Origin of the sequence: Acinetobacter sp. YH12105 (assembly GCF_013419095.1) — a bacterium.
GTDB lineage: Bacteria > Pseudomonadota > Gammaproteobacteria > Pseudomonadales > Moraxellaceae > Acinetobacter > Acinetobacter pseudolwoffii.
Map to the genome: position 1 here is coordinate 1 of NZ_VPAU01000004.1, position 57,671 is coordinate 57,671.

Genomic DNA, 57,671 nt, shown 5'->3' on the forward strand with positions numbered 1-57,671 from the left:
ACCTGTTTTAGCCCAACGACTAAAACGAGTATGCACGACTCTAAAATCACCAAAGCGTTGGGGTAAGTCTCGCCACGGGATACCTGAACGATACCGATACAATACCGCTTCAACAAATAGTCGGTTATCTTTGGCCGTTACTCCAACAGTACCCATTCGTCCAGGTAACAGATCTTTAATCTGTTCCCACTGCTCATCTTTTAATGCATAGCGTTTAGTCATAAAAGTATAATGGGGACAAGGCGGTTTTCCTCAAGCTAATTGATGACACGCCCTAATGAAAAAGACTTTACTTTGTATTGCTTTAGCGGGGTTACTTAGTGCCTGCGGCGGTTCGGATGATAATGCCAGTACACCTCCAGCAAACAATGTTGGCACCCAAACCGGCGTACTGACGGACGGAATCATTTCAGGGGTGACCTATATCACCAGTAGTGGTGCAACAGGAGTTACCAACGAAAAAGGAGAATTTAAATTTAATGATGATGAAAAAGTAAAATTCTTTATTGGGGGTGTACAACTCGGTGATGAAATTGAAGCAAAGGAGCGTATCACACCATTAGATTTAGTCGAAAGTGAAAATGCGCGTATCAACCTTATGGTTTTTTTACAATCCTTAGATGGAAAAGGTGATCATAGCGATGGCATTCAGATTAGTGATGACACTAAAACAGCCTTCACTGCTGTAAAGCTTAATTTTAACCAAAGTACCACCGACTTCGTAAATGAAGTTGTCACCAAAACAGCCATCACACCAGATCAGTTGATAACACCAGAAAAAGCTTCAGAAAACTTCCAAGCGACCTTCTACAAAGATATTGCCGGTACGTGGGAGATTAACCGTACCGATAACACTGCTGTGTTGATTCACATTCTGGAAGATGGACGCTATGCACTAGGTGAAGCAGAAGCAAAAGATGAGAGTGGTCAAGCAGGCATTGAAATGGGCCGCTTAAAATGGAATGCAACAACAACCGTGATTGAACCGGAAATCCTACATGACACCAATGGTGAATGGGGACTTTCACATCCTGCCGAGAATAAACCTTATTCTTTAAACTTTAATGGAACTCAATTAATTCTTACTGAACCCGGCGTTAGTACTGAATACCGTTTAAATCGAGTTAAGCAGTCTAATAGTCTCGTCGGCACGTGGCGACTCAATGAAACGCACCTATTTGCTTTCTTTGATAACAACTATTATTTCTTCCTAGACACTGAAGGTGGAGATGACTGTGGTTGGCCAGGAATTGAATATGGCAAATATACATTGTCAGCAAATACTCTCACCACAACCGAGGTATTATTCGATACCAACGAGTGTGGTGGATTACAAGATAGTTCAAATGGCAGCAAGACAATTGCAAGCATCAATATATCTAACAACAATCTTATCTTACATCCGCAAGGTGAAGATCCTGTAACTTTACAACGTGTTAAATAACCCATATAAACCGGCTTGAATATGAAATTCAGGCCGGTTTAATCAATATGTTCAAACTGAATCGTACATCCCATTAATAAGTGCATCAGCTCAATTTGTGAGGTGCAGTTGGTCTTTTCATAAATATTTTTAAAATAGGTTCGAACTGAGCTTAGGGTAATGCCACATTGCTCTGCAATATCTTCCAGCTTATAGCCATTAATTAACAATTCACATAAATCAAACTCTCGCTTTGACAGATGGTAGCACTGCTGTAGATAAGCTCTGGACAGTGAGTAATGCTGGTTCTTGTCGGTCATAAATAATGCAATCTGGTGCTGATCCGCTTGTAAAAGCTGCATATTTCTTAATTTTTTAAACGGCACGATTGTGAGCATTAATTGAGACCCTGTACTATCACTCAGTGCCAAGACTCCACCGACCTCAGCCTGAACCGTTGTAGCATCCAGTAAAGCACTTTCTAACAACTGATCAAGACGTGCCTGCTGAGAAGGATGGGTTTTTAGATGATTATGTCTATCCAGATCCAGACATGAACTTTGCTGAATCATCTGCTGTGCAACAGGATTGGAATAGCTTAAACACAAGTTTTGATCAAGCAGCACAATCCCTGTTTTTAAACCCTCCAATAGCGTATACAAGTTTAAATTATCTTGTTGAATCAAGCTGATTTGTCGGTGAATTTGTAAAGCCCGGCGTAAATGAATACTGATTCGTCGGAGAAAATCCAGCTCTGCCTGTTCAAAAGGCTGCACCTCAGGCGCACGATGGATACCGAGTACGGCCCAGCGATAATGACCTTGATCGAGCAACACGCCTGCCAGATAGCAGACACCTGTTGGCTTTAAACATTTTTCATAAAATACATAATGATCCGTACCGGGCCGCTCTGCATAATGCTGACAATTCTGATTTAGCGCATCCCCCATCTCAATATCATTCCATAAGGGCATATGGAGCTTCATATCAATCACTCTGATACGCTCATCCTGATAGGCAGCCAAACTTTCATTCGGGATATTATACGTGTGAACAAAATCATAGCCTGGATTAAGCTGATCCAGACCGGTAAAGATTGCACTCTTACTTTTAGTGTAGCTCACGATATCTTCGATCACCTCCAGCCACAAAGCTGGCAATAATGCAGCATCATAAATTTTTGCAATCAGATTATTTTCTTGTTCTAATTTCATTGCTGCCTCATTTTTTATAGTTCTTTCTTAATCATAGCGCCAAGCAGCCCTTGGTGAAACGACATAAAATACCTTTAATATTTTATGAAAATCCCTGAAGTCTATTGATTGATGAATAACTTTGATCTGATTCACCTAATGAATCAAACTTTAACAAGATTGCTCTATTTATCTATATAGACTGCTTTTAATGTAATTAGCTAACAAATAAATCCATAGGATCAAAACAATGAAGAAATTTATATTCACTGCTGCGATGGTAGTCGCTATTTCATCAACGTTGACAGCATGTTCAAAACAGAATGACAATGAGCCAATGAATCATAATGCACCATCCAGCCCAGCGATGACGGAGCAAAATAACTCCGGTACCAATCTGACTCGGGCTGATAGCGCAGAGACCTCATTAGATTGGGCAGGTGAATATGAAGGTGTATTTCCTTGTGCCGACTGTGAAGGCATTAAAGTCGAGTTACAGCTTAATTCAGATAAGACTTATGAACTGAGTGAAGAATATTTAGGGAAAGCTAATAATAATGAATTTGAGCTCAAAGGCAGTTTTAGTTTTGATCCTCAGGATCCGTCACTCATCACATTAGATAACAAAGCTGAAAACCGTAAATTCTTTGTTGGCGAAAATTTCATTGAAGCACGTGATGTGGAGTCAGGTAAGAAAATTGAGAGTAATTTAAATTACAAATTAGTTAAAAAGTCTTCATCATAATTTTGTAAAGACATAAAAAACCCCCGCATATTGCGGGGATTTTTTTATAGCTCAGTATAAGGAGTAATTACTTACCGCCAAATACGTATGATACACCTACACGGCCACCAACTTCGTTACCGCCAGCGAAACCAAGAGCAGCACTTACAGAAGTACGGCCATCAGCAAACACGCTTGCAACACCTAGAGCACCAGCAGACTCACCTTCATAGTGACCTACACCGCCAAATACAGCGAATTGACCAGCACCGATGTTAGGAATTTGTTGTTGAGCAGCTAATGCAATTGCCACACCACGGTAAGCAGTTTTTTCTACGTCATCAACACGTGAGTTTAATTGGTTCACACGTGAATTTACATTAACCACTTGTGTATCTGTATAAGCATTTGCAGAAGCTAAAGTTGCGGTGTCAGCTGCTGCAAATTCTGAACGAATCACTTGACGATCGGTTGCTGCTGCCGTCAAACCAGTTTCAACTTCACTACGAATCGCTTGGCGATCAGTTGCCGCTGCAGTCAAGCCAGTTTCAACGGTTGTTGCAACAGCTGCAACTTTTTCGTCAACATTAGCTTCAATTGCAGCTTTAGCTGTTTCAATAAATGAACCAACTGTAGTTTGCTTGTCTGAACCAGCAAAGATAGTGACGTCACCAGTAGTTTCAATACCATTAGCTGTAACAGTTGTATAAGCATCTGCTTTACCAGTTTCTGTTTGAGAAACAACTAAACCATAAGTATTTTTACCATCTTCAGAAGCGATAATACCGGTAGTTACTGACTGAGCAGTTTCAATGCGATTTGCATCAGTACCAGTAACTGCATACTGTTTACCAGCTTCTAAAACACTATTTACGTCAGCATTACCAACTGTAATACTATTAGCATTATCAAAAGATACAGTAGACTCGCCATAGGTTGTTTGTTGTGCACCAACGAATGCCTCAGTAGTTTTGATCTCAGTTTTTGAATCATTGAAACCATTCGCTGCACCAGCACCAATTAATTTTGAAGCTAACCCAGTTGTATCCCCAGTAAATTCTGTAAGATCAGTACCATTTTTACCTACTGAATAGAATTTACCACCAACTTCGATTACTTCAATTGTCGTACCAGTACCATAAGCTTTTACTTCTTGGTTTGAAGTTACAGTACCACCACTAATTGTAGTTTCTGTTACAAGACCTTTCTCAAAATCAATGACTACATTCGGATTCAAGTTATCAGCTTCATGAACCAAACCTAAGCCTTTTGAAGTTAATGCTGAACCTGATTCTACAGAAGAAAGTAGATTATTATTTTTATCGAATGTTGCAACACCATCAATGATACCAACACCTAGATTTTCACCAATATTTCCAGCCACAAAGTCCTGATACTCAGTTTTTTTAAGGTATGCATAAGCAGGAATAACAATATCAGCATCAATATTTTGACCTGTACCTGCTTCAGGAGCAGTAATTGTACCATCAAGTGATGTTACAGCACCAGGATTTGAAACAACTGTGTCTTTCCAGTTTGAAGCAAAAACTACGTCACCTACAGAACCATCAAAAGTATCTTCTTCGTCTTTACCAATAGCTGCAGTTGAATCAACCAGACCACCACGTAAAAGGTTAGTATACTGTGAAACATCTCCCTCAAACTTAACGAAACCCTCGGTAGCTGATAACGTATAAGCAACATCATTAATTTTATAAATTACATCAGTTGCACCTAAATCTGCTGTTTTACCATATTGGTAAACAGGAGTTTTACTAGTAACAGGATCTGCTGCATTTACTGCTACAGCCGAAATTGCAAGTGCTACTGCCAATAAAGTCTTTTGAAATTTCATATAAATTTCCTTCAATTTTTATAAAAAGACTGGTCTACCCTAGGATTGATGTAAACCAGCAAAACTGAGTTGAATGTCTGGTTGTTCTGGAGACTGCCATCCACTACCTGCCGCTGCTAGAGCGGACCTGAGGCAATAATATACAAAACGAAACAAAGATATCAATCAATATTTGATTTATTTTTAAATTTAAAATTGATTTTAAGGGTGAAAATAATATGAAATTAACTTAAGATTTTGTTTTAAATAGCAATTTAAGAAATAAAAAATGATAAAGTAACCTTGATTAATTAACAGATTGATTACCTGATATTTGTATTAAGCTAAACTAAACATAAAATATAGAAACAAATAATAATTACAAATAATTACAACAAGATAGGATAAACAACCTTGTTACAATTGAAATATGAGTCGAGTTTTCTTAAAATGATGCTCTTAAAATCATTGTAGTATTTTAAATACATTTTTAAGATAAAACTTATAAAGTGTATGATGAGATAGAAAGAGAGAACTTAATTTATGAGCAATCAGCAAGAAAAAAAATTATTTGCTGAACGATTGAAACAAGCTTTACTGGATGCTGCACACCCTATTAGCCCTACTTTTTTATCTAGGGAGTTCAATCACCGTTATGACGGCAGCCCAATTTCAGTACAATCTGCGAATAACTGGTTATTAGGTAAGGCCATCCCTAGCCAAGATAAACTCTCTATTTTAGCGATTTGGTTAAATGTATCTAATCAATGGCTAAGATTTGGAGACCAGGATATTAGTCCGAGTGCCCAGATTTCAGAACACGATGCTGGAGATCTAGACTATTATCTAAAGTTTCGCGCTTTAAAAAAGAATCATAAAGATATCATTAAAAGGTTGATTGATGAACTGAATCAATTGTAATTTTTATTCGTAAAATAAGCTAAAATTCTTTTATGTTCATGCTCGTATCCCCTTAAGCGATCTTCATACTCTTTTAATTTCCGGTATAAAGCTTTTAATTCGCTTTTACTAATTAATATCAGTTCAGAATGATCATCTGAACTTTTTCCCTCATTATTTATAACTGTACTGTTCATATAGCCGCATATCAATTATATTTTGATTAAATGATAAATCAAAAATTTATATATTCCAAGATCAAATGTTACAAAAATAAACATTAATCAATTTTTCAATAGAAAGTGATGCCCTGTTGGCATTTTCTAATCTAGATTAAACTTATGTCTCAAATTTTACTCTATTTTTTATTGAAATCATAATTTTTTATCAAGAAATAAAAAAAATCCCTACCTGAGGTAGGGATTTTTTAAGATCAAATGATCAACATGAATTACATCATGCCGCCCATACCACCCATGCCGCCCATATCAGGCATTGCAGGCTTGTCTTCTGGAATATCCGTGATCATACATTCAGTTGTCAACATTAATGCAGCAACAGAAGCAGCATGCTCAAGTGCAGAACGCGTTACTTTTGCTGGGTCAAGAATACCCATTTCGAGCATATCGCCATAAACACCCGTTGCCGCATTATAGCCGAAGTTGCCTTCGCCATTTTTCACAGCATTGATCACCACTGAAGGCTCATCACCCGCATTCGATACGATTTGACGAAGCGGCGCTTCAATCGCACGACGTAGAATGTTGATACCTACGTTTTGGTCATCATTCGCGCCAGTTACGTTATCCAATACTTTCGCTGCACGTACCAGTGCAACACCACCACCTGCAACCACACCTTCTTCAACCGCAGCACGCGTTGCATGAAGGGCATCGTCTACACGGTCTTTCTTCTCTTTCATTTCAACTTCAGTCGCAGCACCGATTTTGATCACTGCAACACCGCCTGCCAATTTAGCAACACGTTCTTGAAGTTTTTCTTTGTCATATTCAGACGTCGATTCTTCAATTTGCGCACGGATTTGCTGAACACGTTCAGAGATTTGACCTGCATTACCCGCACCATCCACAATCACTGTGTTTTCTTTAGATACAGTCACTTTATGTGCAGTACCTAAATGTTCAAGTGCAGTTTGATCTAGCTGCATGCCAATTTCTTCAGAAATCACCGTACCGCCAGTCAAGATCGCAATGTCTTGCAGCATCGCTTTACGACGATCACCAAAACCAGGTGCTTTAACTGCACATACTTTGATAATGCCGCGCATGTTGTTGACAACCAAAGTTGCCAACGCTTCGCCTTCAACATCTTCAGCAATGATCAGAAGCGGTTTACCAGTTTTCGCGACAGCTTCAAGTACAGTGATCAATTCACGAATGTTGCTGATTTTTTTGTCAACCAGAAGAATGAACGGATTTTCAAGCTCCGCAGTTAACGTGTCTTGCTTGTTTGCGAAGTATGGCGAGATGTAACCGCGGTCAAACTGCATACCCTCTACCACATCTAGAGAATCTTCAAAGCCTGAACCTTCTTCTACAGTGATGACGCCTTCTTTGCCCACTTTTTCCATTGCTTGCGCAATCAGTTTACCTACAGTGGTGTCAGAGTTTGCAGAGATCGAACCGACTTGTTCAATCGCTTTAGAATCAGACGCAGGTTGAGCAGTTGCTTTAATTTCAGCAACCAAAGATTTAACAGCGATATCGATACCGCGTTTCAAGTCCATTGGGTTCATACCCGCTGTAACTGACTTGATGCCTTCGTTCAAAATTGCTTGAGCCAATACAGTTGCAGTGGTTGTACCGTCACCTGCGATGTCATTAGTTTTAGAAGACACTTCACGAACCAGCTGAGCACCCATATTTTCGAATTTATCTTTTAGGGTGATTTCTTTGGCAACCGTTACACCATCTTTGGTGATGTGTGGCGCACCGAAAGAACGGTCGATCACAACGTTACGGCCTTTAGGACCTAGTGTTACTTTCACTGCATCTGCAAGGATATTCACACCAGCAATCATTTTGCTGCGCGCTGAATCACCAAATTTTACGTCTTTAGCTGACATTTTTGACTCCAAATACTTTTAATATCTTTTAAATTCTGATGAACATAAGACGACTTTAAACGGAAATTAAGCAAATACCGCTAAAATGTCAGATTCTTTCATAATAAGAAGTTCTTCGCCGTCAACTTTCACAGTTGTACCCGCATACGTACCGAACAATACTTTATCGCCAACTTTTACATCTAGTGCACGTACACCATTGTCAGTGATTTGACCATTACCTACAGCAATGATTTCACCTTGAGCTGGTTTTTCTGCAGCAGAACCAGGAAGTAAAATACCGCCAGCTGTTTTAGTTTCTTCTTCAACACGACGAATAACAACGCGGTCATGTAATGGACGAATGTTGCTCATATTTAACTCCATCAGACTAAGTCTTTTTAGGTCACTGATGACGACTTAATTATTCCATGGGTCATCATCAAAAATTTTTGATGTCACTTTTATGGAGATGGAATAAAACGCTTCAAGGGCAAAAATGAAAAAAAATTGCTTTTTTTTAACGAATACTGATTTTTCGTCTATTTATTCAACATATCAGGCTTTAACAGAAAGGACTGGGTCACGTCATCGAATAAATACTGGGAAATTTTTCCTGATGCATCAATCAGATTAAAACTATTTGGCTCTTTTTTATGTAGCCGATGCGAGGCTGAAGTACCTGCATGTACATCATAAACAGGATGATCTGCCCCCAAATCAAAGATCAGGTTCAAATCATAAACCGCAGGTTGATGCAGATGTCCATGCAAGACTGCAAACAGGCCATGTGCTGCCCAAGCTTCTAAAGCAATTTTGGCCATCAATGGACTATCCTTAAAACCGCGCTTATTTTGAAAAGGCACATAGAACGGTTGATGGCTGACAATAATTTTTAATTTGGAAGAAGGCGCTTGGCCTAATTTCCGATCAATACGCTGAATCTGCTCAAGCGATAAATGCCCTTTGGTGTGATAGCGGCGCCGGATTGAGTTCACCCCCACCAGATAAAAGTTGTCTGTTTCAAGTGTCGGTTCAAGTTCACCAAAAAAAAGCTGATAACGGGTAAATGGATTGAACAGCCGATTCCATAAATGATAGAGCGGAATATCATGATTACCCGGAATTACCAGATAAGGTGTCTCAAGCTGATCTAAAAACCGTTTACAGGCCAAAAACTGACTTAAACGTGCGCGTTGGGTCAGATCACCACTGACGACGACCGCTTCCAGAGGATGAGTCTGACAGAACTGTCGAATTGCCTCTAAACACTCGGGTTTTTCTGTCCCAAAATGCAGATCAGACAGATGCAGGATCATGCGACACCCTTACACTCAGGCTGTTTTTTAAAACAGAAATATTGAGGGGCGGTGCCATTTCTACGATTTCGCCATCAATCGCCACCATCAATTTCTTGGATCTAGATTCGATACGGACTTGATCGGCAGCAAAACTGTAAACATCCGAAGCCTGATCAATCTTGCCACGAACCAACTGATACACAAGCTTAAATAAAGTTAGCTTATCACTTTTAGAAACCACCACTCCTGCGACTTTACCCTGCTCTGCTGCTTTGGCAATCTGCATTTTCATATCTGCCAGTTGCAAGGGATTGTTGCCAAAAAAGATCAGCGGTGTTTTTACCGGATATTTCTTGTGATCTACCCAGATTTCCAGTTTCAGTTCCTTACGGTCGCGAATCAGCACATCCAGTGCGGAAGTATAGGCATGTAACGGCAATCGACCAAACCGCCGGTTATAATCTTCACGTTTTTTGATAAATAAGGGATACAGGCCCAAACTGGCATTATTCAGATAAATATCCTGATTAATTTGGGCTACATTGATACGTTTAGATTGTCCCGTGGCAATCACTTTAGCGGCTTCAATTAAATCCAAGGGAATATCTAATAATCTGGCTACATAATTAAAAGTACCCAAGGGTAAAATTCCAACAGAAATTTGCGTATTCAATAAATGTTTGGCGACTGTATTTAAAGTACCATCCCCACCTGCTGCCACCACGATACCTGCTTCATCCGACGCTAAATGTCGTGTCAACACCTCCGCCATAACGTGATCAAATTGCTGTGAATCATTGATTTCATAAGCTTTAGTCTGATAACCTTGCGCTGAAAATATTTCAGTCAGTTGTTCATAGATCCCTTCTGGCCCTTGTATGCGAAAACCAGCATTATGATTATAAATAAGCGATAAGGGTTTAGATTGATTAGACATTTTTCGCACAACTTTATGAAGCCTATTGGCATTTTGTCCAATTCATAGACAATTAACAGTAGCTTTATGTAAAATTCAAATGGCAACCATTTATTTAATCAATAACGAATATGAGACGTGCTATAAAATTAATAAATTGATTTTATTAATAATTTTTAAAATAAATACTATTCATAATTAAAATAAATAACCAAGACAATTCAAATATTTAGTTTTATCTTATTGTTTTCATTATATTTACAAATAAAATAGCATTATATGCCAAAAGAAATCTAGTGCTTCTTTGGTCTTATTTTTTTTATCATTTTATGCTTTAATACAGCCACTTTTTTTCATATATCATCCGGGCAACATTTTTATTGCTCGGATTGTACTTTGTACATCCTTTTTGTACACATTTGAGATAGGCCTCACCATGACCCAAGTGAACGCACCAGAATTCGTTCGTCACCCTAAGCTTATTGCTTGGGTGGAAGAGATTGCTAAATTAACAAAACCAGCAAAAATTGAATGGTGTGACGGTAGCGCAGAAGAATATCAACGTTATATCGACTTGATGATCGCTAACGGCACAATGCAAGCACTGAATCAAGAAACTCATCCTGGTTCTTATCTTGCGAATTCTGATCCTTCTGACGTTGCTCGTGTTGAAGGTCGTACTTACATTTGCTCTGAAAACAAAGAAGACGCTGGCGCAACCAACAACTGGGAAGCACCTGCTGAAATGCGTGCTCGCCTCAACGGTTTGTTTGATGGTTCTATGAAAGGTCGTACTTTGTACGTTGTGCCTTTCTCTATGGGTCCTTTAGGTTCTCATATTGCACACATCGGTATCGAATTAACAGATTCTCCTTACGTTGCTGTAAGCATGTCTAAAATGGCTCGCATGGGTAAAGCTGTTTATGACGTTCTAGGTACTGATGGTGAATACGTTCCATGCGTACATACTGTGGGCGCTCCGCTAGAACAAGGCGAAAAAGACGTTGCATGGCCTTGCAACCCTGAAAAATACATCGTGCATTATCCAGAAACTCGTGAGATCTGGTCTTACGGTTCTGGTTACGGCGGTAACGCATTGCTTGGTAAAAAATGCCTGGCTTTACGTATTGCATCATTTATGGGTCGTCAACAAGGCTGGTTAGCTGAACACATGCTGATCCTTGGCGTGACCAATCCACAAGGCGAAAAACACTATATCGCAGCGGCATTCCCATCTGCATGTGGTAAAACCAACTTCGCGATGTTGATTCCACCAGCGGGCTACGAAGGCTGGAAAATTGAAACTGTAGGTGACGATATTGCTTGGATCAAACCAGGTGAAGATGGTCGCTTATATGCCATCAACCCTGAAGCTGGTTTCTTCGGTGTAGCGCCGGGTACAAATACCAAGACCAACCCGAACTGTATGGCAACATTAACTAAAGATGTGATCTATACCAACGTTGCTGTAACTGACAACGGCGAAGTATGGTGGGAAGGTCTTTCTAAAGAAGTACCTGCTAACCTGACCAACTGGAAAGGTCAACCTCACACTGGCGAAGAAAAAGCTGCGCATCCAAATGCTCGCTTCACTGTTGCTGCTGGTCAATGCCCTTCGATTGACGCTGACTGGGAAAATCCAGCAGGTGTTCCAATTTCTGCGTTCATCTTCGGTGGTCGCCGCGCGGACACAGTGCCTCTAATTTCAGAAGCATTTGACTGGGTTGATGGTGTTTACAAAGCTGCAACCATGGGCTCTGAAACCACTGCTGCTGCTGTTGGTCAACAAGGTATTGTTCGTCGTGACCCGTTCGCGATGCTTCCTTTCGCTGGCTACAACATGGCGGATTACTTCACGCACTGGTTAGAAATGGGCGAGCAAGTTGCTGAGAAAGCTGAAGCTGCTGGCAACAAACTTCCTGGGATCTATAACGTGAACTGGTTCCGTCGTGACGCTGAAGGCAACTTCGTATGGCCTGGTTTCGGTCAAAACATGCGCGTTCTTGAGTGGATCATTGACCGCTGTGAAGGTCGTGCAACTGCTGTTGACACACCAATTGGCCGCGTTCCAACTTATGAACAGTTGAACTGGACTGGTTCTGACTTTACTAAAGAACAATTTGACCTTGTGACTGCTCAAGATAAAGATCAATGGATCAAAGAACTTGAAAGCCACACTGAATTGTTCGACAAACTTGGTGGTCGTTTGCCAGAGGCGTTAAAACAACGTCAAGCAGAATTAATTGCTGCGGTTAAATCTGCTTAATTGCTGATTGATCTAAAAGTTTGATTAAAAAAGGTCGCGTAAGCGGCCTTTTTTATTAAATGGATAAACAATTGATCACAATTGACCAGAGCAGCAGTTGAAGCAAACTATGGCATAATTAGCGCAAGACTTTAGGAAATATAAATATGAAAAGAACAACAGTCATTTTAGCTCTGGCTGCAAGCAGCTTCATGTTGAGTGCGTGTCAGACGGCACCACATCAGTTCAACGGAAAAAGTGGCTATGAAATTCTGGAACGTTCAGGCAATACAGCAACCTTGAGCTATACGCTTTCAGGACGGCCTAATCAGGATGAAAGAAGATTGCAGGCAGCCTGTCAACAGACTTTGGGCAGCTCAAAAACCTATAATATCCAGATTTTAAGCACCAATGAAATTTCTAATCCACTTGCGGAGCAGGAACAATATGGCCGCCAATTAGGTAATAGCCGCACGCAAATCAGCTTAAGCAATACCCCAGATCTATATAATAGCGAGAATCTCGGTGCACGCGAAGCCTTAGACGCCCGCCCAACCACGATGCGTGTCATTCGTTATACTTGTTCTTAATATCCGATATATTCAAAGCAATACAATAAAAAAGGGCTTATTGCCCTTTTTATTTTTCAAATTCAACGTGTTTTATAAAAACTGACATTACGAAATTCCGGTGATTCATCCAGGTCTGGCCAGGTCGTTGCACTACGTTCATCCAGCTTTATATACTTTGGATGACTAAAATTTTTGACTCGACTGTCTGCCACCCATACTTCAGGTGCGAATTTTAAAAATTCATCCAGGAAAAAACGGTTGCATTGATCATAGAGCACATCTGCGGCTAACAGAATATCTAGCTGCTCTGCCTTATACAGATCATCCAGATATTCCAGTTCAACATTATTCAGCTCTGCATTGGCACGACATGCATCCAGACTGATCTGGTCGATATCACAGCAAATCACCCGTTTTGCGCCTGCCATTTTCGCTGCGATCGCCACTACACCCGAACCCGCACCAAAATCCAGTACCACCTTGTCTTTGACATGCTGTGGTTCAGCCAATAGCCATTGAGCCATAGACAAGCCAGACGCCCAACAAAAGATCCAATACGGCGTATCATTCCAGATACGACGAATCACTTCATCATCGAGTTTATCTGTTGGAAATACCGGTGGAATGAGCCATAAAGAAATAGGCGTATCGGGAAGCTGCTGCGCCTGTAATTCACAATGTGGAATCACATCATGTAAGGCTTTTAGCAGATGCTGAGGGGCTTTAGGCAATTGAAAGGTACAGCTCATTGGGTTTTCTTTTAATTTATATCTATATATTCAAAAAATCTCCCCTAACCCCTCTTTAGGAAAGAGGGGAACTTCCATCTAAAAATTGATGATTAGCTTCCCTTCTTTGAAAAAGGAGGGTCAGGGAGGATTTAATTAACCAAGCGCTTTTTCAGCAGCTTCTACCGTTTGACGAATCAAAGTGGTGATGGTCATCGGGCCCACACCACCCGGAACCGGGGTATAAGCAGACGCAATGTCTTCAATGCCTTGCAACTGGATATCACCTACCCCACCGCCATCCCGTGGATGGAAACCTGCATCAACCACCACTGCACCTGGTTTGATCCAGTCTTTTTGAATCAATTCCGCTTTACCGACCGCACCAACAATAATATCGGCTTGTTTTACAAATTCAGGTAAGTTTTGAGTGCGTGAATGGCAAATGGTCACAGTTGCGTTGGCTTCAAGCAGCATTGCCGCCATTGGTTTGCCCAAAATTGCAGAACGACCGACAACCACCGCATGTTTACCCGCGATTTCAATGTTGTTTTCTTTCAGAATCGTCATGATCCCGGCAGGCGTCGCTGAACCATAGGCAGCTTCGCCCATCGCCATACGCCCGTAACCCAGGCAAGTGACGCCATCGACGTCTTTTTCAAGTGAGATTGCGTCGAAGCAAGCACGCTCATCGATTTGTGCAGGAACCGGATGCTGAAGCAGAATACCGTGTACATCTGGATTGGCATTTAACTTTTCAATTTCTGCAAGAAGTTGTTCAGTTGTGGTTTCGGTTGGAAGCTCAACTTTTAATGAATCCATACCAACACGGCGACAAGCATTGCCTTTCATACGCACATAAGTTGCAGATGCACCATCGTCACCTACCAAAATCGTCGCAAGAATTGGAGTACGACCTGATTTTGCTTTCAGCGCTTCTACGCGAGTAAACAAGTCAGCTTCAATTTGCTTCGCCAATGCACGACCGTCTAGAACTAATGCCACGGCATTTCTCCCAAGTGTTGATATGAATCAATTTTGCACATTCTACATGAATAATTTAAATATTTTCCGCCAGATGCTGTTTTTATGCGCATACAAATGAATATGCTATTGTTTTTTTTTCAGGGCTTGATAATATACGCATCAACAAGACGTGGCGGGGTGGCAGAGTGGTCATGCAGCGGACTGCAACTCCGTGGACGCCGGTTCGATTCCGACCTCCGCCTCCATCTTGTTAAAGCCCGAGTGGTGAAATCGGTAGACACAGGGGATTTAAAATCCCCCGCCCACAAAGCGTGCCAGTTCGAGTCTGGCCTCGGGCACCATTTTAATCCTTGTTAAAATGGTGCAATAAAATCTCCAGCATTAAGCTGGTTTTTTTATGTCTGAAATTTAGAAAATAAGTCAAACTATCAATCAAGCCATCTTATACAGACGTGCGATTTTATCCCGCAGAACGTAAATAACGTTCTAAATCTTGCTCCAGTTTCTGCTGAAAATGTACAGGCTCAGTAATCTTGATGTGGGGCATCCAGTAACGCACCAAAGGTAAAAGCTGCATTTCATGGCGAATCTGACAACTGATTAACAACTCTCCCGATGCTGACTCTTGCTCAATCTGTTGTTCCGGAAATAAACGACGCTCTTTAAAAAACATGGCGACTTCTGGCTGAATTTTTACCCAGACTTGTTGTTTCTGCTGCCCAAACCAGATCCCTTCTTCATCCTCCAGAATTTTTAATATTTCAGCCTCATGTTCAAAGGGCTTCAGATCAAGCAACAATTCAACTTGCTGAATCTGACTGAGACGGTAGGTGCCTAGTTTTCCCTGATCTATACCCGCCAGATACCAAATGCCATGATGATGGATTAAACGATAAGGCTGGATATTTCTGGATTCTTCACGATAACGTAAATGAATATAATAACGCTTATGAATAGCAGCGGCTAAAGTTTTAAAATGCTCAGCAAACTGTTTGGTGTCTTCAAAATGATAGCCTTTTGCAGAAAACACCAGATTGGCACGATCATCTAACAATTCACGTAAAAACGACATATCCAACGCCGGATAAAGCTCACTGATCCCGGAAAGTTGAGCAAAGTTTTGAATATCTTGTAGCTTAAACCGTCCCAAATAAGAGGTATCCAGATAATATCTTTTTTGTTCATCCTGAAGTAAAGGCAAGTAAGAGCTTAGCCGATCGAAATCACGCTCTATGGTGCGGGTGCTGACCTGGAATTCTGCAGCCAATTCGGTAGCCCGAAGTTGATATCCGACATTTAATTTGGTCAAAATTCTGGCTAAACGCTCTGCAAGACGTTCATGTGTTGAAGCTTGACGCTTCATAAATCCCCACTTAATACACTGTTATGTACTTACTTATAGCTAAATATTTGATTAATTATACTCAATCTCAATAAGTGAGTAATATTAGGACAAAGTCTAAGGCATTTATCTATATAAAGTCCTCGTTATCTATTGACTATAAAAATATCACTGCTTATTTAGATTTTCTGGATCGTTTTTGACCTGAATGACTATTCTGGGTGGTTAATCTTTCCACATAGCGCTCCAGATGCAACATCGCACCATATAATTCATGTAGTTTTGCCCAAGTGATTGTCCCGCGTATAATCATTTTATGAATACGCCCTAACGCTTTTGAACCATGTTTAGGACTATAAGGTGCTGAAATAATTTTCATATATTTTTCCATCTCATATTCATGTGAATGTTGAATCTTTTAGTCGGAATTATCTATGAGTGCAATTTACCTATCATTCTTGACAGGTTGTGTCGCATAGTTGTTGTTTTTTAACTTTTATTCAAAATTCTATACATTTTTTTGTTGTTAAATTTTTATTTAAAACCAAAAAAATACCAGTGAAATCACTGGTATTTTTTGACTCGATCACATTCGATCAAATTACTTCAACCACCACTTTACCGACATGTTCCCCAGTATCCATGGCTGCATGTGCATCTTGGATTTGATCAAACTTGAAAGTTTTATAAATCATAGGCAGACATTCACCTTTCGCCCATAACGGTGCCACTTGTTCTTTGAGACCTTGTGCAATTTCAGCTTTTTCAGCCCTAGTACGTGCACGCATGGTCGAACCCGTAATGGTCAGACGTTTCATCATGATAGGACCTAAATTAACCTCTTTGGCTTTACGACCGCCCAAAAAGGCGATATACACCAGACGTCCATCACGACGCAGCAAATTCAGGTTCCGCTCTAAATATGGCCCACCCACCATATCCAGAATGACATCGACTCCGCCATTGTCAGTTGCTTCATTAATCACTTGCTCAAAGTCTTGCGTTTTATAGTTAATCGCATAAGTTAACTCTGAAATAGCTGCAACCTTGTCATCCGTACCGACAGTCGCAAAGCTTTTGATTCCGAGTGCTTTACATAACATTAAAGCAGTAGTGCCAATGCCGCTGCTCCCGCCATGAATCAGCACGGTTTCCCCTGCTTTGGCCTGCCCCATCTGGAACACATTGGCCCACACGGTAAAAAAGGTTTCAGGAATGGCTGCCGCCTGTGTAAAGCTTACACCTTCCGGAATATTCAAGGTCTGGCTTTCTGGTACGACACAATATTCTGCATAACCACCACCATTGGTCAAGCCACAGACTTTATCACCAACTTTAAACTGGCTTACCTCAGCACCAACTGCAATCACTTCACCCGCGACTTCAAGGCCCGGGACTGGTGTTACGCCTTTTGGCATTGGATACAAACCTTGACGTTGCAAAATATCTGGACGGTTAATTCCGAAAGCATGGACTTTCACCAGAACTTCATCTGCTTTGGCTTCGGGGATTGCAACCGTTTCATAAGCCAATTTATCGATATCGCCCGGTTCTGTAATAATGATCTGTTGCATGCTTGCTTGTGACATATATTTCCCTGCTTATTGAATATTCAAGATACTTGGCTTTATTTGAACATAGTTAAGCTGAGGAATGAAGCCAAGTCGGACTTATGTATAATCAAGTCACTATTCAAAAAATTGATAGGAGATGGATATGAGCGAGATCATTGAGTATAACGAAAATAATTATAGTAATTTTGAATGGTTCGAAGGTTTTGCAGTCATTCGCTTTTATGCCGAATGGTGTAAGCCTTGTATTCAGAATTTTCCGGTCTTTAATGAACTGGCAGCGCAATATGCTGAAAGCAAGCCCGAAATCAAATTTGGCAAAGTAAATATCGACCAATCTCCAGTATTAACCTTGCGCTATCATGTTTATGGTCTACCTTCTACGCTGATTTTTAAAAATGGCACAATCATTAAAAGGATTGCTGGCGCAAAAAGTCTAACGGAGATAAAGACGATTCTATCTCAATCCCTAACTGATTTTTCTGAATAATTGAAGCATACATATCTGAAGATAAACTGTAGAGAAAATTTCGTTTTTACCCCTCGGTAAATCCGGACTTGGTAATTAACCACGGCTTTTATACTCTTTGACCATCCGATCACTGACATCTTCCGGATAACACAAAGGTGCATGCCCACCCGCCCGATTATATGCACTACGTTTACCACAGCGACTGCCATTACTGGCCGTATTGTAAGGACATGGACAATTCCCCGGATAACGATCAATCGACTGCTGGATAATTTTTTGCTTAATTGCATCTGTACTGGTCGCCTGTTTAGCGTCCACCCCAAAAGCCAAACACAACCCGATTAAAATAAATATTTTTTTCATAAACACCCCTCAATATTTGTATTATATCGAGAAGAAATTTAAGTGAAAGTTCAACATTCACACGGCTGCACATTATTTACATACTTAAAAGCATCCAAATAAAAAACCCGCTTTACAGCGGGTTTTTTAAATCGACTCAGTCTTATAATCGAACCAATTCTACAATTTTATCAGCAAGCTCTTCGACTGCTTCCATAATTAAAGTGGTGTCCGTACCTTCAGCAGTATCGGTAATCACCACCACACCTGTTTCACGAAGCAATGCAACTTGTGTAACATCAAGACCCGCTCTGGCAATTGCCACGATGCCTTGCTGAATCAATAAACTTTCAAGTGCCTGAGCATTTTCCAAAGCTTTTGCCGAGACAGTCAGCGCAGCAGGTTTTTGCCCCAAACGCGCAGCACGCACTTCAGCAGTCACGGGCTCATCATGTGCAGACCATTCAACTGATTCTTCCACCATACCTGCACCAATCGTCACGTTATTTAAACGATCAATAAAGATAAATGAACCGGTATAACGGCTGTCTTGATAACGGTCAAAGACCACGGGCGCATCAAATTCAACAGTCACATTGGCAATCGCATTCAGCTCAAGATTTTCGACCTGAACTTTCTCCAGTGTGTTGACGTTGGTACGGTAATGAATCGCTGTCACTTTTGCAGGAACAGTCTGTGTACCAATCTTAATGTTGTACAGCTTGCCAATCACCAGCGCTTGATCTGCCATCCACACCACAGTCGCTTGAACTGAACGAGAAATATTTGGAACCGCTTGATCGGCACGAATTAATACGTTACCACGTGAAATATCAATTTCATCGTTGAGCGTTAAAGTCACCGCTTGACCTGCAACAGCATGCTCAAGATTGCCATCAAAAGTAACGATTTCTTTTACTGTTGATGATTTACCTGATGGTAAAGCCGTTACGGTATCGCCAACGTTGATATCACCAAGTGCAATCGTGCCGCAGAAACCACGGAAATCGAGGTTTGGACGGTTGACATATTGCACAGGAAAACGAAAATCTGCTTTTGCCGAAGTACGGTTAATTTCTACCGACTCAAGCGTACCCATCAATGTTTCACCGGTGTACCACGGTGTATTGGCGGACTTGTTCACCACGTTATCGCCATTCAATGCAGAAATTGGCGTAAAGATGATGTTCGATGGTTTGCGATCACCCAACTGCGCAACGAATGCTGCATATTCTGCCTGAATTTCATTGAAGCGGGCTTCAGAGAAGTCCACCAGGTCCATCTTGTTGATCGCAACAACAATATTTTTAATACCAAGTAAGCTTGCAATAAAGGTATGACGACGGGTTTGAGTTTGCACACCATAACGCGCATCAATCAAGATAATCGCAAGGTCGCAGGTCGATGCACCTGTTGCCATGTTACGGGTGTACTGCTCATGTCCCGGAGTATCGGCAATGATGAACTTACGCTTTTCAGTCGAGAAATAACGATAGGCGACATCAATGGTAATGCCCTGCTCACGTTCTGCCTGCAGACCATCTACCAGAAGTGCCAAGTCAGGTGCATCGCCTGTGGTACCGACTTTTTTCGAGTCACGGGTGACGGCTTGCAATTGATCTTCATAAATCAATTTTGAATCGTAAAGCAGTCGACCAATTAGAGTCGATTTACCATCATCTACGTTACCGCAAGTCAGGAAACGCAACAGGTCTTTATTTTCATGTTGTTTCAAATAGCCCAAAATATCTTGGCTAATCAGTTCTGATTGATGAGACATTGCCCAAAGCTCCACATATTCTTTAGAAATCGGTTTTTAATCCCTCTAAATCTCCCTGTATAAAAGGGAGACTTCCTCCACTTTTAAGCCCCTCTTTCTCAAAGAGGGGTTTGGGGAGATTTTTAGGGGGAGATTAAATTAGAAGTAGCCTTCCTGCTTCTTCTTCTCCATCGAGCCTGCTTCATCATGGTCAATCATACGACCCTGACGCTCAGAGCTGGTTGCCAAGAGCATTTCTTGGATAATTTCCGGCAAGGTATCTGCAGTTGATTCAACTGCACCTGTTAATGGATAACAACCTAAAGTACGGAAACGTACCGATTTCATTTGTGGAACTTCACCTTCTTTTAAAGGCATACGTTCGTCATCAACCATAATAAGTGTACCGCTACGCTCAACCACAGGACGTTCTGCAGCCAGGTAAAGTGGCACAAGTGGAATACTTTCCAAATAGATGTATTGCCAGATATCCAACTCGGTCCAGTTTGATAACGGGAATACACGAATACTTTCACCTTGATTTACTTTACCGTTGTAAAGGTTCCAAAGTTCAGGGCGTTGGTTTTTGGGATCCCAACGATGTTTATCATCACGGAATGAATAGACACGCTCTTTGGCACGAGATTTTTCTTCATCACGGCGCGCACCACCAAAAGCAGCATCAAACTTGTATTTATTTAAGGCTTGTTTTAAACCTTGGGTCTTCATGATGTCAGTATATTTTGAACTACCATGATCGAAAGGATTGATGCCTGCCTCGACTCCTTCTTTGTTTTGATGCACGATCAAATCAAAACCATGTTTTTTTGCCATGTTGTCACGGAAAGCAATCATGTCTTTAAATTTCCAACCCGTGTCTACATGCAGTAGCGGGAATGGAAGTTTGGCTGGATAAAACGCTTTCAGTGCAAGATGCAGCATGACTGCTGAATCTTTACCAATGGAATAAAGCATGACTGGATTTTCAAATTCAGCTGCTACTTCACGGATAATATGAATACTCTCAGCTTCAAGCTGTTTGAGATGAGTAAGTCTTTCCTCATTTAACGACATGGACAACACCAGCTTAGAAAAACGTGTACTTATGACACTTTTGAAAATTTATATTCATTATAGTGATTTACTTATCTTAGCCATTGCTTGTTTTATGATATTGATATATCAAAAGCTCATATAAAAATTCACTAATAACAAATATCAGTTTTTATGAATCAATAATGAACGTCACCACATCTGACTATTTTTGCTGTATTAATTTTTAAAATCACCCATAAAAGTATAGATAAATAATCTAAAGTAGTGGTTTCCAAGATGCTGAAAAATTAATAGAGTAGGCTAAATTCTCCCTTTGATATATTTTGCTTATGGCTTATAGCGCTTTTGATCTCTCCACTCTAAAAACTCGCCTGGAACAAGCAGAGCTTGCAGGTTACATTTATCAGCATCAGCAACACATTTTAGTCTTACAAGAACCTTTCAGTGAAGACGGCAAGCCTTTAAATATCTATTTGCAACATGAATTGACTGCCGACCAGATCGGATTACAGTTTGGTCTGCGTTTGCAAGAAGGTCATTGGGAATTCTTATTGGGTGTGACGTATAGCAACCAGAATGCAGCTTATGAAATCGGTGCGGGTAATCTTAAAGGTGATCAAAAAGCCTTTAACTTACTCTATGCATTTTACAATTACCCTAAAGCATTCTATCTGGTGGCATTGCCTTTAACCAGCAATAGCCAGATGCTGGAGCAGACTTTGGAACAGCAACTTTTCAGTCAGCCGGATCTGCATTTTCTGGATACTGCGATCAAGGTGAACCCGATGGGTGAACAGATCACATGGATAAAAAACTATATTCTGCAACAGACTCTGGATATGAAAGTCCGGATTCAGACTGCCTTACTCTAAGTCTTTAAGAAAGAAATATAGAGATACTAAGGCACAGTATTTCTATATTTCTCAGAAAAACCAATCCACACAACCTTAAAATTCACACAACATATTGAAAATAATTAATTTTTTAGCAGATCCTAAATAAACTTATAGTTTACTATTAACTTTAATAGTTCAATAATTATTAAATACATAATATATTCAATCCTTGTTTATAAGGTTTTTTGTTATTTTTTTGCATACAAAATTAACAATTACTGCTATCGTTATAGCATCAGAGGCTTCCTTACACTTTTCCTAAAACATAATTATAGAGATAAAAAATGTGGGAACTGTTTACTCATCCGTCAAATATCGTATTTAGTATCAGCCTGAGTCTGATGCTGATGTTTGCTGCACTGGAATGCATATTACTGCTGCTCGGTGGCGGCTCGCAGAATATGTTAGAACAGTTTTTGCCTGAAGACCCCCTGCAACCAGAAATTAATCCAGATCAACATCCCGGCTTTTTCACCAAAGTATTTGACTGGTTATATCTGGGACGTCTGCCTTTATTTATCTGGCTCATCATTTTTCTGACCAGTTATGGCCTGAGTGGCTTATTGATTCAGGGAATATTTGAACGCCTGACCAGCCAGCTCTTCAATGTATGGCTAATTTCCCCAGCCTGTCTGTTTCTGTGTATGCCGATAGTGCGCTGGCTTGCCATGGCTGCCAGCAAGCTTATGCCTCAAGATGAAACTTCTGCCATTTATAGTGACGAGCTTATTGGGCGTACCGCAATCATTATTCTGGGTGATGCCAAAGTCAACTCTCCTGCACAAGCCAAAGTCCGGGATCAGCATGGCCAGACCCATTATGTTTTAGTCGAACCAGAAACCAATCAAATTTTAAATCAAGGTCAGAATGTCGTACTGACCCATAAAACCAAAAATGGCTTTCAAGCCACTGCACTCTAATTTTATTCAGCCAGAACCAAACTGAGACTTTATAACAATGTTAACTTTTGATTTATATAATATTTTAATTATTTCTGGAATTATTTTTGCAGCACTGGTGACCTTCGGTCTCATCATTGCGCGCCTATACCGCCGGTCCAGTAAAGAAATCTCCTTTGTGCGTACCGGTTGGGGTGGTGAAAAAGTGATTTTGGGCGGAGGCGCAATCGTGCTCCCAGTCTTGCATGAAATTATTCAAGTCAATATGAACACCCTGCGTCTTGAAGTGCGCCGTGCAGATGATCAGGCACTGATTACCCGTGACCGTATGCGCGTGGATGTCATGGCCGAATTCTATGTGCGGGTCAAACCTACTGCTGATTCAATTGCAACAGCTGCACAAACGCTCGGGCAAAAGACCATGTCACCGAATGAATTAAAAAATCTGGTCGAAGGAAAATTTGTCGATTCACTGCGTGCAGTAGCAGCAGAAATGGCCATGGAAGAACTGCATGAAAAACGGGTCGACTTTGTACAAAAAGTACAGCAAGTGGTTTCAGAAGATTTGCATAAAAATGGTCTGGAACTGGAAACCGTTTCCCTGACTGGCCTGGATCAAACTGGATTTAAATATTTCAATCCACAAAATGCCTTTGATGCTGAAGGCCTGACCAAGCTCACTGAAACCATTGAAGATCGTCGTCGCAAGCGAAATCATATCGAGCAGGATACCGACCTGGCGATCAAAACTAAAAATCTGGAAGCAGAACAGGCGCGCCTGCAAATCATTCGTGAAGAAGAATATGCCAAGCTGCAACAGGAACGCGAAATTGCCATTCGCCGTGCCGAGCAACTGGCTGAAATTTCTGCTCAGGAAGCCGGTAAAAAACGTGAAGCAGAAGAAGCACAAATTGCTGCTGAACGAGAAGTCGACCTCAAGCGTATTTTAGCGGCCCGTGATGTAGAAAATGAGAATATCCAAAAAGCGCAGCTGATTCAAAAAGCCCAAGTCGAACAAAAGAAAACTATTGAGCTGGCCGAACAGGATCGTGCCATTGCCATTGCAGAAAAATCTCGCGCCGAATCTGAAGCCAAAGCGCAAGCCGATCAGGCACGTGCTCAAGCGGTAAAAGCGGAAGAAGAAGTCATTACCGTACGCCAAATCCAGCAGGCAGAGCGTCAAAAAGCGGTTGAGCTGGTCGCAGCCAAAGAACACGCGGAAAAAGATGCAATTGCGATTACGGTTGCCGCTGAAGCCGGAAAACAAGCCGCAGCAGATGATGCCGAAGCAGTACGTATTGCTGCTGAAGCTGAAGCCGAAAAGGTTCGTCTTAAGGCCAAAGGTGAAGCGGACGCAAAAATTCTACTGGCTCAGGCGATGGAAAAACAGTATCAGGTCGATGCAGAAGGTACCCGTGCAGTCAACGAAGCCAATAATGTGCTGTCACCTGAACAGGTCGAAATGCAGATTCGCCTAGCCATGTTGAAATACTTGCCTGAAATTATCCGGGAAAGTGTTAAACCGATGGAAAATATTGATGACATCAAGATTCTTCAGGTCAATGGCCTGCATGGCAGTCATGCCGGTTCCTGTCAGACAGATGCACATCATGAAAATGGCAATGTTGCCCTGTCAGATCAGGTGGTAAATAGCGCCCTGCGTTATCGCAGCCAAGCACCCTTAATTGACAGCCTAATGAATGAACTTGGTATTCAGGGTGGTGATATTAATGGCATGACCCAGAGTCTGAAGGCTAAAACTTAAAAATAGAATGAGATATAAAAAAGCTCCCAACTGGGAGCTTTTTAGTGCATGTTTAATCTATAAATCAAACCAAACCTTTATCTTTCAATACTTGCAACATGGTTGAACCAAGTTCCGCAGGACTGCGGGTATATGCCATACCCGCACGCTCAAAGGCAGCAAATTTTTCTTCAGCAGTTCCTTTACCACCTGAAATAATTGCACCCGCATGCCCCATACGCTTGCCTTTAGGTGCGGTAACACCTGCAATATAACCGACCACAGGCTTGGTGACATGAGCCTGAATATATTCCGCTGCCTCTTCTTCTGCGGTACCACCAATTTCACCAATCATAATAATGGCTTCAGTCTGAGGATCGTCCTGGAACAGTTTCAAGCAGTCAATCTGGTTCATGCCCGGAATCGGATCTCCCCCGATCCCGATACAAGTCGACTGACCCAGTCCAAGCTTGGTGGTCTGCGCTACGGCTTCATAGGTCAAAGTCCCTGAGCGCGAGATAATTCCAATTTTACCCGGCTGATGAATATGACCCGGCATGATCCCGATCTTACATTCACCCGGCGTAATAATGCCCGGACAGTTTGGCCCGATTAAACGCGTGCCATTACCATTGGTTTCCAGATAACGCTTGGCTTTAAGCATGTCGATGGTCGGTACACCTTCAGTGATCACCACAATTAACTCAATGCCCGAATCAACCGCTTCAACAATAGAATCCAGCACAAATGGTGCAGGAACATAAATCACCGAAGCATCTGCGCCAGTTTCTTTCACCGCTTCGCGCATGGTATTGAATACTGGTAATTCCAGATGGGTTTGACCACCCTTACCCGGTGTTACACCACCGACAACTTTGGTGCCGTAAGCCAAAGCCTGCTCAGAATGAAATGTACCGTTTTTTCCTGTAAAGCCCTGTACCAATACTTTGGTGTCTTTATTCACTAATACGCTCATGATTGATACTCCTTAAGCTTTTACAGCAGCAACGATTTTTTCTGCAGCGTCAGCAAGACCATTTGCAGAAATCAATTTCAAACCTGATTCATCCAGTAATTTTGCACCCAGTTCCGCATTGTTGCCTTCGAGGCGAACAACCACAGGAACGGTCACATTTACTTCCTGAACCGCCGCAATAATTGCTTCTGCAATCATGTCACAACGTACAATTCCACCAAAAATATTAATCAACACACCCTGCACAGAGTGATCTGCCAGAATAATTTTAAAAGCTTCAATCACGCGCTCTTTGGTCGCACCACCACCGACATCGAGGAAGTTGGCAGGTTGACCACCATAAAGCTTGATAATATCCATGGTTGCCATCGCAAGACCGGCACCATTCACCATACAGCCAATGTTCCCTTCCAATGCCACATAGTTCAGATCGAATTCAGATGCTTTGAGTTCACGTTCATTTTCCTGAGACTTATCACGTAGCGCAGCCACTTCAGGCAAACGGTACAGTGCATTCGAATCAATCCCGATTTTGGCATCCACACACAGAATATCGCCATTTTCACGTACCGACAGCGGATTGATTTCAAAAAGTGCAAAATCATTGTCTACAAATGCCTGATAAGCAGCAGTCATGACTTTAACAAATTGATTAATTTGGCCATCTTTGAGTTTTAGGGCAAAAGCCACTTCGCGAGCCTGAAATGGCATGAGCCCCACTAAAGGATCAACTTCAACTTTAATAATTTTTTCAGGGGTTTCTTCGGCCACTTTCTCAATTTCAACACCGCCTTCAGTCGATGCCATAAAAGTAATGCGGCGGGTTGAACGATCGACCACCGCACCCAAATAAAGTTCGCGCTCAACAGGATAAACATCCTCAGAGACTAAAATGCTATTTACCGGCTGACCATTGGCATCGGTCTGATAAGTTACCAGGTTTGAACCGATGATCTGGTTGGCATATTCAGCAGCCTCGGTAGCCGATTTAACGACTTTTACACCACCGGCCTTCCCACGACCACCCGCATGCACCTGAGCTTTCAGTACTGCGAACTTTCCACCTAACTGCTCGAAAGCATGTACCGTTTCATCGGCATTGGTGGCAAGTATCCCTTCCTGTACCGGCATACCATATTTTTTTAATAGCGCTTTTGCTTGATACTCATGTAAATTCATTCAATAACCTTTTATTACTTCTTTGCCTTGTTATAAACCCACCAGTACCCAGACGTCCGTCAAAGCAGTACCAGCATTTCTTAAAATCGTTATCTTTATTTTTAGATGATTGTTCCCATAAAAACAACCATGAAATGTAAAAAGAGCGACCTAAGCCGCTCTTTTTTTAATTTTATTTACGTTTGCGTTGAATCGCATGAATCGCACGACCATCGACCGCAAGTGCAGCTTCGTGTACCACTTCAGAGAAAGTTGGATGACCAAAAGTCATCAACTGTAGATCTTCAACTGAAGATACAAACTCAAGTGCAATCATACCTTGGTGTACGATGTCAGACGCAGCAGGTCCAATCACGTGCATACCCAATAGACGATCTGTTTTCGCATCAGCAACAAACTTCACAAAACCAGCATTTTCGCCGGCAGCCATTGCACGGCCGTTTGCAGCAAAACCGAATTGACCGGTTTTCACTTCGTGACCTTTGTCTTTGGCTTGCTGTTCTGTTAAACCAACCCACGCCGCTTCCGGATGGGTATAGATGACAGAAATAATCGTGTCGTAGTTGACTTGAGCGGCATGACCGTGAATACGTTCAACGGCCATTACGCCTTCTTCCATGGCTTTATGCGCAAGCATAGGACCACGAACCAAGTCACCAATTGCGTATACGCCGTCCACAGACGTTGCACACCAATCGTTCACTTCAACCAGACCACGCTCAGTCAGTTTAATGCCGCAATCATCCGCCAATAAACCTTCAGCATAAGCACGACGGCCTACACATACGATTAACTTGTCGAAAGTTTGAGTCTTGTCTTCACCGCCCTGAGTGTACTTCACAGTCACTTCAGAACCGTTCACTTCAGTACCAGAAACTTTCGCACCAACGCGAATATCAAGACCTTGCTTAGTCAACAGTTTTTGGTAGTCTTTTGCCAAGGCTTTATCAGCCATTGGTAAGAATGCATCCATTGCTTCAAATACAACAACTTCAGCACCCAGACGACGCCAAACTGAACCTAATTCAAGACCGATAACGCCCGCACCAATTACGCCTAATCGTTTAGGTACTTCTTGGAATTCAAGTGCGCCAGTTGAGTCAACAATAATGTTTTGATCAACAGGTGCAGATGGGATATTGATTGGCACAGAACCAGTCGCAAGAATCACGTATTTTGGTTCTAAAATTTGAGTTTCGCCTTCATGAGAAACGAACTCAACTTTTTTACCGGCAAGTAATTTACCTGTACCTTTTAACCATTCGATGCCGTTGCCTTTCAGCAAGCCATCAATACCCATGGTCAATTGGTCAACGATTTTGTCTTTACGCGCTAAAAGTTTAGCAAGATCAAATTTCACTTCACCCGTGGTAATACCGTGATCATCTAGATGCTGCACTGTATCTTCGTAACGGTGAGAAGAATCAAGCAAAGCTTTAGACGGGATACAACCCACGTTTAAGCAGGTGCCACCTAAAGATGGCTTGCCTTTATGAATACGTTTTTCGATACACGCAACTTTGAAACCAAGTTGAGCTGCACGAATTGCTGCTTCGTAGCCGCCCGGGCCACCACCAATTACGACTAAATCGAATTGAGACATGTTTATCTCCAAATAATCCCCTTTAATCTCCCTTCAAAAGGGAGACCTAAGCCCTCTTTTTAAAAAGGGATTAGGGAAGATTCTTAATAAATAAATTACAGATCAAGGATAAGACGCGCTGGCTCTTCTAACAATTCTTTGATTGTTACAAGGAAACCGACTGCTTCTTTACCATCGATTAGACGGTGGTCATAAGACAATGCAAGGTACATCATAGGCAAGATTTCTACTTGACCATTCACTGCCATCGGACGTTCCTGGATTTTATGCATACCCAGAATCGCAGTTTGTGGCGTGTTCAAGATCGGAGTAGATAACAATGAACCGAAAGTACCACCATTGGTAATCGTGAATGTACCGCCAGTCATGTCTTCGATGCCTAATTTGCCATCACGCGCTTTCGCAGCGTATGCACGAATACCGTTTTCAACTTCGGCATAGTTCATGCGGTCTGTATCACGAAGTACAGGAACCACCAGACCACGCTCAGATGAAACTGCAACACCAATGTCATAGTAACCGTGATAAACAATGTCATCGCCATCGATTGATGCGTTCACTGCCGGATAGCGTTTTAGCGCTTCAGTTGCTGCTTTAACAAAGAATGACATGAAGCCAAGACGTGCACCATGACGTTTTTCAAACGCATCTTTGTATTGAGCACGCATTTCCATGATTGGTTTCATGTTCACTTCGTTGAACGTGGTCAACATTGCAGTTTCTTGAGTCGCTGCAAGTAAACGTTCAGCAACACGCTTACGAAGACGTGTCATTGGAACACGTTTTTCGATACGTTCGCCCACAGCAACGCTTAATGGCGCAGCAGCAGGAGCAGCTGGTTTCGCTTGGTGGTTTGCCACATCTTCTTTGGTGATGCGACCGCCACGACCTGTACCCGCAACATCAGCTGCTGCAACACCAGATTCAGTCAATGCTTTACGCACTGCTGGCGCTTGGTCTTGTACTTGCTGACGTTCAACGATTGGTGAATTACCTGCTTCAGTATTCGCCGCAGCTTGTTCAACTTTCTCTTCAGACTGAACTGCTTGAGTTTGAGCAGCGCCAGAAACAGCACCTTCTTCAAACTGTGCAATGACTTCAGCTGAAAGTACAGTGTCGCCTTCATTTTTAATGATAGAGGCAATTGTACCGTCTGCAGGAGCAACAACTTCTAAAACAACTTTATCAGTCTCAATATCACAGATCACTTCATCACGTGATACTGCTTCACCTGGTTGTTTGTGCCAAGTTGCGATCGTACCGTCCGCAACTGACTCTGGGAATACCGGTGCTTTAATTTCGGTTGCCATTACTTAGAATCTCCTGGATTATTCAGCGTCGATCGCAAGCGCGTCGTTGATGAGCTGAGCTTGTTGTTTTGCATGCAAATATGGTGAACCACAAGCCGGTGCAGCAGATGCTTCACGGCCAGCGTAGCTAATACGGACTTGTTTACCCGCTTTCATCACATCGTCATATAGACGCGGAGCGATGAACAACCAAGCACCTTGGTTTTTAGGCTCTTCTTGTGCCCAAACCAGTTCTTTCACATTTGGATATTGTGCAAGGACTTCTGTCAGGCGTTTTTCTGGGTATGGATATAATTGTTCAATACGCACAATCGCAGTATTGTTCAATTCTTTTTCACGACGTTTTTCAATCAGGTCGTAATACACCTTACCACCACACAGAACCAGACGGGTTACATCTGACTTGTTGATGTTGTCCACTTCATCAATCACGGTCTGGAAGCTACCGTTTGCAAGTTCTTCTAGCGTAGACGTTGCAAGTTTGTGACGAAGAAGAGACTTCGGTGAAGTCACGATCAATGGCTTACGGATTGGACGAATCGCTTGACGACGTAAAGCATGATAAATCTGTGCAGGTGTGGTCGGTGTGATCACTTGCATGTTGTCTTCAGCACATAGCTGTAAGAAACGCTCTAAACGTGCAGATGAATGTTCCGGACCCTGACCTTCAAAACCGTGTGGAAGAAGCATGGTCAAACCACAGACACGTTCCCATTTGGTTTCACCAGACGAGATGAACTGGTCAATCACAACCTGTGCACAGTTCGCGAAGTCACCGAATTGCGCTTCCCAAATGATCAAGCTCTTAGGAAGAGTCGTCGCATAACCATATTCAAATGCCAATACCGCCATTTCTGACAACAATGAGTCATAGATTGCAGTACGCGGCTGGTTTTCTTTCAGGTTACACAGCGGAAGATAAGTTGAACCATCGACCTGGTTATGCAGTTTTGCATGACGGTGCGAGAAGGTACCACGACCTACGTCTTCACCGGTTAAACGAAGCAAGTAACCATCATCTAGTACAGTTGCATACGCCAGAGTTTCAGCAGCACCCCAGTTCAGTGGCATTTCACCCGTTTGCATTTTCAGACGGTCATCGATCACTTTCGCAACCTGACGCTGCATCACGAAGCCTTCAGGAAGTTCGCGCATTTTCGCGCCAAGTTCTTTTAGACGCTCGATCGGGAAAGTCGTATCCCATTCGTCTGTGTAGTCATGACCCAAGTAAGGCGTCCAGTCCACAAACATTTTCTTGTTCGGTTCAAGTACCAGCGCATTGGCAACGTGATTACCCGCTTCCAGATCTGCACGGTAATTTTCAACCATTTGATCTGCATTTGCACGATCAAGAACACCCTGTTGTACCAGTTGATCCGCATAAAGCGTACGCGTGGTCGCTTTCTTGCTAATCACTTGATACATCATTGGTTGAGTTGCAGCCGGCTCATCCGCTTCGTTATGACCACGACGACGGTAGCAGAACATGTCAATCACAACGTCTTTACGGAAAGTATGACGGAAGTCATGAGCCAATTGTGAAATGAATACCACAGCCTCAGGATCATCACCATTGACATGGAAGATCGGTGCCTGGATCATTTTCGCGATATCAGTACAGTATTCTGTAGAACGCGCATCACGTGGATCAGAAGTGGTGAAACCCACCTGGTTATTAATCACAATGTGCACTGTACCACCCACGGTATAACCGCGAGTTTGTGACATCTGGAAAGTTTCCTGGTTGACGCCCTGACCTGCAAATGCAGCATCACCATGTACGATTAATGGCAATACGTCATCGCCGCCAATGTCTTTACGACGTACTTGACGTGCACGTACCGAACCCTCAACCACAGGGCCAACGATTTCCAAATGTGACGGGTTAAACGCCAATGCCAAGTGAACTTCGCCACCTTGGGTCATCACGTTTGAAGAGAAGCCTTGATGGTACTTAACGTCACCAGAACCTTTCTTGTGAATCGATTTACCTTCAAATTCACCAAACAGGTCAGCCGGGTTTTTACCCATGATGTTAACCAAAAGGTTCAAACGGCCACGGTGAGGCATACCGATTACAACTTCTTTACAGCCAACAGAACCTGCACGCTGAATAATTTCGTTAACCATCGGGATGAATGATTCACCCCCTTCAACGCCAAAACGTTTTGCACCAACAAACTTATTACCTAGATATTTTTCCAGGCCTTCAGCTGCGGTTAAACGTTCAAGGACATGTTTCTTTTGTTCAGCATTAAAACCATATTGACCACGTGCACTTTCCAGACGTTGTTGAATCCAACGTTTCTCTTTGGTGTCCACAATGTGCATGTATTCAGCACCGATTGAACCACAGTAAGTGGCTTCCATTGCCTGAACCATCTCAGCCAAAGTCGCTTCTTCTTTACCGATCGCCAGGTTGCCAGTATTGAATACCGTATCTAGGTCCGACTGAGTTAAACCATGCGCAGCAAGATCTAGATCAGGCACAACTTCACGTTTCGCCAAACCCAATGGATCCAGTTTTGCTTTCTGGTGACCACGATTACGGTATGCAGCAATCAGCTGCAACACGCCAATTTGGCGACGTTCATGCTCTGAGCTGACAGTTGATTGAACAACAGGCTGAATACGGCTTGAATTACGACCTAAAAGTAGGAATTGCTCACGTACATTACTGTGTGGTTGATCACCTTTTGGGAATTTACCGAAGTATTCTTGCCAGTCAGCACCTACTGAATCCGGAGCCGTCAAATACTGCTCATAAAGTTCTTCAATATACGCTGCACTATCAGCGCTAAGTTCAGTGTCAAGACGCAGAGCGTCAGCAACTTCTTGCATTTGTGGACCCATTTCCTATTGCAAAAACATTTTCAGGATGCTTTTTAAGCAAAACCCAGGATTATTAGTGTCAGATTGGTAATATGACACTAGTCCCCCATAAGGCATAAGCCATGAGGCGTTATCACCACACCAAGAAAATCTTGATATGTTTAATGAACAATAACACCCCTCAGCGGTATCATTACTCATTGAATACCCGATCGAAACCGGGCAATTTTTTGCAAATCGACTTAGAAAAAACAAGTAGGAACAAAGATTTTTTCTAAAGCGACTCAAGCCTACCTTTATATACCAGTCCCTGGTTATGCAATGTTTAAAAAATGTACCTAAAATGGCATTTTCTAAAGATAGTCATAGGCTAAATGCTAACATGTTCTCAAGTTTTCAATTGATTTTTTTGACACATACCTTTCATAAATTGGCTAAATACAGTTCAGATATTTTACTCTAACCTATGGTGCTTTATCTCAAAAATAGATTCAATGTAGACTTAAGTCCTAAGCATTTCCGATAAATAAAAAGAGAGCAAACCTTTCAATCCACTCCCTCCTTAAATTTCCGTTATATAATAACATCGTTCTTGTTATTTTTCAGGTCAGTTTTACAGCTAAAAATCATAAATACCCCAAATAATTACATGTTCTTGTTCTATGGCACTTAACATCACCCGTCATTTCCTGACTACCTGACTCAACTTTATACATTTTAAGTATAGTATCTTTATTTTTATCTGATGATTTTTTATTTTGCTTCAATGGTTTGCACAAAAAAAGCACACCTTGTGGTGTGCTTTTTTCCAAACTGCTATCAGCAGCCTATTAACCTGCCATATCTAAAAGCATATTACGGATATGACCGATTGCTTTAGTTGGGTTCAAGCCTTTAGGACACACAGATACACAGTTCATGATGCCTTTACAACGGAACAATGAGAATGGATCGTCAAGACGAGCCAAACGCTCTTGTGTTCCAGTATCACGCGAGTCAATGATGAAGCGGTAAGCGTTCAACAATGCTGAAGGACCCAGGAACTTGTCCGGGTTCCACCAGAATGACGGGCATGAGGTTGAACAACATGCACATAGAATACATTCATACAGACCATCAAGATGCTCACGCTCTTCAGGAGACTGTAAACGTTCCTTTGGAGGCGCAGGCTGGTTGTTGATCAAGAATGGATGGATCTTGTTGTACTGATCGTAGAACTGGTTCATGTCAACCACCAGATCTTTCACTACAGGAAGACCAGGCAATGGACGAACAGTAATTTCATTGGGTAAATCGTTCAGGTTCCAAAGACACGCCAAACCATTTTTACCATTGATGTTTACACCATCAGAACCACAAATACCTTCACGACATGAACGACGGAACGTTAAAGATTCGTCTTGTACTTTTAATGCTAGAAGTGCATCAAGCAACATACGGTGCTTGTCAGTCAATTCCAGTTTAAAAGTCTGCATGTACGGTGCTTTATCCTTGTCAGGATCATAGCGGTAGATATGAAATGTACGAGTACCTCTACTCATCTGAATTCTCCTGATTAGAATGTACGTGGTTTAGGTGGAATCGCGTCAACCGACAATGGACGGTAACGAACTGGCTTGTACTCAAGACGGTTGTCCACAGAGAACCATAATGTGTGCTTCATCCACTCATCATCACGACGACCATATGGATAATCCGCATGATCCGGTGACAATTCGAAATCTACCACAGTATGCGCACCACGACATTCTTTACGCGCAGCAGCTGAAATTAAGGTCGCTTTTGCAACTTCATACAAGTTTTCAACTTCTAATGCTTCAACACGTGCAGTGTTAAATACTTTAGATTTGTCTTTCAAATGAATATTACGAACACGTGGCTCAATTGCAAGAATCTGCTTTACACCTTCCTCAAGTAGTGCCGATGTACGGAATACACCCGCATGATCTTGAACGATGTCACGAATCGCATCTGCAACTTCCTGAGCATTCTCACCTGTTGTGGATTCGTCAAGTTTACGAATACGCGCAACCGTTTGCTCAAGTACAGTTGTTGGTAGTGGCTCGTACTCATCACCGTGATGCTTAGTCACATAATCGATGATGTGTTTACCCGCAGCCTTACCAAATACCACCAAGTCAAGCAGTGAGTTGGTACCTAAACGGTTTGCACCATGTACAGATACACATGAACATTCACCAATTGCATAGAAACCTTTCACTGGCTTAGTGAAATCACGTTCGGCTGCATTGGTCGAATAAACATCGGTATCCTTGTTGTAATGTGCCGCCAGCGCTTCAGTTTCGCGTGACTCAGGCACAACAACCTGACCATGAATATTGGTTGGAATACCACCCATTTGGTAATGGATTGTTGGTACTACTGGAATTGGTTCTTTGGTGATATCCACGTTCGCGAATTTCTTGCCAATCTCGAATACCGATGGCAGACGCTTCATGATCGTATCCGCACCTAAATGCGTCATATCAAGCAGGATATAGTCACCTTTAGGACCACAACCACGACCTTCTTTGATTTCTTGGTCCATAGAACGTGATACGAAGTCACGTGGCGCCAAGTCTTTCAAAGTTGGAGCATAACGCTCCATGAACGGTTCGCCATCTTTGTTACGAAGGATTGCACCTTCACCACGACAGCCTTCAGTCAACAATACACCTGCACCCGCAACACCCGTAGGGTGGAACTGCCAGAATTCCATATCTTGCAATGGAATACCTGCACGCGCCGCCATGCCAAGACCGTCACCAGTATTGATATAGGCATTGGTAGATGCACGGTAAACACGACCCGCACCACCGGTAGCAAACAATGTGGCCTTACCTTGGAATACGGCAATTTTACCAGTTTCCTGGTCAATTGCAGTGACACCAAGTACGTCGCCTGCTTCGTTACGGATCAAATCAAGTGCGATCCATTCTACGAAGAATTGCGTACCCATTTTCACGTTGCTTTGATAAAGCGTGTGAAGAAGTGCGTGACCTGTACGGTCGGCAGCAGCACATGCACGTGGCACCGCTTTTTCACCGTAGTTCGCAGAGTGGCCACCGAATGGACGCTGGTAAATTGTACCATCAGCGTTACGGTCAAATGGCATACCCAAGTGTTCTAATTCGTATACCACTTGAGGTGCTTCACGCGTCATAAATTCGATTGCGTCTTGGTCACCTAACCAGTCCGAACCTTTTACTGTGTCGTAGAAATGGTAGTGCCAGTTATCTTCTTGCATATTACCAAGAGATGCACCAATACCACCCTGCGCTGCCACAGTGTGAGAACGGGTTGGGAAAACTTTGGTCAGTACCGCAACTTTCAAACCAGCTTGAGCAAGTTGGTAAGACGCACGCATACCTGAACCACCACCACCCACGATGACTGCATCGAAGGTTTCGTGTGGAATATTTGTGTAATCTTCTTTAGGGTTTATAGCGCCCATGATTGTTTCCTATCAATTCGCCCAAAAAATCTGGATCGCCCAGATTGCATATGCCAACACAGCAATAATCACTGCTGAAGTCAGTACAATACGCAAACCATTCGCCGAAGGACCCATTTGACGAGTCGTCACATAGTCTGTGAAAACTTGCCACATACCAATCCAAGCGTGTGCAACAAGAGATAAGACTGACAATAAAGATAGAATCTTCATTGGAGTTGTCATCATGAAGCCATACCATTGTTCATAGCTGAATCCACTGTTACACAGGATCCAGCCCAAAATAACAACGGTATAAACAGCCAAAATAACAGCACTAACACGTTGGAGAAACCAATCGCGAGAACCTGAACCTGTTAAACCAGTAGCGCTTTTCATTAGAGTACGATCCATACAAATGCTGCAACAATACCGATTGCAGACAAGATTAATGCGATAGTAGATGCGACACGGCCACTTTCTAATTCTTCAGCAACGCCAATGTCAGCAAGTAAATGCTTAACACCCGCAATAAAGTGAAAAATCAAGCCGGCGACAAATACCCATACAATGAAACGAACAATGAAACCATTCATGATTTCTTGAACTTGCGCAAAACCTTCAGGTGAAGACAGTGATTTGTCTAAAATCCAAAGAAGGACCGGTACGAGTAAGAATACGATAACACCTGAAAGACGGTGTAGAATTGATGCAATAGCCACGGGCGATTTTAAGTTTACTTCTAAAACTTGACCCATGGACAAATTGACAGGTCTGTTGCTTTTCACAGCGGGCATCCTGTAAGTAAAAACTCCATCCGGAGTTTGTTGGAATTAATTCGAAGGAAAGCTGGCATTCTTAGGCAAATACATGCCTAAAATCAAAACGACACTGAATTATAAAACGTCAACTATTAAAACACAAACAGATGGATTTGGCTTTTTCAAGAAAAACCCTTTAAATAAGAATCATTAACAACAACATATGAGGTTCTTTAGCGACTAAGAATCCACTAACTTTCATCTATATAATTGTTTTTAAATAATTAACTTGATCAATTTACTCTGTTATTCTTTTTAAAGCCAATTCCCGCTATTTAGACTAAAGATGCACAGTTGCAGCACAAATCTTATTTAAAATCTCGATTTAATTTAAATGGAAATCAAGCTCATACAGGTAGTGCAGCAGTTATTAAGATGGGTCTGCTTTCAGGTATAATTATAACCTGAGCTTAAAGAGTCACTTAGACTGCACTCGATGATGGATTTTTTGATCGCTTTAGAGGATTTGGATTCGAAAAATCACTCATTTATTTTTAGACTGGGGACCTTTGCTGCAAAGTTGGCCATTTATTAAGCTATTTTTTAATCAATTGAATCAAGTCAAAAATTTAATTAATTGCTTTTATTTATAATTCTGCATGTGCAAAGGAAATGAGTAAAAACCATGTAAGTTATGAGATTTATATAGTTTTAACAACTCCCAATAAGATCAGCGATACTTTTTCGCAGCATTTCTTAGTCTGAAAAAACGCTTACAAATAATTCAGGCCCTCTATTTTTTTCTGCACCTCTGTTTAAATTTGACTTATTATAGAGGTTTGATGCTGTGATTTTACTGAACTTTTTATACCAAGATGGTGTGACTAAGCCGCTGTGCAAGCGTCATTTTTTCATCCATAAGTATAATTGACAAAATTTCAGTACTCACTAATCTTATAGCAAATTTTTGATCCATCCGTTTTGTGCATTAAAAGATTGATAGACAACTCGGATATACATTCACCAGGACAGGAGATCTATTGAATGTCTGAAGCAACTGGCAAGAAAGCCGTTTTACAGCTTGATGGCAAAGAAATTGAACTACCAATTTACAGCGGCACATTGGGCCCAGATGTAATCGACGTTAAAGATGTGTTGGCTGCAGGTCACTTTACTTTTGATCCTGGTTTTATGGCAACAGCGGCGTGCGAGTCTAAAATCACTTTCATCGACGGTAACAAAGGTGTACTTTTACACCGTGGCTACCCAATTGATCAATTGGCGACTAAAGCTGATTACCTAGAAACTTGCTATTTACTTCTTAATGGCGAACTTCCGACTGCTGAGCAAAAAGAAGAATTCGACGCTAAAGTACGTAACCACACAATGGTTCACGACCAAGTTAGCCGCTTCTATAACGGTTTCCGTCGTGATGCGCATCCTATGGCGATCATGGTGGGTGTTGTTGGTGCGTTATCTGCGTTCTACCACAACAATCTGGACATCGAAAATGTTGATCACCGTGAAATCACAGCGATCCGTTTAATTGCGAAGATCCCTACTTTAGCAGCTTGGAGCTACAAGTACACAATCGGTCAACCGTTTGTTTACCCACGTAACGACTTGAACTACGCTGAAAACTTCCTTCACATGATGTTCGCGACTCCTGCTGATCGTGATTATAAAGTTGATCCGATTCTTGCAAAAGCAATGGATCGTATCTTCACGCTTCATGCTGACCATGAACAAAATGCCTCTACGTCTACAGTACGTTTAGCTGGTTCTACTGGTGCTAACCCGTATGCATGTATTGCTGCTGGTATCTCCGCACTTTGGGGCCCTGCTCATGGCGGCGCGAACGAAGCTGTTCTTAAGATGCTTGATGAAATCGGCTCTGTAGAAAACGTTGCTGGCTTCATGGAAAAAGTGAAGACTAAAGAAGTTAAACTGATGGGCTTCGGTCACCGAGTTTACAAAAACTTCGATCCACGCGCGAAAGTCATGAAAGAAACTTGTGACGAAGTTCTTGGTGCGCTTGGCATCAACGATCCACAACTTGCTTTGGCTATGGAACTTGAACGTATTGCGCTTTCTGACGAATACTTCATCAAACGTAACCTATACCCGAACGTAGACTTCTACTCAGGTATCATCCTTAAAGCGATTGGTATCCCGACAGAAATGTTTACTGTGATCTTCGCGCTTGCACGTACTGTTGGCTGGATCAGCCACTGGTTAGAAATGCATAGCGGCCCTTACAAGATCGGTCGTCCTCGTCAGCTTTATACTGGTGAAGTCCAACGCGATATCGCTCGTTAATTCGAACGGCGTTGCAAGACAGAAAAACCACCCTTTGGGGTGGTTTTTTTAGTGCTGACAAAATCCTACATATAGCCTCTTTAATCCCTTTTAAAATGCATGAACCTCGACCATATTCATAGATTGAAAACTTGAACAGGATCTGTACTTGATGTTGTTGTATGCCCTACCGTTTATTTTAAGATTCATCCGTTTTGAACAGTTTAAGTGCCGTAACTTAACGGCCGGTGAAATCAGAATCTGTCAGCAGGTATTTGGCAATCTGATTGACTATTCGGCAGTCAGGATCATGAATCACCCATATTTACCCTGGCAATCCAGCCATGTGATTATGGCACCCAGTGGTTATATCCATGCACGAAATTTAAATTATCGGGAAGACTATTCATGTGAAAGCTTGGCCTATCAGGCACTGTTTATTCATGAGATGACCCATATTTATCAATACCAACAGCAGATTAATGTGGTTTTAAAAGGCGCACTCCTACAAGGTGCTTATTTTTTAAGCTTAGGGAAATATAATCCTTACAAATATCAATTTAATCCCAACAAATCATTTTCACAGTATAATATTGAACAACAAGGTGATATTGCCCGAGATATTTTTCTTAAAAAAATACCCAATATTATTTTAGATAGCCAAACAATTGTTTGATATATAATCATTTTTATTCAAAATATCATCTTGATTTGGCATTTTGAAAATTAAGGCCATGAATAAATGATTTAAATCCTGAGATTTATTCATGTGCAGAAAACCTACATATTCTTTATTTTTGGATAATAACTTTTCATTTCAACATTCATTCTCGCAAAACAGCTCTAGCTTCTGGATTAAATTTCGATAAAATAACCCAAGTATGATATTTTAGCTCGCAGATCAAGATTTAACGATCATGTGATAAAGACGTTTTTTCTTTTGCCATTTGGCATTTTTTTAAGTATCAAAATGCACTCAGCTGGATAATTAGAATTATAAAAATCAGTGATTTAGTGTATTAACCTATAGGAATAGGATTTAATTGGAATGAAAAGTTTTAAAATTGCGATTGCTCAGTTCTCTCCACATGTGGGCAATTTGGATGCAAATACTCAAAAAATGATTGATCAGGCCAATCAGGCTAAAAAAGATAAGGCTGATCTGATTATCTTCCCTGAGCTTGCAATCTTGGGCTACCCTGCAGAAGATCTATTAATTCGTCCAAGTCTGGCCAAACGCACCAAAGCTGCTTTTGAAAAACTGACTGAAGTCAAAGATATTGTGATGGTCTTCGGTTTTGTAAATCAAACTGAAGATGGCCAGCGTTATAACTCAGCAGCCGTCATGAAAGATGGTGAGGTGCTGGGTATTTATAACAAACAGGTGTTGCCAAACTATGGCGTATTTGATGAAAAGCGTTATTTCGGTGAAGGTCATCAACATCTGGTATTTGAATATCTCGGACACAAATTTGGTGTGCTGATTTGTGAAGACGCATGGTCTTTAGCTACTGTACAGCAGCTGGCAAAACTCAATATCGAAACTGCTCTGGTACTGAATGCCTCTCCATATGAAGTGGGTAAACCACAACACCGTATCGAGACCATGGCAGCTCTGGTAAAACAATTGAATATCAATCTGGTCTATTGTAACCAGGTCGGTGGTCAGGATGATCTGATCTTTGACGGTACCAGCTTTGTGTTAAATAAATCTGGCGAAGTCGCGCTACAGGCCCCAAGTTTCCAGGAAAGCCTTTCTATCGCAGAATATGATGCTGAACAGCTTCAATTTAGCAAAGGTACAATTACACCTGCGCTGGACACCATGGCTGAGATCTATCAGAGCCTGGTGATGGCAACCCGTGATTATGTACAGCGTTCTGGCTTCCCCGGCGTGATTCTGGGCCTATCGGGTGGGATCGATTCTGCCCTGACCCTTGCGATTGCTGCAGATGCCATTGGTGCAGACAAAGTTCAGGCGGTTATGATGCCTTATACCTATACCGCGCAAATCAGCGTAGAAGATGCGGCTGAACAAGCAAAAAATATGGGGGTAACCTTTGGTATTGCCGAAATCAATCCGATAGTAAACGGCTTTATGCAGGTACTCTTCCCGTTCTTTGGAAGCGCCCCGGCAGATGCGACTGAGGAAAACCTGCAAGCACGTTCGCGTGGCACCTTATTAATGGCGCTTTCCAACAAGTTCGGCAATCTGGTGCTTGCGACCGGAAATAAATCTGAACTGGCTGTGGGTTATTGCACGCTGTATGGTGACATGGTCGGTGGCTATGCCGTCTTAAAAGATGTGTACAAAACCATTGTGTTTGAACTGGCGAAATATCGTAACAGTATTTCAGAAACACCCGTGATTCCAGAACGTGTCATTACTCGTCCACCATCAGCAGAACTGCGTCCAGATCAGGTCGATCAAGACTCTTTACCTTCATATGACATTCTGGATGCCATCCTGTATTCATACATCGAAGAAGACATGAGTCAAGACGATATTATTGAGAAAGGTTTTGATGCTGAGGTGGTGAAAAAAGTCATCCGTCTGGTCGACATGAATGAATACAAGCGCCGCCAAGGTGCAATTGGACCACGAATCAGTTCACGTTCTTATGGCCGCGAACGTCGTTATCCAATCGTCAATGGCTGGAAAGCAGGTAACTAAGCCCTTTTCTTAGTCATTTAAATCGAATCGCCCGAGTGAATACTGGGGCGATTTTTTTATATCAACCATCAAAGTAGAAAATTAATCAACAATCACAGAAAAATAATTTTGGAAATATCTGAAAATTTAATGGATGCTTCAAATAATTTTTATCATGCGCCATACTTTTTAAAAGACAAAAAAAGAGACCAAGCTGAGAGCTTGGTCTTTTAAAATGGTGGCTATGACGAGACTTGAACTTGTGACCCCCGCATTATGAGTGCGGTGCTCTAACCAACTGAGCTACATAGCCGTAAACTGTGTGCGCATTATCGTAATTTCAGGTGCTATCGTCAAGCATTTTAAAACACAAATGTTCAGTCTTTATGCAAATGAAGAATAAACTCTTAAACTTTAAACAATATTAGATTTTTTATTTGGTATTTCACATATTCTTATGAAGAACTTTAATGCTTGGAGCTTTCACCGATGTACAAAATCAACATACTGATTCTTTTACTTAGCACTTTAGCAATCACCGCCTGCCAGGTGATTTCTCCTATTTTTGTCAACTACAATGGAGTACGTCGCGATGTGGCACAGTGGATTAATCATCAACAATTCATGAGCATGCAACAGAAACGCACCTTGGCGCAATTAAGTCGGGCTCAACAGCAAATCAAGCGTTATCCGGAATATGATCAGACTCAACGACTGGCCATTGCCAAAGAAAATCAGATTGCATTCTATTGTGCACGTTTGCATGTGAACGAACATAAAATCCAGCAACTGCAACAACAAATTTTCGCACCTGAGACGCAGGCGATTTTAAATCAATATGAACAACTGGCACCACAAATCAAATTGGACCCGGCATCCATTCAATGTGATTGACAATCAGCTTGAATATTTCTGTAAATCCATATAATTCAATTATTTAAAATCAATAAACCATGAAACTTAAAACTCAGAAACCTGCGTTTAACTGTTTAATCTATTAGACATTATACCTATGTATTTACTTGGTTTTATTTTTATACAATACAGGCTATGATCAAAGTATAAACAACTATTCGTACTCGGTTTAACGTGTCATCATTTTTATAACACTTAATTCCCAACAGGAGAATTCTAATGCCTTTTGAACATATTTTAGTCCCTATTGACGGTTCGGAAACATCTTATGCTGCCGTTGATAAAGCAGTCGAAGTTGCCAAAGCATTTAACAGTAAAGTGACAGTGGTACAGGTACTGACACTCGACCCTTATATTGCTGCGGAATATATCTCTGCAGCGCAAACCAACGACCTGATTGAACGTGCCCGCACCTCGATCTTAAAAACTCTGGATGAAGCCAAAGCAAAATTCTCTGGTGCAGGTGTTGAAGTAGATACCCAGCTACTTGAAGGCCAGGTGATTTATAGCGAGATTGTCAAAGCAGCGAAAGATTTAAATTCTGACCTGATCATAATTGGTTCACATGGCCGTACTGGCTTCAAGAAACTGTTCCTGGGCAGCGTAGCTCAAAGCATTCTAGGTCAGGCCGATATTCCAGTGATGGTTATTCGCAAGTAATCCGTGCATCAAACTCAAAATCCCCACTTTCTAAAAGCGGGGATTTTTTATATCTAGACCCAACCATCCCACTGATAGCGTTTTAAATCCACACGATCACCATTCAGCACAATCCCTTCCTGTATCAGCTTTTGTTGCTGAATATTCTGGCCAGATGAATCAAGCTTGTTCAGACTGATTTTAGCTTGTGCATTGATCACCCGATACCAGGGAATGTCGGTATTTTCTTCCAGATGGCTTAAAACCCGACCCACTAAACGTGCATGTTGAGGTAAACCGGCCAGTCTGGCAATCTGCCCATAGGTTGCAACTTTTGCATAAGGGATCTGACTGACCACAGTCAAAATCATCTCTGCCATTTCCTGACTGGCTGAACTTGTCTTGCTGCATTTCATCTGTTCAATAGTACCTTTAAATAAAAGATCACGCCCTGATCCCCCTATTAACAGCTATAGGAAAATAATCACGCCTGATTAAATGCTGATTCAAGCGATCTCATTTCACTATTAAACATAATCCAGTAGCGCTTTATCTTCTGGATTTTATCTTTAGAAATTATCTGGATTTTCCAGCCGTTTTACCTCTTGAACTTTGTCTGGATGATGTACAGTAGCAACACCATCGATATCTTTCTGATCAATCAGAATCTCTGGCTGAAAAATAGTGATGGTTTCATTTCCTTTGACATCTTCTCCAACAATATATTGGAAACCCTTACGGTTCAGCTTGTGGCACATACGCTGGTACCAGCCTTTAAAGCCCTGTGTGTCTTCCTCGGGATTATAGTAAAAAGCATTCATCACCGCAGGTAAGCCCAGACCACACACCAGACCCGACAAGAGCACCACAATAAAGGTATAGCCCACCAAGATACTGCTATAAGCCTCTAGCTGAGGAATATTGGCCACCGCCAGAATAAGCGCCAGGGAAATCCCGCCACGCACACCGCCCCAGGACAAAATCGTTAAACTGCCGTTATAGCTTTTTCGGCGTATTTTGGGGAACATGGCAAATGCCAAGTGATTGGCAGCAAAGCGGGCTAAATGTAAAATAATAAATGCCACAATCCCGCCCAAAACCAGACTGGTACTCAGGTCAAGAATAAACAACTCCAAACCAATCAGAGTAAACAGGAAGGAGTTAATAATCCCTTCAACCGTATGCCAGAAATGGTTCACATCACCAATATCGGCATCGGCCAGAATTTCTTTCCATTTATTACCGACAATTAAGCCACCAATGACACAGGCAATCGGCGCTGAAGCATGGGCCAATAAAGCAATAAGATAAGAGCCACATGCCAATAAAGCAGTGGTCAGAATCAGTGACTCCATTTCATGCTTGCCACGCAAAATTCTTAATATTGCAAAGCCAAATCCCAGACCAATCAGTACGGCCACCACAATCTCATACAATAAAGTTTGCATGACAGCCAGTACCGTAAAGTTTTCGCCTTGCAGAACATTGAGCAAGGTCATAAATAAGGCGATACACATGGCATCATTAAATAACGATTCGCCTTCCAGCTTGACAATCAGATGATGCGGTGCGCGAACTGAACTCAATACACCTTTAATGCCGATCGGATCAGTCGCCCCCAAAGCCGCACCAAGTAATAACAACACCAGTAAATCCACATGATTACCAATCAGGAACTGATAGCCATATAAAACTGCACCAAAGAACACCGCGCAAAAGACCAGCGCTAAACTTGCCAAAATACCAATCGGTCGCCAATGATTACGTAAATCTGAAACCTTAAACTTCAGTGCAGATGAGGTCAGAATAAAGCAGATCACCCCATTGATCAGAAAGTCATAAAAATCGATATTACGAACAGCCTGCTCGATATTGTCAATATTAATACTAAAGAATGGATTACCTTGTAATAAACTGGCGCCCCATTGCAAAATAAAAACAAAGATGGCCGAAACAATCGGAACACCGATCGCTTGCGGAAAACCTAAAACACGCTTATTAAACATAGTGGTGGCAATGGAAAGTGCAAAGACCACCGTGAGTAGCTGAAGAAAAAAGAAATTTCCCATTCGGTTTCCTAAAGTCGGGCGAGATGGAGCAATATGCGCCGAGCGGCATGGTCAAAATAGAGATTTGAATAGCAGAGCATTAGTAAAAAGGCATTCTAGCAAAACAAGTTTAATCCTCTTTTTATCGAATTGAGTTAAGTTTCTTTTCAGTATTTCCGAATGATGATTTAACATACAGATCAGCACTCGGCTTTTGCTTTCCCATCTTTCTATTTTGAATTTTTCTCCCATGCACCAAACTGTCAAAACCATTTTTCGTCTTTGTTTTGCGGGCGTGATTTTTCTGATCACCTTATCCTTATGTTTTACCTGCTTCGCTAAAATTCAGGAGATTCTGCAGGCAGAACAGCATTATCAGCAGGCAACCCGTATTCCCTTGAAAAGTACAACTGGCGAACAGTATGTTTTGGTATCTAATAACCAGCGACCGGACAATGCCATTTTTATTCTGATTGCAGGAAATGGTTATGTGGCCAAAATCAATTGTGAGCATTACAGTGCTTTATGTAGTGATGAGGACAATCAATCACATACCCGTCAAATCCAGAGCGTCCACCTAATTAAAGCGGGAAATCTGTTTTATATTGAAAAAATTCAATTTAGAGATAGCCGGACTGGCAAAGTCACGGCTCTCGAATATACCAACCATGATATGCAGCAGTTCTATCAAAATGACATCAACAATCTCAAATATACGGTCTTTGCCATTGCCTTGTTTGCTTTGGCCGCCTTATTTGTCAGTATCAAGATATTAAGAAATTTCCGGCGTTTTCTGCATAAATAAAAAAGGATTGCCTGCTCCACAGCTGCCCCACAATTGAATTAAGTAGATTTTGGAGATGCGAGTGTGACAAGGAGGTCACACCTTAGCCATCACGACAAGCATGTTGTGTATGGCGAACAAAAGACTTTTGCCTGCTTTTGACCTGTCAAAAGCAGGATTTCATGAGGTCATAGATTCAAACTATAACCAAAGTTAAAATGATGAGACAGCAGTGGCACCTGCTCCTTTTTTATCTGGAAACAAGCTAAATATTTTGGTTAAAGGTATCGCAATTCGAAACCTGACCCGATTTCAAGCCGGTATTAAACCACTGTACGCGCTGCGCACTGCTGCCATGGGTAAAGCTGTCCGGTACCACCTGCCCGCGAGCACGTTTCTGTAAATAGTCATCACCAATTTTATGTGCGGCATCCATGGCTTCCTGCACATCTCCCTGTTCCAGAAACTGGGTGCGCTGATGATTATGGTAGGCCCAGACTCCGGCCAGACAGTCTGCCTGCAATTCTTGGCGCACTGAAAGCTGGTTACTCTGTACCTCGCTTGCCTGCTGACGTGCCTGCTGTACTTGAGAGGAAATCCCCAAAATGGTCTGGATATGATGACCTACTTCATGGGCCACCACATAAGCCTGCGCAAAATCTCCGGCCTGATCATTACGGGCGAGTTCGGTGGCATTCTGTTCTCCACCAATCCCCATCTGAGTACGCATATCTTTAAAGAATGCAGTATCGATATAAACTTTCTGGTCTGCCGGACAGTAGAAAGGCCCCATCGCCGCCTGAGCCGTACCACAACCCGAATTCACAATGCCATTGAACAAAACCAATTTCGGGGGAACATACTGCTGATTTAACTGCTGCTGAAACACCTGAGTCCAGGTATCTTCAGTATCTGCCAGTACGGTGCCGACAAAATCAATCGACTCCTGCTGTTCCGGCGTAGGATTTTCCAGACCCCGTGTTTCCGCCGCACCCGATACGCCTTGGGTGACCTGCTTTGTGGTCTGATAAGCCTGCTGTGGGTCGACACCGAAGAATTTCCAGGCCACAAAAGCCACAATCAACCCGACAATACTGATTCCGCCAGCTTTGGCACCACCACCGCGACGGTCTTCTACATTACTACTGACACGACGACCTTTCCAACGCATAGTTTTTTCCTTTTCTTCATCTGCTCAATTTGCAGATATTTTTGCATCTTAAGCTTTTGATGATTTGGGCCAGATTTTTTTAATCAGGCTGATGACCAGCATCACCAGCAGACCCGCTAAAATTCCCACGGCGAAATTAATCAAGGTCGGTGTCAGGGCACCTACAATATTTCCGATACTGGGAATATCCTGTACATAGCTAACACTATCTTCAGTAAAGTGGTGAATAACAGGAATAGCATGATTAATAATTCCCCCACCGACCAGGAACATCGCAGCAGTTCCAACAACTGATAAAATTTTCATCAGAATCGGGGCAAATGCCAACAAGCCGCGTCCTATTTGTTGTTTAAAATCGGACTGCTGCTCGGTCAGATGCAGACCGATATCATCCAGTTTGACAATCAGGGCAACAAAACCATAGACCCCGATGGTCATCACGATCGCGATCAGGCTTAAAACGGTAACTTTGGTCAGCATAGAGGCTGCTGCCACCGTCCCCAAGGTAATCACGATAATTTCAGCCGAAAGGATAAAGTCGGTGCGAATCGCGCCTTTGACTTTTTCATTTTCAAACTGGTGCAAATCTGTTTCAGTCTGGATCAGTTGCTCACGGGCCTGTTCAGCATCCTTGGCCTTCGGTGTATACAAGGTGTGTACGATTTTTTCCACGCCTTCATAACACAGAAACAAACCACCCAGCACCAATAAGGGGTTAATCAGCCAGCCGGCAATAAAGCTGATTAACAAGGCCAGCGGCACTAAAATCAGCTTATTGACAAAAGAACCTTTGGCCACTTTCCAGACTACCGGCAATTCACGATCTGCCCGTACGCCTGACACTTGCTGTGCATTTAAAGCCAGATCATCACCGAGGACGCCTGCTGTTTTTTTGGCTGCCATTTTACTCATCACAGCCACATCATCCAAGACCGTCGCAATATCATCTAATAATAGTAATAAACTGCTCGCCATATTTATTATCCTTATCATATTTCAGTTTATTTTAATCAAAATTCTTAAAAATATTGTATTCACTTGTTTAATTAATAAGATTTTTTTAATACAGCTTTTTTTCTGGCTGACAATCAAAAACAGAATACCGTACAATGTTGCCATTCGTTAAAATACAGCTGTAGTACTGACTACCCTTTGGAATAAATAATGAGTAATCAAGATAATCGTCCAGTGATCTTGACGGGCGACCGTCCTACCGGACAACTTCACCTCGGCCACTTTGTCGGTTCATTACGCTCTCGTGTAGGCCTGCAAGATTCTCACCATCAACACTTGTTACTTGCTGATGCTCAAGCACTCACCGATAATGCCGATAATTTTGAAAAAGTACGTCGTAACATTATTGAAGTGGCAACGGATTATCTGGCTGTCGGTATTGATCCAACTAAAACTACAATTTGTGTTCAGTCATGTTTACCTGCCTTAAACGAACTGACGATGCTTTACCTCAATTTCGTGACTGTTTCACGTCTTGAGCGTAATCCGACCATTAAATCTGAAATCCAGATGCGTGGTTTTGAGCGCGATATTCCAGCAGGTTTCTTGTGTTACCCGGTGGCTCAGGCTGCCGACATTACAGCATTCAAGGCCACTGTTGTTCCTGTGGGTGAAGATCAGATTCCAATGATCGAACAGACCAATGAAATCGTGCGTCGTCTGAACCGTCAAATCGGTCATGACCTGTTACCAGAATGTAAAGCGCTACTGTCTAATGTCGGCCGCCTCCCTGGTTTTGATGGCAAAGCGAAAATGTCAAAATCTTTGGGCAATACCATTGTGCTGGATGCGACAGATAAAGATATTAAAAAAGCCGTCAATGCCATGTATACCGATCCGAATCATCTTCGTGTGGAAGACCCAGGTCAGGTTGAAGGCAATGTAGTATTCACTTATCTGGACGCCTTTGATCCAAACAAAGAAGAACTGGAAGAGCTTAAGGCATACTACCGTCGTGGTGGTTTAGGCGATGGTACAGTGAAAAAACGTCTGGAAGGCATTCTCAAAGAATTGATTGGTCCAATCCGTGAGCGCCGTATTGAACTGGCTAAAGACCCTGACTATATTATGGATATTTTAAAGACCGGAACAGATAAATGTCGTGATATTACCCAGGCGACTTTAGATGAAGTGAAAACCGGTTTAGGTGTATTCCGTTTCTAACATAAAATGATCACCTAAAGCTCTTCATATGAAGGGCTTTTTTATTGCGAGGTGTTTATGCACGATAAAGCAGCAAACTTGCCCATAGAATCTCCATAGTTTTAACCTTAATTAACATCTATTAACATGAATACTGCTGAGTCAAGCCTTATCGGGTCGTATTATAGCTACATACAGTAAGGAATCAGATTTAACTCTCTCCACAGTTAATCTTGATGTAGTTTGAAAAAAACATTCCTTTTTCTACGCAATGATCACCCCAATCATTGCGTTTTTTTTGTCTTTAATTTTTTAGTATAGCGATTTAAAGCATAAAAAAACCCGCCTAAGCGGGTTTTCTAAAATTCAGCACTTATACATTTTTATGACGCATATGCGGGAACAAGATCACATCACGGATACTTGCTGCATTAGCAAAGATCATCACCAGACGGTCAATACCAATACCTTCACCGGCTGTTGGCGGTAGGCCATATTCCAGTGCTTCTACAAAGTCTGCATCATAATGCATCGCTTCATCATCACCCGCATCTTTTTCCGCAACCTGTGCCTGGAAACGTTCCGCCTGGTCGATTGGATCATTTAACTCCGAGAAGCCATTTGCCAGTTCACGACCACCAATGAAGAATTCAAAACGGTCGGTGATGTGCGGATTATCATCATTACGACGTGCCAATGGAGAAGTTTCCGCTGGATATTCCGTAATGAATGTTGGTTGACGCAGTTTGGTTTCAACTGTTTCTTCAAACACAATCGTTTGCAGTTTACCCAGACCAAAACCTGGCTTCACTTGCTCTTTCAATTCTTCTTGAAGGAATTTTGCCAGGAACTCACGGTCATTGACATTTTCCGGAGTAAATTGCGGGTTATTTTCCAGAATTGCATCAAACATTGAAATTTTCTTGAATGGCCCTTTGAAGCTATACACTTCATCACCATAAGGTACATCGGTCGAACCCAAGATATCCAGCGCCAGTTTTTCCAGCATCTGCTCGGTCAATTCCATCAGATCCTTATAATCTGCATAGGCTTGATAGAATTCAATCATGGTGAATTCTGGGTTGTGACGCGTAGATACCCCTTCGTTACGGAAGTTACGGTTAATTTCGAACACACGTTCAAAACCACCCACCACCAAACGTTTTAAATAAAGCTCTGGCGCAATACGCAAGAACAATGGCATGTCCAGTGCATTATGATGCGTTTCAAACGGACGCGCAGAAGCACCGCCTGGGATCACATGCATCATTGGCGTTTCAACTTCCATATAACGTTTTTCAGTCAGGAAGGCACGAATACCTGCAACCACTTTGGCACGAATTTCAAACGTTTTACGGGTTTCTTCGTTCACGATCAGATCAAGATAACGTTTACGATACTTTACTTCAGTATCATTCAGACCGTGGAACTTGTCTGGCAGCGGACGCAATGATTTGGTTAATAATTCAAAATGTTCGATGTGTACATACAGATCGCCTTTGCCTGAACGACCGATATAACCTTCGATTGCAATAATGTCGCCAAGGTCTAAACCTTTGATGGTCGCAAGTACATCTGCAGCGAGTTCTTTACGGGCGACATAAAGCTGGATACGACCTGTCATGTCCTGGATCACAATAAATGAACCACGGTTTAACATCACACGACCGGCAACTTTGACGTAGACCTTTTCGCCTGCTTCAATTTCTTCTTTAGATTTATCAGCGAACTGGTCTTGTAAATCTTGGGCATAATGCTCACGCTTAAAGGTATTTGGCCATGGGCTTTTACCAGTTTCTTGTGCCTGAGCTTCGATTTGCTTTAACTTGGCATGACGCTGTGCAATTAAATCGTTTTCGGAAATGATTTGTTCAGAAGTCGATTGAGCGTTAGTTTGCGTCATCTCTGCCTCGAATAAGATTAGTTAAAAAATAGAAGTTGCATAGAATAGCAGAAATCCTACCCAAATCGTAGCTTAAACACTCTCAGGAAGCGGCTTTTCTTTGGAAAAATCCACTATCTCGGCATTTTCCCAACCTTATCCCGTCAATCTAATCCACTCTACCAATACAATTCAGCTCGATTTGGAGCCGATTATGCGATTACTTAGATGAAAGTCCTAGTGTGTGATGAGGTAGAGCAAATTACTGCACAGAAAAATGCTGGCTTAGACCAATAGCTAACTGCCTTGAATGTCCACACGTTCTACAATGATGCTCAGATTGAAGATGATGTGCCAATCAATAAATACCAATATGGCATGCCCCATAAAAATGAGTAAGATTATGTCTAAGATTTTGTTTTTACATGGCTTAGATTCCTCCAGAGAATCCACCAAGTTTCATGCAATTAATGTCGTGCATAAATATTGTATTGATGTCGATTATCGTAATCTGAGCTATAATTCGGTCGCCAATTTTTATCATGAGATGATTGAAACCATCAAACCAGATATTCTGGTGGGCCATAATCTTGGCGGCTATTGGGCATTGAAAATGTCGCAGGCTTATCACCTTCCCTGTGTGGTGGCGAATCCCATTTTGCAACCCAATTTCAGAGATGATTATCCGGCAATTTGTCATGGCGATTTACAGCATGATATTCCGCAGTTTGCCTATCTAGAACTGGGCGATGAAATTCTGGATATGCATGCGGTTCAGGCACAGCTTGAAGACTATATGCAAATTCAGGCAGTTGATGGCGGCCATCATCGACTAGAACATCCTGAACAGATTAATACGCTGATTCAGGAAATTGAACATCATTTTATCAGACAATAAAAAAGCCCCGATATTGAGGTAATGCTGATCAGTTAAGGAGTTTAGAAATAGACTCTTTAACTTTTAGTCATTCACGGCGGAGTCTTAACTTTATAAATCAAATACTTGAAAATAATTTGTTACTTTGGTTTCGCCCAAAGTAACCAAAGGCATTTGTCGTCCGCAAAACTCGTCAGCCACCATCGACTAGTAAATTTGTCGCAGAAACAATCATTTTTAAATCTAGTCCTGCCTCAAACAGTTGCGGATGACTTTTCTACTTGTCAAATATGATCATGAATTTAAAAAAGAAAATGCCAGTCAATTTCTTAACTGACCGGCATTACCGATATTGAGGAGCTTTTTTTTAAATCTACAATTTAGGCAACCGCAGCTTCAGGCTGAGATTTATCATCCAGTACTGACCAGATATCCAGACCTAATTCAGCATGCAAATCAGGAAGATCAAGAAAGATACTTGCACCTAGTACTTCATGCTGACATTTGAGTGCCAATTCATTTACCGCTTTTAAAGTTCCGCCTGTTGCCAGAACATCATCAACAATGATGACTTTCTGAGACTGAACTTCCGCAGACATTTCTAAACGATCCAGACCATATTCCAGGCTATAACCGACACCCACGACTGGAGGCGGCAATTTTCCTGCTTTACGCACCAATAACAAGCCTTTGCCGGTACGTTGTGCCAACAGGCTTGCCAACACAAAACCACGCGCTTCCACTGCGATAAAGCTTTCTACTTCTGCCAGTTTGTCAGCAGGAATGCTGGCAATCAGGGCATCAGTCAATGGACCAATATTGCTCATGAAAAGTGGGGTCAAATCATAAAAGCAAATTCCTGGTTTTGGAAAATCTTGGACCGTACGAATGTGAGACCACAAAGAAGTAGACAAATTGCTCATGGGAGATCTTAAAAAAAGAAAAGGAATATGCGAATTTTAAACCTATTTCCAGCCAATGAACAAGCCGAGCTGTATAATAAAAACTCAATATTTAAGCACAAGTTATTAATTTTATTAAATTCATTTATTATAAAAATATTTAATCCAGACTTTACTGATTCTAAATTATATAAAAACCTCAGTTTTTACTGCACGACTTTGGTCTATAACGCCTCATTTAAGCTAAATTTTGCCACAGCAGCCGCTTCATCACTCCACAGCATTTGCCAGCAAAGCCGATTTGACTCATTTTCAGAAAAATACTGAATCCCAAAGTCATTCTGCTGCTAATTTCGCTGATTAAGCTTTTATTCACTTTACTTTCTGAATAGAACTGCGTAAAAATTTAGCCAAATATGTTCACTGTTAAAAAGTCATATTCTTTTAGAGTCTTGCCATTTTATGGATTTTAAGCTGACGGTTACACTTGCTCAGTTTTGGAGAGTTACATGAAAAAGTATCAATGCATCGTTTGTGGATGGATTTATGACGAGGCGGAAGGTTGGCCTCAAGACGGCATCGTGGCGGGAACCAAATGGGAAGATATCCCGGATGACTGGACCTGTCCAGATTGTGGCGTGTCTAAAGTCGATTTCGAAATGATCGAAGTCTGAGCACGCCCAGTTAAAGACCATGTCGATATGGTCTTTTTTTATGTCCTTTTTATCCTCATATAAAACAGCATGGAGAGCCCTACAGCATGGAAACGACTATGCATCCTATCGTTATTATTGGTTCAGGTATGGCAGGTTATGCTGTAGCACGTGAATTTCGCAAACTTAATCCAGAGCATGAACTGCTGATGATTTGCGCGGATGATGCGATAAATTATGCCAAACCTACCCTTTCCAATGCTTTGGTTGGCAAAAAAGCGCCTGAACAGATTGCATTGGGCGATGCTGCAAAAATGTCGGCACAACTGAATATGCGGATTGAACAGCAGACTTGGGTCAAAGCCATTCATCCGGAAGATCATCAGTTGGTACTTGAGAAAGATGGTCAGGAAAGCACACGGAATTATTCCAAACTGGTCTTGGCGGTCGGTGCCAACCCGGTACGTTTAGCCATTTCCGGTGATGCCAGTGATGACATTCATGTGGTGAATAATTTAAGTGACTATAAGACGTTCCGCAGCAATCTGGCGGCACGTGAAGATAAACGCGTGGTGATTTTAGGCGCAGGCCTGATTGGTTGCGAATTTGCCAATGACCTGCAAAATACCGAGCATCAGGTCACAGTGATCGATCTGGCACCTCAACCGCTGGGCCGTTTATTACCTGAACATGTTGCAACGGCCTTCCAGAAAAACCTTGAAGAAACCGGCATTCATTTCGTCTTGGGCACCACGGTCGAGAAGGTCTCTCGTGCTGAAAATGGTGACTATTTGGTCATGCTGGCCAATGGTCAGTCTCTCGTTGCTGATGTGGTTTTGTCTGCGGTAGGTCTACAGCCGAATATTTCTTTGGCCAAACAGGCAGATGTTCATACCAGTCGTGGAATTTTAACCACGGCGCAACTGGAAACCAATCATGCCGATATTTATGCCGTAGGTGACTGTGCTGAAGTGAATGGTACCTTATTGCCTTATGTCATGCCCATCATGCAACAGGCGCGCGCGCTGGCAAAAACCCTGAATGGCGAACATACGGCTGTACATTATCCGGCTATGCCAGTGGCAGTGAAAACGCCTGCTGCACCTTTAACTGTCCTGCCTGCACCAGTCGATGTTGAGGTCACCTGGGAAACTGAAGAGCTGGAAGATGGCATGCTGGCCAAAGCCATCGACGGTAGCGGCACTTTACGTGGCTTTGTACTCTTGGGTGCAACTGCGGGCAAACAACGTCTGTCTTTGACCAAGCAGGTTCCTGACTTGATTCCTGCTGTGGTTTAGAGGTTTAATACTCAGGATATTTTTTAAACAAAATATCCTTTAATTAGGACAGCAATTATGCACAGCGCATTACAGTTTAATCTTTCTCCATATAGTTCTTTCATGCGTGAAACCAGAGTTGATCTGGGTAATGGTGTGGAATTACATGTCGAGGTGGGCGGAAATCCGGAACATCCTACGCTGCTCCTGATTATGGGACTGGGTGCGCAGGTGCTGTACTGGCCTGACTTTTTTTGTAAATCATTGATTGATCAAGGTTTCCATCTGGTACGTTTTGATAATCGCGATATTGGCCTGTCTTCAAAAATCCATAACAAGGGCCCACGCCTGAACACCCTGAAAATGATGAGCCGTTTTGTGCTCGGTCTGGGCAATCAGGGGGCACCTTATGACCTGTATGATATGGCTGAAGATGTCAGTCTGCTGATTGAAAAAATGGGGCTGGATCAGGTTGATGTATTGGGTGCATCTATGGGTGGCATGATTGCCCAGATTCTGGCGGCACGCTATCCGGACAAAGTCAAAAAACTGGGTTTACTGTTTACCAGCAACAATCAGCCGCTACTGCCACCGCCCTTTCCCAAGCAACTCTTTAGTTTGATTGACAAACCGGCTTCAACAGATGAAGATGGTATTGTAGATCATAGTCTAAAACTGTTTAACATCATCGGTTCGCCAGGTTATGTCAATCATCTGGAAGCGGTGCAGACCGCACGTAAATTATATAAACGAAGTTACTATCCTGCCGGTGTACTTCAACAGTTTTTAGCAATATTATGTACAGGTTCATTGCTGCAACTGAACAAGCAAATCAAGCAAGAGACCCTGGTGGTTCATGGTGCTCGTGATCGATTGCTGCCTCCTAGTCATGGCAAGGCCGTTGCAAAAGCGATTCCAGGGGCTAAATTTGAATTAATTGATGGAATGGGGCATGATATCCCACCGCATTTTATTCCATATCTTAGCGAATTATTTGCTGATCATTTTAAATCATAAACATTAGGACACTATGGCTGCACTACCCTCCTTAAGACAGCTGTCATACCTCGTAACACTGTCAGAGACGCTACATTTTACAGAAGCTGCTCGCCGCTCATTTGTCACCCAGTCAACTTTGTCTGGCGGCATTATGGAGCTGGAGCGTTTACTCGGTGGCGTACTTGTTGAACGCGACCGCCAGAATGTTCGTTTAACGCCTCTTGGTGAACAAGTGGTTGCACGCGCACGTGTTCTACTGGCTGATGCTCAGGACTTGATGCGCTTAAGTCGTGAGATGAGTGAACCCTTAACCGGTGATTTACATCTTGGCGTGATTCCTACGATTGCTCCCTTCCTGCTGTCACAGCTGCTAGAAGAAGTGCATAAACAATTACCAAAAATCCAGTTGCATCTGCATGAAGCACAAAGCGAGAAAATTGTAGAAAAACTGGAACATGGCAACCTGGATATGGTGGCCTTGGCGCTACCTTTCGATACACGTGGCCTGAAAGTGGCCGAGATTGCCAAAGAGAATCTGTATCTGGTTTATCAAAAATCAGACCAACACGCTGCACAAGCGAATTCTCTGGAAGATCTTGATCTGTCTCGCCTGATGTTACTTGAGGAAGGTCATTGCTTACGTGATCATGCCCTGAGTGCCTGCCCGATTGGTGAGCGTAAAAATGATCATCGTTTAAAAGCCAGCTCTTTGCCGACTTTAATCGAAATGGTCTCTGCAAATCTTGGTTTTACTTTATTGCCAGAAATTGCGATTTATACCAATATGATCAAAGCCAACCCTGAGATTCTGGTCAAGCCAATCAACTCTGCGCCAAGTCGCACCCTGGCATTGGTGACGCGTAAAAGTACGCCGCTACAAAGCGAGTTTGATGTGTTATTACAGATTTTCCAAAAAATCACTCAGCACAATGCTGCTTGAGCTAAAATTTTAGATGATTAAAAGGAGCACACCCGTTGCTCCTTTTTTTATATCTCAAAGTGGATATAACCAACCATCATAGACCTGCTAAAGTCTCAAGCTGACTGTTAATGTCATCGGTTTTAATCTGTAATAAATGCTATTTAAGACGAAGATGAGGTGATTATCGTTAAATCCCTATTTTTTGGGATATTCATTTTATTTTGCTTCATCCACAGTATAGCCTTCTCTCAGAATCAACAGGATTGAGCTTATTGGCTGCCCTCTTGCCTGCACCGGTTTTAGTCATCGCTTCATTTACTGACCTGAACCTGTCCAAAACTCAGACTGTACTGCAACAACTGGGCTATCAACCAGATATGCTGCTGTATGCAGACAATTTCCAATCTGCACAAGAGATGATTGCCGAACAT

Annotated in this window: 52 protein-coding genes and 3 tRNA genes (1 of these 55 running past the window's edge); 24 read left to right on the forward strand and 31 right to left on the reverse strand. The window is 42.1% G+C overall.

What is annotated here, in order from left to right; genetic code table 11:
- The coding region (locus FTU44_RS04600; protein WP_180049621.1) for a transposase at positions 1-222 on the reverse strand (222 nt) is incomplete at its 3' end.
- 55 nt (positions 223-277) lie between these two features.
- Here FTU44_RS04600 and FTU44_RS04605 point away from each other — a divergent pair.
- Positions 278-1,444, forward strand: a complete 1,167-nt coding sequence (locus FTU44_RS04605; protein ID WP_180049623.1) for a hypothetical protein — start codon at positions 278-280, stop codon at positions 1,442-1,444.
- 38 nt (positions 1,445-1,482) lie between these two features.
- On the opposite strand, the gene FTU44_RS04610 is transcribed toward FTU44_RS04605, so the two are convergent.
- Positions 1,483-2,637, reverse strand: a complete 1,155-nt coding sequence (locus FTU44_RS04610; RefSeq protein WP_180049624.1) for a LuxR C-terminal-related transcriptional regulator — start codon at positions 2,635-2,637, stop codon at positions 1,483-1,485.
- A gap of 229 nt (positions 2,638-2,866) precedes the next feature.
- Between FTU44_RS04610 and FTU44_RS04615 the strand changes: the two genes are divergently transcribed.
- Entirely contained in the window at positions 2,867-3,361 is a 495-nt protein-coding gene (locus FTU44_RS04615; protein WP_180049627.1) for a copper resistance protein NlpE, read from the forward strand.
- 67 nt (positions 3,362-3,428) lie between these two features.
- Here FTU44_RS04615 and FTU44_RS04620 read toward each other — a convergent pair whose 3' ends face one another.
- Positions 3,429-5,195 carry a YadA C-terminal domain-containing protein gene (locus FTU44_RS04620; RefSeq protein ID WP_180049629.1) on the reverse strand — a complete coding sequence of 589 codons (1,767 nt, stop codon included), beginning with the start codon at positions 5,193-5,195 and terminating at the stop codon, positions 3,429-3,431.
- Between the two features lie 522 nt (positions 5,196-5,717).
- On the opposite strand from FTU44_RS04620, the gene FTU44_RS04625 reads away from it, so the two are divergent.
- Positions 5,718-6,095, forward strand: coding sequence for a hypothetical protein (locus FTU44_RS04625; RefSeq protein WP_180049631.1), 378 nt, complete (start codon positions 5,718-5,720; stop codon positions 6,093-6,095).
- 430 nt (positions 6,096-6,525) lie between these two features.
- Here FTU44_RS04625 and groL read toward each other — a convergent pair whose 3' ends face one another.
- From groL to FTU44_RS04645, 4 genes are all read right to left on the reverse strand, one after another.
- On the reverse strand, positions 6,526-8,160 hold the full coding sequence (gene groL, locus FTU44_RS04630) for a chaperonin GroEL (protein ID WP_005096312.1): 1,635 nt from the start codon (positions 8,158-8,160) through the stop codon (positions 6,526-6,528).
- A gap of 66 nt (positions 8,161-8,226) precedes the next feature.
- Positions 8,227-8,514: a co-chaperone GroES gene (gene groES, locus FTU44_RS04635; RefSeq protein WP_005096311.1), complete on the reverse strand. Its 288-nt coding sequence runs from the start codon at positions 8,512-8,514 to the stop codon at positions 8,227-8,229.
- A 167-nt stretch (positions 8,515-8,681) separates the two neighbouring features.
- Positions 8,682-9,458, reverse strand: coding sequence for a metallophosphoesterase (locus tag FTU44_RS04640; RefSeq protein ID WP_005171918.1), 777 nt, complete (start codon positions 9,456-9,458; stop codon positions 8,682-8,684).
- Entirely contained in the window at positions 9,439-10,377 is a 939-nt protein-coding gene (locus FTU44_RS04645) for a diacylglycerol kinase family protein (RefSeq protein ID WP_180049633.1), read from the reverse strand. Before FTU44_RS04645 ends, FTU44_RS04640 begins: the two co-directional genes overlap by 20 nt.
- Before the next feature lie 415 nt (positions 10,378-10,792).
- Between FTU44_RS04645 and FTU44_RS04650 the strand changes: the two genes are divergently transcribed.
- Together FTU44_RS04650 and FTU44_RS04655 are read left to right on the forward strand one after the other, a co-directional pair.
- Positions 10,793-12,622, forward strand: coding sequence for a phosphoenolpyruvate carboxykinase (GTP) (locus FTU44_RS04650; RefSeq protein ID WP_005096308.1), 1,830 nt, complete (start codon positions 10,793-10,795; stop codon positions 12,620-12,622).
- 146 nt (positions 12,623-12,768) lie between these two features.
- Entirely contained in the window at positions 12,769-13,191 is a 423-nt protein-coding gene (locus FTU44_RS04655) for a hypothetical protein (RefSeq protein WP_005096307.1), read from the forward strand.
- A 62-nt stretch (positions 13,192-13,253) separates the two neighbouring features.
- Here FTU44_RS04655 and FTU44_RS04660 read toward each other — a convergent pair whose 3' ends face one another.
- A complete protein-coding gene (locus FTU44_RS04660; RefSeq protein ID WP_005096305.1) occupies positions 13,254-13,922 on the reverse strand; it encodes a methyltransferase in 669 nt (222 codons plus the stop codon).
- Positions 13,923-14,057: 135 nt separating this feature from the next.
- Entirely contained in the window at positions 14,058-14,906 is an 849-nt protein-coding gene (folD, locus tag FTU44_RS04665; RefSeq protein WP_005096303.1) for a bifunctional methylenetetrahydrofolate dehydrogenase/methenyltetrahydrofolate cyclohydrolase FolD, read from the reverse strand.
- A 153-nt stretch (positions 14,907-15,059) separates the two neighbouring features.
- Here folD and FTU44_RS04670 point away from each other — a divergent pair.
- Both FTU44_RS04670 and FTU44_RS04675 read left to right on the forward strand, forming a co-directional pair.
- A tRNA-Cys gene (locus FTU44_RS04670) sits at positions 15,060-15,133 on the forward strand.
- A gap of 10 nt (positions 15,134-15,143) precedes the next feature.
- Positions 15,144-15,229: transfer RNA gene (locus FTU44_RS04675), tRNA-Leu, on the forward strand.
- A 119-nt stretch (positions 15,230-15,348) separates the two neighbouring features.
- Here the strand turns inward: FTU44_RS04675 and FTU44_RS04680 are convergent.
- The 3 genes from FTU44_RS04680 to FTU44_RS04690 form a co-directional block, all read right to left on the reverse strand.
- Positions 15,349-16,251 carry a YafY family protein gene (locus FTU44_RS04680; RefSeq protein ID WP_005096301.1) on the reverse strand — a complete coding sequence of 301 codons (903 nt, stop codon included), beginning with the start codon at positions 16,249-16,251 and terminating at the stop codon, positions 15,349-15,351.
- A gap of 154 nt (positions 16,252-16,405) precedes the next feature.
- A complete protein-coding gene (locus FTU44_RS04685) occupies positions 16,406-16,609 on the reverse strand; it encodes a hypothetical protein (protein WP_005096298.1) in 204 nt (67 codons plus the stop codon).
- 217 nt (positions 16,610-16,826) lie between these two features.
- Entirely contained in the window at positions 16,827-17,819 is a 993-nt protein-coding gene (locus FTU44_RS04690) for an NAD(P)H-quinone oxidoreductase (protein WP_180049635.1), read from the reverse strand.
- Positions 17,820-17,946: 127 nt separating this feature from the next.
- Between FTU44_RS04690 and FTU44_RS04695 the strand changes: the two genes are divergently transcribed.
- On the forward strand, positions 17,947-18,291 hold the full coding sequence (locus FTU44_RS04695; RefSeq protein WP_005171940.1) for a co-chaperone YbbN: 345 nt from the start codon (positions 17,947-17,949) through the stop codon (positions 18,289-18,291).
- Positions 18,292-18,366: 75 nt separating this feature from the next.
- On the opposite strand, the gene FTU44_RS04700 is transcribed toward FTU44_RS04695, so the two are convergent.
- The 3 genes from FTU44_RS04700 to cysD all read right to left on the reverse strand — a co-directional run bounded on the left by FTU44_RS04700 (position 18,367) and on the right by cysD (position 21,448).
- Positions 18,367-18,636, reverse strand: coding sequence for a hypothetical protein (locus tag FTU44_RS04700; protein WP_005171942.1), 270 nt, complete (start codon positions 18,634-18,636; stop codon positions 18,367-18,369).
- 142 nt (positions 18,637-18,778) lie between these two features.
- Complete coding sequence (gene cysN, locus FTU44_RS04705; RefSeq protein WP_100328810.1) at positions 18,779-20,395, reverse strand: sulfate adenylyltransferase subunit CysN; 1,617 nt, start codon at positions 20,393-20,395, stop codon at positions 18,779-18,781.
- 138 nt (positions 20,396-20,533) lie between these two features.
- Complete coding sequence (cysD, locus tag FTU44_RS04710; RefSeq protein ID WP_005096294.1) at positions 20,534-21,448, reverse strand: sulfate adenylyltransferase subunit CysD; 915 nt, start codon at positions 21,446-21,448, stop codon at positions 20,534-20,536.
- 311 nt (positions 21,449-21,759) lie between these two features.
- On the opposite strand from cysD, the gene FTU44_RS04715 reads away from it, so the two are divergent.
- From FTU44_RS04715 to FTU44_RS04725, 3 genes are all read left to right on the forward strand, one after another.
- Entirely contained in the window at positions 21,760-22,302 is a 543-nt protein-coding gene (locus tag FTU44_RS04715) for a hypothetical protein (RefSeq protein WP_005171949.1), read from the forward strand.
- 308 nt (positions 22,303-22,610) lie between these two features.
- Positions 22,611-23,246 carry a YqiJ family protein gene (locus FTU44_RS04720; RefSeq protein ID WP_005096292.1) on the forward strand — a complete coding sequence of 212 codons (636 nt, stop codon included), beginning with the start codon at positions 22,611-22,613 and terminating at the stop codon, positions 23,244-23,246.
- Positions 23,247-23,283: 37 nt separating this feature from the next.
- The gene (locus FTU44_RS04725; protein ID WP_005096291.1) at positions 23,284-24,990 is read left to right on the forward strand and encodes a flotillin family protein; all 1,707 of its coding nucleotides are present in this window, start codon (positions 23,284-23,286) and stop codon (positions 24,988-24,990) included.
- Between the two features lie 64 nt (positions 24,991-25,054).
- Here the strand turns inward: FTU44_RS04725 and sucD are convergent, their stop codons facing one another.
- The 9 genes from sucD to sdhC all read right to left on the reverse strand — a co-directional run bounded on the left by sucD (position 25,055) and on the right by sdhC (position 37,099).
- A complete protein-coding gene (gene sucD, locus FTU44_RS04730) occupies positions 25,055-25,945 on the reverse strand; it encodes a succinate--CoA ligase subunit alpha (RefSeq protein ID WP_005096290.1) in 891 nt (296 codons plus the stop codon).
- Positions 25,946-25,957: 12 nt separating this feature from the next.
- Positions 25,958-27,124, reverse strand: coding sequence for an ADP-forming succinate--CoA ligase subunit beta (sucC, locus tag FTU44_RS04735; RefSeq protein ID WP_005096289.1), 1,167 nt, complete (start codon positions 27,122-27,124; stop codon positions 25,958-25,960).
- Positions 27,125-27,296: 172 nt separating this feature from the next.
- Positions 27,297-28,727 (reverse strand): dihydrolipoyl dehydrogenase, encoded by a 1,431-nt coding sequence (lpdA, locus tag FTU44_RS04740; protein ID WP_005096288.1) that lies wholly within the window; start codon positions 28,725-28,727, stop codon positions 27,297-27,299.
- A 95-nt stretch (positions 28,728-28,822) separates the two neighbouring features.
- Positions 28,823-30,037 carry a 2-oxoglutarate dehydrogenase complex dihydrolipoyllysine-residue succinyltransferase gene (gene odhB / locus FTU44_RS04745; RefSeq protein WP_005171964.1) on the reverse strand — a complete coding sequence of 405 codons (1,215 nt, stop codon included), beginning with the start codon at positions 30,035-30,037 and terminating at the stop codon, positions 28,823-28,825.
- Positions 30,038-30,055: 18 nt separating this feature from the next.
- Entirely contained in the window at positions 30,056-32,878 is a 2,823-nt protein-coding gene (locus tag FTU44_RS04750; protein ID WP_005096285.1) for a 2-oxoglutarate dehydrogenase E1 component, read from the reverse strand.
- Between the two features lie 821 nt (positions 32,879-33,699).
- Positions 33,700-34,410, reverse strand: coding sequence for a succinate dehydrogenase iron-sulfur subunit (locus FTU44_RS04755; RefSeq protein ID WP_005171970.1), 711 nt, complete (start codon positions 34,408-34,410; stop codon positions 33,700-33,702).
- Positions 34,411-34,424: 14 nt separating this feature from the next.
- Positions 34,425-36,323, reverse strand: a complete 1,899-nt coding sequence (gene sdhA / locus FTU44_RS04760; protein WP_005171973.1) for a succinate dehydrogenase flavoprotein subunit — start codon at positions 36,321-36,323, stop codon at positions 34,425-34,427.
- Positions 36,324-36,335: 12 nt separating this feature from the next.
- Complete coding sequence (gene sdhD / locus FTU44_RS04765) at positions 36,336-36,701, reverse strand: succinate dehydrogenase, hydrophobic membrane anchor protein (protein ID WP_005096282.1); 366 nt, start codon at positions 36,699-36,701, stop codon at positions 36,336-36,338.
- Positions 36,701-37,099 (reverse strand): succinate dehydrogenase, cytochrome b556 subunit, encoded by a 399-nt coding sequence (sdhC, locus tag FTU44_RS04770; RefSeq protein ID WP_074383085.1) that lies wholly within the window; start codon positions 37,097-37,099, stop codon positions 36,701-36,703. The genes sdhD and sdhC overlap by 1 nt, the downstream gene beginning before the upstream one ends.
- Before the next feature lie 1,008 nt (positions 37,100-38,107).
- On the opposite strand from sdhC, the gene gltA reads away from it, so the two are divergent.
- From gltA to FTU44_RS04785, 3 genes are all read left to right on the forward strand, one after another.
- Complete coding sequence (gene gltA / locus FTU44_RS04775; RefSeq protein ID WP_005096279.1) at positions 38,108-39,382, forward strand: citrate synthase; 1,275 nt, start codon at positions 38,108-38,110, stop codon at positions 39,380-39,382.
- A gap of 151 nt (positions 39,383-39,533) precedes the next feature.
- Complete coding sequence (locus FTU44_RS04780; RefSeq protein ID WP_180049637.1) at positions 39,534-40,037, forward strand: hypothetical protein; 504 nt, start codon at positions 39,534-39,536, stop codon at positions 40,035-40,037.
- Positions 40,038-40,409: 372 nt separating this feature from the next.
- On the forward strand, positions 40,410-42,035 hold the full coding sequence (locus tag FTU44_RS04785) for an NAD+ synthase (RefSeq protein WP_180049639.1): 1,626 nt from the start codon (positions 40,410-40,412) through the stop codon (positions 42,033-42,035).
- 215 nt (positions 42,036-42,250) lie between these two features.
- Here FTU44_RS04785 and FTU44_RS04790 read toward each other — a convergent pair.
- Positions 42,251-42,327, reverse strand: a tRNA-Met gene (locus FTU44_RS04790).
- Between the two features lie 176 nt (positions 42,328-42,503).
- On the opposite strand from FTU44_RS04790, the gene FTU44_RS04795 reads away from it, so the two are divergent.
- Both FTU44_RS04795 and FTU44_RS04800 read left to right on the forward strand, forming a co-directional pair.
- Complete coding sequence (locus tag FTU44_RS04795; protein WP_005171986.1) at positions 42,504-42,908, forward strand: hypothetical protein; 405 nt, start codon at positions 42,504-42,506, stop codon at positions 42,906-42,908.
- Between the two features lie 240 nt (positions 42,909-43,148).
- Positions 43,149-43,589, forward strand: coding sequence for a universal stress protein (locus tag FTU44_RS04800; RefSeq protein ID WP_005096273.1), 441 nt, complete (start codon positions 43,149-43,151; stop codon positions 43,587-43,589).
- Between the two features lie 53 nt (positions 43,590-43,642).
- On the opposite strand, the gene FTU44_RS04805 is transcribed toward FTU44_RS04800, so the two are convergent.
- Positions 43,643-43,939: an MGMT family protein gene (locus FTU44_RS04805; RefSeq protein ID WP_074383182.1), complete on the reverse strand. Its 297-nt coding sequence runs from the start codon at positions 43,937-43,939 to the stop codon at positions 43,643-43,645.
- Positions 43,940-44,137: 198 nt separating this feature from the next.
- The gene (locus FTU44_RS04810) at positions 44,138-45,637 is read right to left on the reverse strand and encodes a sodium:proton antiporter (RefSeq protein WP_005171990.1); all 1,500 of its coding nucleotides are present in this window, start codon (positions 45,635-45,637) and stop codon (positions 44,138-44,140) included.
- A 229-nt stretch (positions 45,638-45,866) separates the two neighbouring features.
- Here FTU44_RS04810 and FTU44_RS04815 point away from each other — a divergent pair, with 229 nt between their 5' ends.
- The gene (locus FTU44_RS04815) at positions 45,867-46,421 is read left to right on the forward strand and encodes a hypothetical protein (protein ID WP_180049641.1); all 555 of its coding nucleotides are present in this window, start codon (positions 45,867-45,869) and stop codon (positions 46,419-46,421) included.
- Positions 46,422-46,665: 244 nt separating this feature from the next.
- Here the strand turns inward: FTU44_RS04815 and FTU44_RS04820 are convergent, their stop codons facing one another.
- Both FTU44_RS04820 and FTU44_RS04825 read right to left on the reverse strand, forming a co-directional pair.
- On the reverse strand, positions 46,666-47,571 hold the full coding sequence (locus FTU44_RS04820) for a neutral zinc metallopeptidase (RefSeq protein ID WP_180049643.1): 906 nt from the start codon (positions 47,569-47,571) through the stop codon (positions 46,666-46,668).
- Between the two features lie 48 nt (positions 47,572-47,619).
- Entirely contained in the window at positions 47,620-48,546 is a 927-nt protein-coding gene (locus tag FTU44_RS04825) for a DUF808 domain-containing protein (protein ID WP_086044017.1), read from the reverse strand.
- 189 nt (positions 48,547-48,735) lie between these two features.
- On the opposite strand from FTU44_RS04825, the gene trpS reads away from it, so the two are divergent.
- Positions 48,736-49,749, forward strand: coding sequence for a tryptophan--tRNA ligase (trpS, locus tag FTU44_RS04830; protein ID WP_005096266.1), 1,014 nt, complete (start codon positions 48,736-48,738; stop codon positions 49,747-49,749).
- A 352-nt stretch (positions 49,750-50,101) separates the two neighbouring features.
- Here the strand turns inward: trpS and lysS are convergent, their stop codons facing one another.
- Positions 50,102-51,631 carry a lysine--tRNA ligase gene (lysS, locus tag FTU44_RS04835; protein WP_005096263.1) on the reverse strand — a complete coding sequence of 510 codons (1,530 nt, stop codon included), beginning with the start codon at positions 51,629-51,631 and terminating at the stop codon, positions 50,102-50,104.
- 382 nt (positions 51,632-52,013) lie between these two features.
- Between lysS and FTU44_RS04840 the strand changes: the two genes are divergently transcribed.
- Positions 52,014-52,508: a YqiA/YcfP family alpha/beta fold hydrolase gene (locus tag FTU44_RS04840; protein ID WP_100328819.1), complete on the forward strand. Its 495-nt coding sequence runs from the start codon at positions 52,014-52,016 to the stop codon at positions 52,506-52,508.
- A gap of 359 nt (positions 52,509-52,867) precedes the next feature.
- Here FTU44_RS04840 and FTU44_RS04845 read toward each other — a convergent pair whose 3' ends face one another.
- Positions 52,868-53,410, reverse strand: coding sequence for an adenine phosphoribosyltransferase (locus tag FTU44_RS04845; RefSeq protein ID WP_005096259.1), 543 nt, complete (start codon positions 53,408-53,410; stop codon positions 52,868-52,870).
- Between the two features lie 488 nt (positions 53,411-53,898).
- Between FTU44_RS04845 and rubA the strand changes: the two genes are divergently transcribed.
- From rubA to FTU44_RS04870, 5 genes are all read left to right on the forward strand, one after another.
- Positions 53,899-54,063 (forward strand): rubredoxin RubA, encoded by a 165-nt coding sequence (rubA, locus tag FTU44_RS04850; RefSeq protein ID WP_005096258.1) that lies wholly within the window; start codon positions 53,899-53,901, stop codon positions 54,061-54,063.
- Between the two features lie 98 nt (positions 54,064-54,161).
- Entirely contained in the window at positions 54,162-55,340 is a 1,179-nt protein-coding gene (rubB, locus tag FTU44_RS04855; protein WP_180049645.1) for a rubredoxin reductase RubB, read from the forward strand.
- Between the two features lie 57 nt (positions 55,341-55,397).
- A complete protein-coding gene (estB, locus tag FTU44_RS04860) occupies positions 55,398-56,336 on the forward strand; it encodes an esterase EstB (RefSeq protein ID WP_100357259.1) in 939 nt (312 codons plus the stop codon).
- Positions 56,337-56,349: 13 nt separating this feature from the next.
- Positions 56,350-57,258, forward strand: coding sequence for a LysR family transcriptional regulator OxyR (oxyR, locus tag FTU44_RS04865; protein ID WP_005172010.1), 909 nt, complete (start codon positions 56,350-56,352; stop codon positions 57,256-57,258).
- A 254-nt stretch (positions 57,259-57,512) separates the two neighbouring features.
- Positions 57,513-57,671, forward strand: partial view of a response regulator transcription factor gene (locus tag FTU44_RS04870; protein ID WP_005172013.1) — the 5' portion only. The gene runs 429 nt beyond the window's last position; 159 of the gene's 588 nt are visible here — the first part of the coding sequence; its start codon is at positions 57,513-57,515; its stop codon lies beyond the right edge, outside the window.

Bases quoted from the DNA above. Each gene is read 5' to 3' on its own strand.
- lysS (WP_005096263.1), bottom strand. From the start codon at position 51,631: ATGACGCAAACTAACGCTCAATCGACTTCTGAACAAATCATTTCCGAA.
- lpdA (WP_005096288.1), bottom strand. From the start codon at position 28,727: ATGTCTCAATTCGATTTAGTCGTAATTGGTGGTGGCCCGGGCGGCTAC.
- FTU44_RS04700 (WP_005171942.1), bottom strand. From the start codon at position 18,636: ATGAAAAAAATATTTATTTTAATCGGGTTGTGTTTGGCTTTTGGGGTG.
- FTU44_RS04840 (WP_100328819.1), top strand. From the start codon at position 52,014: ATGTCTAAGATTTTGTTTTTACATGGCTTAGATTCCTCCAGAGAATCC.
- sdhC (WP_074383085.1), bottom strand. From the start codon at position 37,099: ATGCCCGCTGTGAAAAGCAACAGACCTGTCAATTTGTCCATGGGTCAA.
- FTU44_RS04650 (WP_005096308.1), top strand. From the start codon at position 10,793: ATGACCCAAGTGAACGCACCAGAATTCGTTCGTCACCCTAAGCTTATT.
- odhB (WP_005171964.1), bottom strand. From the start codon at position 30,037: ATGGCAACCGAAATTAAAGCACCGGTATTCCCAGAGTCAGTTGCGGAC.
- oxyR (WP_005172010.1), top strand. From the start codon at position 56,350: ATGGCTGCACTACCCTCCTTAAGACAGCTGTCATACCTCGTAACACTG.
- FTU44_RS04785 (WP_180049639.1), top strand. From the start codon at position 40,410: ATGAAAAGTTTTAAAATTGCGATTGCTCAGTTCTCTCCACATGTGGGC.
- sucD (WP_005096290.1), bottom strand. From the start codon at position 25,945: ATGAGCGTATTAGTGAATAAAGACACCAAAGTATTGGTACAGGGCTTT.
- FTU44_RS04640 (WP_005171918.1), bottom strand. From the start codon at position 9,458: ATGATCCTGCATCTGTCTGATCTGCATTTTGGGACAGAAAAACCCGAG.
- FTU44_RS04820 (WP_180049643.1), bottom strand. From the start codon at position 47,571: ATGCGTTGGAAAGGTCGTCGTGTCAGTAGTAATGTAGAAGACCGTCGC.
- groES (WP_005096311.1), bottom strand. From the start codon at position 8,514: ATGAGCAACATTCGTCCATTACATGACCGCGTTGTTATTCGTCGTGTT.
- FTU44_RS04805 (WP_074383182.1), bottom strand. From the start codon at position 43,939: ATGATTTTGACTGTGGTCAGTCAGATCCCTTATGCAAAAGTTGCAACC.
- FTU44_RS04690 (WP_180049635.1), bottom strand. From the start codon at position 17,819: ATGTCACAAGCAAGCATGCAACAGATCATTATTACAGAACCGGGCGAT.
- FTU44_RS04680 (WP_005096301.1), bottom strand. From the start codon at position 16,251: ATGAAGCGTCAAGCTTCAACACATGAACGTCTTGCAGAGCGTTTAGCC.
- FTU44_RS04780 (WP_180049637.1), top strand. From the start codon at position 39,534: ATGTTGTTGTATGCCCTACCGTTTATTTTAAGATTCATCCGTTTTGAA.
- FTU44_RS04610 (WP_180049624.1), bottom strand. From the start codon at position 2,637: ATGAAATTAGAACAAGAAAATAATCTGATTGCAAAAATTTATGATGCT.
- FTU44_RS04720 (WP_005096292.1), top strand. From the start codon at position 22,611: ATGTGGGAACTGTTTACTCATCCGTCAAATATCGTATTTAGTATCAGC.
- FTU44_RS04815 (WP_180049641.1), top strand. From the start codon at position 45,867: ATGCACCAAACTGTCAAAACCATTTTTCGTCTTTGTTTTGCGGGCGTG.
- FTU44_RS04795 (WP_005171986.1), top strand. From the start codon at position 42,504: ATGTACAAAATCAACATACTGATTCTTTTACTTAGCACTTTAGCAATC.
- groL (WP_005096312.1), bottom strand. From the start codon at position 8,160: ATGTCAGCTAAAGACGTAAAATTTGGTGATTCAGCGCGCAGCAAAATG.
- FTU44_RS04755 (WP_005171970.1), bottom strand. From the start codon at position 34,410: ATGAGTAGAGGTACTCGTACATTTCATATCTACCGCTATGATCCTGAC.
- rubA (WP_005096258.1), top strand. From the start codon at position 53,899: ATGAAAAAGTATCAATGCATCGTTTGTGGATGGATTTATGACGAGGCG.
- FTU44_RS04725 (WP_005096291.1), top strand. From the start codon at position 23,284: ATGTTAACTTTTGATTTATATAATATTTTAATTATTTCTGGAATTATT.
- FTU44_RS04715 (WP_005171949.1), top strand. From the start codon at position 21,760: ATGGCTTATAGCGCTTTTGATCTCTCCACTCTAAAAACTCGCCTGGAA.
- FTU44_RS04750 (WP_005096285.1), bottom strand. From the start codon at position 32,878: ATGCAAGAAGTTGCTGACGCTCTGCGTCTTGACACTGAACTTAGCGCT.
- FTU44_RS04605 (WP_180049623.1), top strand. From the start codon at position 278: ATGAAAAAGACTTTACTTTGTATTGCTTTAGCGGGGTTACTTAGTGCC.
- FTU44_RS04845 (WP_005096259.1), bottom strand. From the start codon at position 53,410: ATGAGCAATTTGTCTACTTCTTTGTGGTCTCACATTCGTACGGTCCAA.
- estB (WP_100357259.1), top strand. From the start codon at position 55,398: ATGCACAGCGCATTACAGTTTAATCTTTCTCCATATAGTTCTTTCATG.
- sucC (WP_005096289.1), bottom strand. From the start codon at position 27,124: ATGAATTTACATGAGTATCAAGCAAAAGCGCTATTAAAAAAATATGGT.
- rubB (WP_180049645.1), top strand. From the start codon at position 54,162: ATGCATCCTATCGTTATTATTGGTTCAGGTATGGCAGGTTATGCTGTA.
- FTU44_RS04825 (WP_086044017.1), bottom strand. From the start codon at position 48,546: ATGGCGAGCAGTTTATTACTATTATTAGATGATATTGCGACGGTCTTG.
- sdhD (WP_005096282.1), bottom strand. From the start codon at position 36,701: ATGAAAAGCGCTACTGGTTTAACAGGTTCAGGTTCTCGCGATTGGTTT.
- sdhA (WP_005171973.1), bottom strand. From the start codon at position 36,323: ATGGGCGCTATAAACCCTAAAGAAGATTACACAAATATTCCACACGAA.
- FTU44_RS04655 (WP_005096307.1), top strand. From the start codon at position 12,769: ATGAAAAGAACAACAGTCATTTTAGCTCTGGCTGCAAGCAGCTTCATG.
- FTU44_RS04660 (WP_005096305.1), bottom strand. From the start codon at position 13,922: ATGAGCTGTACCTTTCAATTGCCTAAAGCCCCTCAGCATCTGCTAAAA.
- FTU44_RS04625 (WP_180049631.1), top strand. From the start codon at position 5,718: ATGAGCAATCAGCAAGAAAAAAAATTATTTGCTGAACGATTGAAACAA.
- FTU44_RS04810 (WP_005171990.1), bottom strand. From the start codon at position 45,637: ATGGGAAATTTCTTTTTTCTTCAGCTACTCACGGTGGTCTTTGCACTT.
- cysD (WP_005096294.1), bottom strand. From the start codon at position 21,448: ATGTCGTTAAATGAGGAAAGACTTACTCATCTCAAACAGCTTGAAGCT.
- FTU44_RS04685 (WP_005096298.1), bottom strand. From the start codon at position 16,609: ATGAAAATTATTTCAGCACCTTATAGTCCTAAACATGGTTCAAAAGCG.
- gltA (WP_005096279.1), top strand. From the start codon at position 38,108: ATGTCTGAAGCAACTGGCAAGAAAGCCGTTTTACAGCTTGATGGCAAA.
- trpS (WP_005096266.1), top strand. From the start codon at position 48,736: ATGAGTAATCAAGATAATCGTCCAGTGATCTTGACGGGCGACCGTCCT.
- cysN (WP_100328810.1), bottom strand. From the start codon at position 20,395: ATGTCTCATCAATCAGAACTGATTAGCCAAGATATTTTGGGCTATTTG.
- FTU44_RS04620 (WP_180049629.1), bottom strand. From the start codon at position 5,195: ATGAAATTTCAAAAGACTTTATTGGCAGTAGCACTTGCAATTTCGGCT.
- FTU44_RS04615 (WP_180049627.1), top strand. From the start codon at position 2,867: ATGAAGAAATTTATATTCACTGCTGCGATGGTAGTCGCTATTTCATCA.
- FTU44_RS04800 (WP_005096273.1), top strand. From the start codon at position 43,149: ATGCCTTTTGAACATATTTTAGTCCCTATTGACGGTTCGGAAACATCT.
- FTU44_RS04645 (WP_180049633.1), bottom strand. From the start codon at position 10,377: ATGTCTAATCAATCTAAACCCTTATCGCTTATTTATAATCATAATGCT.
- FTU44_RS04695 (WP_005171940.1), top strand. From the start codon at position 17,947: ATGAGCGAGATCATTGAGTATAACGAAAATAATTATAGTAATTTTGAA.